Origin of the sequence: Ferrimonas pelagia, assembly GCF_039543565.1 — a bacterium.
GTDB lineage: Bacteria > Pseudomonadota > Gammaproteobacteria > Enterobacterales > Shewanellaceae > Ferrimonas > Ferrimonas pelagia.
Genome location: NZ_BAABJZ010000004.1, coordinates 1 through 55,845, shown reverse-complemented (window position 1 = coordinate 55,845; position 55,845 = coordinate 1). Strand labels below are relative to the sequence as shown.

General features: G+C 56.4%; 50 protein-coding genes, 21 tRNA genes and 1 riboswitch (1 of these 72 only partly in view). Of the genes, 41 read left to right on the top strand and 30 right to left on the bottom strand.

The window, feature by feature from the left end; translation table 11 throughout:
- Positions 1–51, bottom strand: a riboswitch (Lysine riboswitch); it reaches 121 nt to the left of the window's first position.
- A 372-nt stretch (positions 52–423) separates the two neighbouring features.
- Both ABEA08_RS01575 and ABEA08_RS01570 read left to right on the top strand, forming a co-directional pair.
- On the top strand, positions 424–1,242 hold the full coding sequence (locus ABEA08_RS01575) for a threonine/serine exporter family protein (protein ID WP_345332569.1): 819 nt from the start codon (positions 424–426) through the stop codon (positions 1,240–1,242).
- Positions 1,230–1,715, top strand: coding sequence for a threonine/serine exporter family protein (locus tag ABEA08_RS01570; RefSeq protein WP_345332566.1), 486 nt, complete (start codon positions 1,230–1,232; stop codon positions 1,713–1,715). Before ABEA08_RS01575 ends, ABEA08_RS01570 begins: the two co-directional genes overlap by 13 nt.
- An 83-nt stretch (positions 1,716–1,798) precedes the next feature.
- Here the strand turns inward: ABEA08_RS01570 and nth are convergent, their stop codons facing one another.
- The 14 genes from nth to ABEA08_RS01500 form a co-directional block, all read right to left on the bottom strand.
- Positions 1,799–2,440, bottom strand: a complete 642-nt coding sequence (nth, locus tag ABEA08_RS01565) for an endonuclease III (protein ID WP_345332564.1) — start codon at positions 2,438–2,440, stop codon at positions 1,799–1,801.
- 96 nt (positions 2,441–2,536) lie between these two features.
- The gene (locus tag ABEA08_RS01560) at positions 2,537–3,232 is read right to left on the bottom strand and encodes an electron transport complex subunit E (protein WP_345332562.1); all 696 of its coding nucleotides are present in this window, start codon (positions 3,230–3,232) and stop codon (positions 2,537–2,539) included.
- On the bottom strand, positions 3,229–3,861 hold the full coding sequence (gene rsxG, locus ABEA08_RS01555) for an electron transport complex subunit RsxG (RefSeq protein WP_425557310.1): 633 nt from the start codon (positions 3,859–3,861) through the stop codon (positions 3,229–3,231). The genes ABEA08_RS01560 and rsxG overlap by 4 nt, the downstream gene beginning before the upstream one ends.
- Before the next feature lie 13 nt (positions 3,862–3,874).
- On the bottom strand, positions 3,875–4,927 hold the full coding sequence (gene rsxD / locus ABEA08_RS01550; protein ID WP_345332557.1) for an electron transport complex subunit RsxD: 1,053 nt from the start codon (positions 4,925–4,927) through the stop codon (positions 3,875–3,877).
- Positions 4,927–7,947 carry an electron transport complex subunit RsxC gene (gene rsxC, locus ABEA08_RS01545; RefSeq protein WP_345332554.1) on the bottom strand — a complete coding sequence of 1,007 codons (3,021 nt, stop codon included), beginning with the start codon at positions 7,945–7,947 and terminating at the stop codon, positions 4,927–4,929. The genes rsxD and rsxC overlap by 1 nt, the downstream gene beginning before the upstream one ends.
- A 10-nt stretch (positions 7,948–7,957) precedes the next feature.
- Complete coding sequence (rsxB, locus tag ABEA08_RS01540) at positions 7,958–8,506, bottom strand: electron transport complex subunit RsxB (protein ID WP_345332551.1); 549 nt, start codon at positions 8,504–8,506, stop codon at positions 7,958–7,960.
- 3 nt (positions 8,507–8,509) lie between these two features.
- Entirely contained in the window at positions 8,510–9,088 is a 579-nt protein-coding gene (gene rsxA, locus ABEA08_RS01535; RefSeq protein WP_345332549.1) for an electron transport complex subunit RsxA, read from the bottom strand.
- Between the two features lie 133 nt (positions 9,089–9,221).
- Entirely contained in the window at positions 9,222–11,096 is a 1,875-nt protein-coding gene (locus ABEA08_RS01530) for an EAL domain-containing protein (RefSeq protein ID WP_345332547.1), read from the bottom strand.
- 752 nt (positions 11,097–11,848) lie between these two features.
- A tRNA-Asn gene (locus ABEA08_RS01525) sits at positions 11,849–11,924 on the bottom strand.
- Between the two features lie 167 nt (positions 11,925–12,091).
- Positions 12,092–12,181, bottom strand: a tRNA-OTHER gene (locus ABEA08_RS01520).
- A 167-nt stretch (positions 12,182–12,348) separates the two neighbouring features.
- Positions 12,349–12,438, bottom strand: a tRNA-OTHER gene (locus ABEA08_RS01515).
- Positions 12,439–12,605: 167 nt separating this feature from the next.
- Positions 12,606–12,681, bottom strand: a tRNA-Asn gene (locus ABEA08_RS01510).
- Positions 12,682–12,719: 38 nt separating this feature from the next.
- A tRNA-OTHER gene (locus ABEA08_RS01505) sits at positions 12,720–12,809 on the bottom strand.
- 167 nt (positions 12,810–12,976) lie between these two features.
- A tRNA-Asn gene (locus ABEA08_RS01500) sits at positions 12,977–13,052 on the bottom strand.
- Between the two features lie 701 nt (positions 13,053–13,753).
- Here ABEA08_RS01500 and ABEA08_RS01495 point away from each other — a divergent pair.
- The 3 genes from ABEA08_RS01495 to ABEA08_RS01485 are packed head-to-tail and all read left to right on the top strand — an operon-like array spanning position 13,754 to position 17,577.
- Positions 13,754–15,118 carry an MATE family efflux transporter gene (locus ABEA08_RS01495; RefSeq protein WP_345332654.1) on the top strand — a complete coding sequence of 455 codons (1,365 nt, stop codon included), beginning with the start codon at positions 13,754–13,756 and terminating at the stop codon, positions 15,116–15,118.
- 3 nt (positions 15,119–15,121) lie between these two features.
- Complete coding sequence (uvrB, locus tag ABEA08_RS01490) at positions 15,122–17,125, top strand: excinuclease ABC subunit UvrB (RefSeq protein WP_345332545.1); 2,004 nt, start codon at positions 15,122–15,124, stop codon at positions 17,123–17,125.
- A gap of 53 nt (positions 17,126–17,178) precedes the next feature.
- Positions 17,179–17,577, top strand: a complete 399-nt coding sequence (locus ABEA08_RS01485; RefSeq protein WP_345332543.1) for a hypothetical protein — start codon at positions 17,179–17,181, stop codon at positions 17,575–17,577.
- On the opposite strand, the gene rrtA is transcribed toward ABEA08_RS01485, so the two are convergent.
- From rrtA to ABEA08_RS01470, 3 genes are read right to left on the bottom strand one after another with little or no spacing between them, the layout of a single operon-like run.
- Positions 17,559–18,194: a rhombosortase gene (gene rrtA / locus ABEA08_RS01480; RefSeq protein WP_345332540.1), complete on the bottom strand. Its 636-nt coding sequence runs from the start codon at positions 18,192–18,194 to the stop codon at positions 17,559–17,561. The two genes, ABEA08_RS01485 and rrtA, sit on opposite strands and share 19 nt — an antisense overlap.
- A complete protein-coding gene (gene queC / locus ABEA08_RS01475) occupies positions 18,181–18,876 on the bottom strand; it encodes a 7-cyano-7-deazaguanine synthase QueC (RefSeq protein WP_345332537.1) in 696 nt (231 codons plus the stop codon). The genes rrtA and queC overlap by 14 nt, the downstream gene beginning before the upstream one ends.
- Complete coding sequence (locus tag ABEA08_RS01470; RefSeq protein ID WP_345332534.1) at positions 18,873–19,943, bottom strand: PLP-dependent cysteine synthase family protein; 1,071 nt, start codon at positions 19,941–19,943, stop codon at positions 18,873–18,875. The genes queC and ABEA08_RS01470 overlap by 4 nt, the downstream gene beginning before the upstream one ends.
- A 51-nt stretch (positions 19,944–19,994) precedes the next feature.
- On the opposite strand from ABEA08_RS01470, the gene ABEA08_RS01465 reads away from it, so the two are divergent.
- Entirely contained in the window at positions 19,995–20,216 is a 222-nt protein-coding gene (locus ABEA08_RS01465; RefSeq protein WP_345332531.1) for a DUF3820 family protein, read from the top strand.
- Here ABEA08_RS01465 and ABEA08_RS01460 read toward each other — a convergent pair.
- The 9 genes from ABEA08_RS01460 to ABEA08_RS01420 form a co-directional block, all read right to left on the bottom strand.
- Positions 20,204–20,905 (bottom strand): SDR family oxidoreductase, encoded by a 702-nt coding sequence (locus tag ABEA08_RS01460; protein WP_345332528.1) that lies wholly within the window; start codon positions 20,903–20,905, stop codon positions 20,204–20,206. The two genes, ABEA08_RS01465 and ABEA08_RS01460, sit on opposite strands and share 13 nt — an antisense overlap.
- Before the next feature lie 192 nt (positions 20,906–21,097).
- Positions 21,098–21,182: transfer RNA gene (locus ABEA08_RS01455), tRNA-Tyr, on the bottom strand.
- A 49-nt stretch (positions 21,183–21,231) separates the two neighbouring features.
- Positions 21,232–21,316, bottom strand: a tRNA-Tyr gene (locus tag ABEA08_RS01450).
- An 88-nt stretch (positions 21,317–21,404) separates the two neighbouring features.
- Positions 21,405–21,489: transfer RNA gene (locus ABEA08_RS01445), tRNA-Tyr, on the bottom strand.
- Between the two features lie 87 nt (positions 21,490–21,576).
- Positions 21,577–21,661, bottom strand: a tRNA-Tyr gene (locus tag ABEA08_RS01440).
- A gap of 87 nt (positions 21,662–21,748) precedes the next feature.
- A tRNA-Tyr gene (locus tag ABEA08_RS01435) sits at positions 21,749–21,833 on the bottom strand.
- Positions 21,834–21,921: 88 nt separating this feature from the next.
- Positions 21,922–22,006: transfer RNA gene (locus ABEA08_RS01430), tRNA-Tyr, on the bottom strand.
- Between the two features lie 87 nt (positions 22,007–22,093).
- Positions 22,094–22,178: transfer RNA gene (locus ABEA08_RS01425), tRNA-Tyr, on the bottom strand.
- A 48-nt stretch (positions 22,179–22,226) separates the two neighbouring features.
- Positions 22,227–22,311 (bottom strand) — tRNA-Tyr (locus tag ABEA08_RS01420).
- A gap of 125 nt (positions 22,312–22,436) precedes the next feature.
- Between ABEA08_RS01420 and ABEA08_RS01415 the strand changes: the two genes are divergently transcribed.
- From ABEA08_RS01415 to ABEA08_RS01405, 3 genes are all read left to right on the top strand, one after another.
- Positions 22,437–22,934, top strand: coding sequence for a VC2046/SO_2500 family protein (locus ABEA08_RS01415; protein ID WP_345332526.1), 498 nt, complete (start codon positions 22,437–22,439; stop codon positions 22,932–22,934).
- A gap of 129 nt (positions 22,935–23,063) precedes the next feature.
- Entirely contained in the window at positions 23,064–23,345 is a 282-nt protein-coding gene (locus ABEA08_RS01410; protein WP_345332523.1) for a DUF406 family protein, read from the top strand.
- A gap of 88 nt (positions 23,346–23,433) precedes the next feature.
- Positions 23,434–25,608 (top strand): putative bifunctional diguanylate cyclase/phosphodiesterase, encoded by a 2,175-nt coding sequence (locus ABEA08_RS01405; protein WP_345332520.1) that lies wholly within the window; start codon positions 23,434–23,436, stop codon positions 25,606–25,608.
- Here ABEA08_RS01405 and ABEA08_RS01400 read toward each other — a convergent pair.
- Positions 25,589–26,050, bottom strand: a complete 462-nt coding sequence (locus tag ABEA08_RS01400) for a YchJ family protein (RefSeq protein WP_345332517.1) — start codon at positions 26,048–26,050, stop codon at positions 25,589–25,591. The genes ABEA08_RS01405 and ABEA08_RS01400 overlap by 20 nt on opposite strands.
- Before the next feature lie 5 nt (positions 26,051–26,055).
- A complete protein-coding gene (locus tag ABEA08_RS01395; protein ID WP_345332515.1) occupies positions 26,056–26,613 on the bottom strand; it encodes a YybH family protein in 558 nt (185 codons plus the stop codon).
- Between the two features lie 199 nt (positions 26,614–26,812).
- Here ABEA08_RS01395 and smrA point away from each other — a divergent pair, with 199 nt between their 5' ends.
- Complete coding sequence (smrA, locus tag ABEA08_RS01390; RefSeq protein WP_345332513.1) at positions 26,813–27,391, top strand: DNA endonuclease SmrA; 579 nt, start codon at positions 26,813–26,815, stop codon at positions 27,389–27,391.
- A gap of 112 nt (positions 27,392–27,503) precedes the next feature.
- On the opposite strand, the gene ABEA08_RS01385 is transcribed toward smrA, so the two are convergent.
- Together ABEA08_RS01385 and rimO are read right to left on the bottom strand one after the other, a co-directional pair.
- On the bottom strand, positions 27,504–29,102 hold the full coding sequence (locus ABEA08_RS01385) for an AbgT family transporter (RefSeq protein WP_345332511.1): 1,599 nt from the start codon (positions 29,100–29,102) through the stop codon (positions 27,504–27,506).
- 221 nt (positions 29,103–29,323) lie between these two features.
- Positions 29,324–30,748 carry a 30S ribosomal protein S12 methylthiotransferase RimO gene (gene rimO / locus ABEA08_RS01380; protein WP_345332508.1) on the bottom strand — a complete coding sequence of 475 codons (1,425 nt, stop codon included), beginning with the start codon at positions 30,746–30,748 and terminating at the stop codon, positions 29,324–29,326.
- A gap of 477 nt (positions 30,749–31,225) precedes the next feature.
- Between rimO and psrA the strand changes: the two genes are divergently transcribed.
- The 31 genes from psrA (at position 31,226) to ABEA08_RS01225 (ending at position 55,802) form a co-directional block, all read left to right on the top strand.
- Positions 31,226–31,879, top strand: coding sequence for a TetR family transcriptional repressor PsrA (psrA, locus tag ABEA08_RS01375; protein WP_345332506.1), 654 nt, complete (start codon positions 31,226–31,228; stop codon positions 31,877–31,879).
- Between the two features lie 9 nt (positions 31,880–31,888).
- The gene (locus tag ABEA08_RS01370; protein WP_345332503.1) at positions 31,889–34,162 is read left to right on the top strand and encodes an acyl-CoA dehydrogenase; all 2,274 of its coding nucleotides are present in this window, start codon (positions 31,889–31,891) and stop codon (positions 34,160–34,162) included.
- 253 nt (positions 34,163–34,415) lie between these two features.
- On the top strand, positions 34,416–35,441 hold the full coding sequence (locus tag ABEA08_RS01365) for a flagellin N-terminal helical domain-containing protein (RefSeq protein WP_345332501.1): 1,026 nt from the start codon (positions 34,416–34,418) through the stop codon (positions 35,439–35,441).
- Positions 35,442–35,636: 195 nt separating this feature from the next.
- The gene (locus ABEA08_RS01360; protein ID WP_345332498.1) at positions 35,637–36,650 is read left to right on the top strand and encodes a flagellin N-terminal helical domain-containing protein; all 1,014 of its coding nucleotides are present in this window, start codon (positions 35,637–35,639) and stop codon (positions 36,648–36,650) included.
- A gap of 204 nt (positions 36,651–36,854) precedes the next feature.
- Positions 36,855–37,856 (top strand): flagellin N-terminal helical domain-containing protein, encoded by a 1,002-nt coding sequence (locus ABEA08_RS01355; protein WP_345332495.1) that lies wholly within the window; start codon positions 36,855–36,857, stop codon positions 37,854–37,856.
- Positions 37,857–38,062: 206 nt separating this feature from the next.
- Positions 38,063–39,124, top strand: coding sequence for a flagellin N-terminal helical domain-containing protein (locus ABEA08_RS01350; protein ID WP_345332492.1), 1,062 nt, complete (start codon positions 38,063–38,065; stop codon positions 39,122–39,124).
- Positions 39,125–39,407: 283 nt separating this feature from the next.
- Positions 39,408–40,733: a flagellar filament capping protein FliD gene (gene fliD / locus ABEA08_RS01345; protein ID WP_345332490.1), complete on the top strand. Its 1,326-nt coding sequence runs from the start codon at positions 39,408–39,410 to the stop codon at positions 40,731–40,733.
- Between the two features lie 35 nt (positions 40,734–40,768).
- Complete coding sequence (gene fliS, locus ABEA08_RS01340) at positions 40,769–41,149, top strand: flagellar export chaperone FliS (protein WP_345332488.1); 381 nt, start codon at positions 40,769–40,771, stop codon at positions 41,147–41,149.
- A complete protein-coding gene (locus ABEA08_RS01335) occupies positions 41,118–41,435 on the top strand; it encodes a hypothetical protein (protein WP_345332486.1) in 318 nt (105 codons plus the stop codon). The genes fliS and ABEA08_RS01335 overlap by 32 nt, the downstream gene beginning before the upstream one ends.
- Positions 41,436–41,437: 2 nt before the next feature.
- The gene (locus ABEA08_RS01330; protein WP_345332484.1) at positions 41,438–42,481 is read left to right on the top strand and encodes a flagellar hook-length control protein FliK; all 1,044 of its coding nucleotides are present in this window, start codon (positions 41,438–41,440) and stop codon (positions 42,479–42,481) included.
- Positions 42,482–42,513: 32 nt separating this feature from the next.
- The gene (locus ABEA08_RS01325; RefSeq protein ID WP_345332482.1) at positions 42,514–42,951 is read left to right on the top strand and encodes a flagellar basal body-associated FliL family protein; all 438 of its coding nucleotides are present in this window, start codon (positions 42,514–42,516) and stop codon (positions 42,949–42,951) included.
- A gap of 10 nt (positions 42,952–42,961) precedes the next feature.
- Positions 42,962–43,687, top strand: coding sequence for an RNA polymerase sigma factor FliA (locus ABEA08_RS01320; protein ID WP_345332480.1), 726 nt, complete (start codon positions 42,962–42,964; stop codon positions 43,685–43,687).
- A gap of 12 nt (positions 43,688–43,699) precedes the next feature.
- Positions 43,700–44,557, top strand: a complete 858-nt coding sequence (gene motA / locus ABEA08_RS01315) for a flagellar motor stator protein MotA (protein ID WP_345332477.1) — start codon at positions 43,700–43,702, stop codon at positions 44,555–44,557.
- Entirely contained in the window at positions 44,557–45,537 is a 981-nt protein-coding gene (locus ABEA08_RS01310; protein ID WP_345332474.1) for a flagellar motor protein MotB, read from the top strand. Before motA ends, ABEA08_RS01310 begins: the two co-directional genes overlap by 1 nt.
- On the top strand, positions 45,537–45,917 hold the full coding sequence (locus tag ABEA08_RS01305) for a PilZ domain-containing protein (RefSeq protein ID WP_345332472.1): 381 nt from the start codon (positions 45,537–45,539) through the stop codon (positions 45,915–45,917). Before ABEA08_RS01310 ends, ABEA08_RS01305 begins: the two co-directional genes overlap by 1 nt.
- Positions 45,914–46,198, top strand: a complete 285-nt coding sequence (locus tag ABEA08_RS01300; protein ID WP_345332469.1) for a hypothetical protein — start codon at positions 45,914–45,916, stop codon at positions 46,196–46,198. Before ABEA08_RS01305 ends, ABEA08_RS01300 begins: the two co-directional genes overlap by 4 nt.
- Positions 46,199–46,871: 673 nt before the next feature.
- Complete coding sequence (locus ABEA08_RS01295; protein ID WP_345332467.1) at positions 46,872–49,010, top strand: prolyl oligopeptidase family serine peptidase; 2,139 nt, start codon at positions 46,872–46,874, stop codon at positions 49,008–49,010.
- 183 nt (positions 49,011–49,193) lie between these two features.
- Positions 49,194–49,604, top strand: a complete 411-nt coding sequence (gene ybgC, locus ABEA08_RS01290) for a tol-pal system-associated acyl-CoA thioesterase (protein WP_345332465.1) — start codon at positions 49,194–49,196, stop codon at positions 49,602–49,604.
- Positions 49,594–50,307 carry a protein TolQ gene (gene tolQ, locus ABEA08_RS01285; RefSeq protein ID WP_345332462.1) on the top strand — a complete coding sequence of 238 codons (714 nt, stop codon included), beginning with the start codon at positions 49,594–49,596 and terminating at the stop codon, positions 50,305–50,307. The genes ybgC and tolQ overlap by 11 nt, the downstream gene beginning before the upstream one ends.
- The gene (tolR, locus tag ABEA08_RS01280) at positions 50,304–50,735 is read left to right on the top strand and encodes a protein TolR (protein ID WP_345332460.1); all 432 of its coding nucleotides are present in this window, start codon (positions 50,304–50,306) and stop codon (positions 50,733–50,735) included. Before tolQ ends, tolR begins: the two co-directional genes overlap by 4 nt.
- A gap of 4 nt (positions 50,736–50,739) precedes the next feature.
- On the top strand, positions 50,740–51,753 hold the full coding sequence (tolA, locus tag ABEA08_RS01275; RefSeq protein WP_345332458.1) for a cell envelope integrity protein TolA: 1,014 nt from the start codon (positions 50,740–50,742) through the stop codon (positions 51,751–51,753).
- A gap of 7 nt (positions 51,754–51,760) precedes the next feature.
- A complete protein-coding gene (gene tolB / locus ABEA08_RS01270; RefSeq protein ID WP_345332456.1) occupies positions 51,761–53,104 on the top strand; it encodes a Tol-Pal system beta propeller repeat protein TolB in 1,344 nt (447 codons plus the stop codon).
- A gap of 35 nt (positions 53,105–53,139) precedes the next feature.
- On the top strand, positions 53,140–53,673 hold the full coding sequence (locus ABEA08_RS01265) for an OmpA family protein (RefSeq protein ID WP_345332453.1): 534 nt from the start codon (positions 53,140–53,142) through the stop codon (positions 53,671–53,673).
- Between the two features lie 30 nt (positions 53,674–53,703).
- Positions 53,704–54,426: a tol-pal system protein YbgF gene (gene ybgF, locus ABEA08_RS01260; protein ID WP_345332451.1), complete on the top strand. Its 723-nt coding sequence runs from the start codon at positions 53,704–53,706 to the stop codon at positions 54,424–54,426.
- Between the two features lie 172 nt (positions 54,427–54,598).
- Positions 54,599–54,674, top strand: a tRNA-Lys gene (locus ABEA08_RS01255).
- A 42-nt stretch (positions 54,675–54,716) separates the two neighbouring features.
- Positions 54,717–54,792, top strand: a tRNA-Lys gene (locus ABEA08_RS01250).
- 42 nt (positions 54,793–54,834) lie between these two features.
- A tRNA-Lys gene (locus ABEA08_RS01245) sits at positions 54,835–54,910 on the top strand.
- A 41-nt stretch (positions 54,911–54,951) separates the two neighbouring features.
- Positions 54,952–55,027 (top strand) — tRNA-Lys (locus ABEA08_RS01240).
- 41 nt (positions 55,028–55,068) lie between these two features.
- A tRNA-Lys gene (locus tag ABEA08_RS01235) sits at positions 55,069–55,144 on the top strand.
- 42 nt (positions 55,145–55,186) lie between these two features.
- Positions 55,187–55,262, top strand: a tRNA-Lys gene (locus ABEA08_RS01230).
- Positions 55,263–55,726: 464 nt separating this feature from the next.
- Positions 55,727–55,802: transfer RNA gene (locus ABEA08_RS01225), tRNA-Lys, on the top strand.
- Positions 55,803–55,845 lie beyond the last annotated feature (43 nt).

Below are 55,845 nucleotides of genomic sequence, written 5' to 3'. Positions count from 1 at the left end.
TGTTTGGACACCTAAAGCAAACTGCCTGGTTAGCGCTCCTCTTCTGGCCCCGAGGTAGCATCCATCTGGACGGCTACGAATTAGGGACAGAGGCATTCAAACATCCACGCGAAGTGATGTCAATCACACTGCCGTGAGTGATTGTGAGTCGGTTGGGTTAATATAGGGTTTTGTGCTGCTTTAACAGGCAATTATCGCAAAAATGTAATGCTAAACCAGCCTAAGTGATTGCTCGATAATAGCGAATATGCTTTTTGTATCGCAGCAGAGGGTGTCATCAATAATCCGCTTGGTCGCGATTGAGACACAAGGCCAATCGCTGTCGCGGCGTGGTGCTGGAGTAAAATTACTCGTGTTTGTCCTGCAATTTGTTTGATCAGTAACCTAATTCCGGGATCCGCTAACGCCTTTGCGATAGCGCGCATGGTAGGATCCGCGCCCAACTGTGATCTGCCAAACCCTTGGGCAATGGACGACAATCAAAATCAACGGGACGTCTCCCGGATCTGCGTGCTGGCGGGGCAGATGTTGTTGCAACATGGCGCCGAAAGCACCTTGGTCGCCGACATCACCCGGCGCTTGGCTTACGCCTTGGGAATGGCTCAGGTTGAGCTGTCCTTGTCCGCCAATGCCATGGTGTTGACCACTATCGAGAACGACCACTGCATCACCACCGCACGCCAGTGTCCCGATAGAGGCATTAATATGCGTGTGGTGACCGACATCCAGCATATCTGCATCATGGCTGAGCGGGGGGTCCTGGACCGGCAAGGCGTCAAGACCAAACTCGACGCCCTGACACCGGAGCGGTATAACCGCTGGCTGGTGCTGGTGGTGATCGGCCTCTCTTGTGCCGCGTTCAGCCGGCTAGCGGGGGGGGATCTGGCGGTGTTTTTGCTGACCTTTCTCGCTTCCTGCTGCGGCATGTTTGTGCGCCAGGAGATCGCCCACCGCCACTTCAACCCCCTGCTCAATTTTGGTGCCACCGCCTTTGTGACCACGGCGGTCTCGGCTCAGGCCATCTTGTTTGACATCGGCAATGAGCCCTTCCTGGCGATGGCCTCATCGGTGTTGATGTTGGTACCGGGCTTTCCACTTATCAATGCCGTATCCGACATGGTGAAAGGGCACATCAACATGGGGTTGGCCCGATGGGTGATGGCGTCACTGCTGACCCTCTCAACCTGTCTGGGGATCATACTGGCGATGAACATATTTCAGGTGTGGCCATGGCTGATCTAGCGACAATCGTACGATTTTTGATGGCCTTGTTGGAGCAGGGCGCGTTGGCGATGATCCCAGCGGTGGGGTTTGCATTGGTGTTTAATGTGCCGGCAAAAGCGCTTAAGTACTGCGCGGTGGCCGGTGGCCTGGGCATGATGGTGCGCTTTAGCGCATTGCAGCAGGGCATATCCATTGAGCTGGCCAGCTTTATGGCGGCATCGACCGTCGGCTTTTTGGGGATCTACTGGTCCAAGCGACTGTTGGCACACCCGAAGGTGTTCACGGTAGCGGCGGTGATCCCTATGGTGCCCGGTGTGTTCGCCTTCAAATCGATGATCGCGCTGGTGGAGCTGAATCAGCGTGGTTTCAGCACCGAACTGTTTACCGTATTGGTGGATAACTTACTTAAAGCCTTCTTTATTACCGGCGGACTGGCACTGGGCTTAGCGCTGCCAGGATTATTGTTTTATCGTCGAAAAAGCGTGATCTGAACGCCGGTAGCGATAGCATCAGTTCGTAACAACAAGCGCCAGCTCGGATGAGCTGGCGCTTGTTTGTTTAACTCAAAACCCACTCATTCGTCCGGGTAGACTTTCTCTTTAAACTCACACAAATCTTCAATTAGACACGAGCCACAGCGCGGTTTGCGCGCCAGGCAGGTGTACCGGCCGTGTAGGATCAACCAGTGATGCACATCGACCTTGAACTCGGCGGGGACCACTTTGAGCAGTTTCTCCTCGACCTGATCGACGTTCTTGCCGATGGCAAACTTGGTGCGATTGGATACGCGGAAGATGTGGGTGTCGACGGCGATGGTGGGCCAGCCGAAGGCGGTGTTGAGCACGACGTTGGCGGTTTTACGGCCGACGCCGGGCAGTTTCTCCATCGCGGCGCGGTCTTCCGGCACTTCGCCACCGTGCAGCTCCACCAGCATTCGGGCGGCTTTGATGACGTTCTCGGCTTTGGTGTTATACAGGCCGATGGTCTTGATGTACTCCTTGATGCCATCAACGCCCAGCTCGAGCATCGCCTGCGGCGTACTGGCTACCGGAAACAGTTTGCGAGTGGCTTTGTTGACGGAGACATCGGTGGCTTGGGCCGATAGGGCAACGGCAACCAGCAATTCGTAGGGACTGGAGAACTCCAGCTCGGTTTCCGGCTGAGGATTGTTGTCCCGTAAGCGCTCAAGAATGAGGCGACGTTTGTCTTTGTTCATCTGACGTCCGTTATCAGTGGTGGTATCGCGGCACTTGGCTGGTGCGTCTTGTTGATCTGGCCGGGAGCGGTGTGCTCCCGGCCAGTTTGTTGCGTGTTACTGGGTGACGCGAACGCGCTCTACGGCGGCTTCTGCCGCCTTTTTTGGCGCAAAGCGTGCCTCGATCTTGCTGTCCAATGCGTTCTTCAAGGCGATGAGCAGGCCCATGCCGATAAAGGCCCCCGGTGGCAACAGCGCCAGCAGGAAGGGGCTTTGCAGCTCGAAGAATTGAATGCGCAGGACGCTGGCCCAGTCGCCTAACAGCAGATCAGCCCCATCAAACAGCGTGCCTTGGCCGATGAGCTCGCGGGCACCACCGAGGATCATTAAGACCAAGGTGAAGCCGATGCCCATCATCAGGCCATCCCAGGCGGCGAGGCCAACGGGATTTTTTGAGGCGAAGGCTTCGGCGCGACCGATGATCACGCAGTTGGTGACGATCAAGGGCAGGAAGATCCCCAGGCTCAGGTACAGGCCGTAGGCGTAGGCATTGACCAGCAGCTGCACGCAGGTCACCAATGAGGCGATGATCATGACGTACACGGGAATGCGGATCTCAGCTGGAATGCCCTTACGCAGCAAGGAGACCAAGATGTTGGAGCCGACCAACACCAGCAGGGTGGCAAAGCCGAGGCCCATGGCGTTGGTCAGGGTGTTGGTGACGGCCAACAGGGGGCACAGGCCCAGTAATTGGACGATCCCCGGGTTGTTCTTCCACAGGGACTGCCAGACGATGTCGCGGTACTGGCTCATTGTTGATCTCCTATCTCGCCCTGACACCGAGGGGCCAGCAGCAAGCTGTCTTTGTTCTGATTAAAGTAGATCAGGGTGTTTTTCACCGCGCCAACGTAGGCACGGGGGGTGATAGTGGCGCCGGTGAACTGATCAAAATCGCCGCCATCGCGTTTGACCCCGAAGCGTTTGTCTTTATCCGATTCTAAGCGGTAACCGGTAAAGGCGTGAACCCAGTCGGAGCGGCGGGTGTCGATCAGATCGCCCAACCCCGGGGTTTCGTTATGGCTTAGGGTTCGCACACCGAGCAGCTTGCCGGACCAGTTGATCCCAACGATGATGTGGATGTCGCCGTTGTAGCCGTCCGGCGCGGTGGTCTCGATAGCGATGGCGACCGGCTCGCCGCTGTGGCTGGCAAGGAAGGCCTGTTGGGGCGAGCTTGTGCCTAGGTATTGTTCGCTGGTAAGCAAGCGACAATCGTTGTGGGGCTCATTGTCGTAGAGATCGGCGGGCAGGATCTCCTGCAGATTGGCGATCAACTGACGCTTTTGCTGTTCGGCGATCTGATCCTTGGTGCCTTCATAGGTGAGCGAGACCAAGCCGGCGGAGGCAAAGCCAAACAGGGCCAACAACAGACCGTTCTTTTTCATTGAGGCGATCATGTTAGCTCCGGTGTCCATAGGTACGTGGACGGGTGTAGTAGTCGATCAAAGGTACGCTCAGGTTGGCTAGCATCACGGCGAAGGCGATGGCGTCTGGGTAACCGCCGAAGCTGCGGATCAGGTAGATCAGCACGCCGATCAAGGCGCCGAACACCAAGCGCCCCCAGTTGGAGGTGGCCGCGGTAACGGGATCGGTGGCAATAAAGAAGGCACCAAACATGGTGGCACCGGAGAGCAGGTGCAGGCTGACGCTGCCGGTGCCGTCCGGGTGGAGTAGGAAGCCCAGTAAGGCGCACAGGCCCAAGGCGGCAAGCATGGCGGCGGGGATCTGCCAGCGGATCACCTTCAACTTAAGCAGGGCCAAACCACCGAGCAAAAAGGCAAGGTTGACCCAAAGCCAGCCTTCCCCGCCCAGTGAGCCAAAGATCGGCTTTTGCAGGCTTTCCGTGGCGGTGTAGCCCAGGGTGAGATCCGTTTTTAGCGTGTCCAGCGGGGTGGCCATGGTGCTGCCATCGATGCCGAGGCGCAGCGCATCATAGCTGGTGCCCACGGCATCCAGACCGGCAAAGATAACGGCGACGGTGTCGCTGAGGCCAAGAATGTTGGCCGCCAGTGTTTGCGGCGGCAGCCATTGCGTCATCTGGGCTGGAAAGGAGATCAGCAGGGTGACGTAGGCGGCCATGGCCGGGTTAAACAGGTTCTGGCCGATCCCCCCATAGAGCTGCTTGACCAGAACGATGGCAAACAAGCTGCCCAGCACAGGGATGTACCAGGGGGCGAGCGGTGGCAGGCAGATCCCCAGCAACAGGCCGGTGACCAGTGCGGAGTTATCGGACAGGGCGGCCTTGACCGAGCGACCACGAGCGGCCACACAGGCGGCTTCGGCTGCCATGGCGGTGGCGACGGCGAGCAGGATCTGCACGCCATTGCCCCAGCCAAAGAAATACCACTGGGCGATGAGGCCGGGCAGGGTACAGAGTGCCACCAGTTGCATCACCCTGGAGGTTGGAGTCCGGGCCTGCATATGGGGCGAGGAAGCGATCTTAAACGCCATTATTGGTTCTCTTCATCTGATTGAGCGCTGTCTTTGGCAGCGCGGGCCGCGGCTTGTTTGGCCTTGGCTTTGGCGATGGCGGCAGCCACCGCGGCTTTGCGTTTGTCTTGCTCGGGCGCGATAGCTGGTTCGGGCTCAGCGTGCGAAGCCGGTTGGCGGTCACTCACCTTAGCCTGTGTCTCAGCTGCGTCGTTAGCGCCAGTCTCACTGCGTGCCGCGGCTTGTTTGGCCTTGGCTTTGGCGATGGCGGCCGAAACCGCAGCTTTGCGCTTGTCCTGCTCGGGCGTGGCAGCTGGTTCGGGCTCAGCGTGCGAAGGCGGTCGGCGATCACTCGCCGCGGCGGCTTGTTTGGCTTTGGCCTTAGCTATCGCGGCCGCCACCGCGGCTTTGCGTTTGTCTTGCTCGGGCGCGACAGCGGGTTCGGCCTCAGCCTGTGCTGCCGGTTGGTGGTCATTCGCCGCAGCGGCTTGTTTGGCTTTGGCCTTAGCGATCGCAGCCGCCACCGCGGCTTTGCGTTTGTCTTGCTCGGGCGCGGCAGCTGGTTCGGCCTCAGCGTGCGAAGCCGGTTGGTTGTCGCTCACCTTAGCCTGTGCCTCAGCAGCGCCGTTAGCGCCTGTCTCACTGCGCGCCGCGGCTTGTTTGGCCTTAGCTTTGGCGATGGCAGCCGCCACCGCGGCTTTGCGCTTGTCTTGCTCGGGCGCGACAGCTGGTTCGGGCTCAGCGTGCGTGATCGGTTGGTTGTCACTCACCTTGGCCTTCGTCTCAGCAGCGTCGGTAGCGGCAGTCTCACTGCGCGCCGCGGCTTGTTTGGCCTTAGCCTTGGCGATCGCAGCCGCCACCGCGGCTTTGCGCTTGTCTTGCTCGGGCGCAGCAGCGGCTGCTGGTTTAGGCTCAGCGTGCGTGATCGGTTGGTTGTCACTCACCTCGGCGGTTTGTTTGGCCTTGGCCTTGGCGATCGCAGCCGCGACGGCGGCTTTGCGCTTGTCTTGGATCGGCGGTGTGGATGCGGTTTGCGCCTCGCTTTGGCGCGCATTCACCTGCGCGTTTGGCTCGGTGCGATCCGCCGCTTGCTTGGCCTTGGCCCGCGCGACGGCGGCTGCGATGGCCGCTTTGCGTGGATCTGCGGGCGCTGGCTGTTTCGCGGCTGTACTTGCTGCATCGACACCTGTGCCTTGGCCTTGTTTGGCTTTGGCCCGCGCGACGGCGGCGGCAATGGCGGCCTTGCGCGGATCCGAGTCGGCTGACGATGGCGCAGCGCTGGCTTGCTCTATTGGCTCCGGCGTCTGGGCTTGTTTGGCCTTGGCGCGGGCGATCGCAGCGGCGACGGCGTCCTTGCGACCGCCGTCGGCAGGCTTGGCAGTGTCTGAGCTGGCGGGTGTCGCTAGGTTACCCTGCTCCGCAGCTTTGGCGGCACGGGCTTGTGCTTTGCGTTGTCTGCGCAGCTCGGCCATATCGACGTTGTCCGACGGCGCTGGCTTGAGGGCGGGAGCCCCCTCTTTTTGTGCTTTGAGCTTGGCGATGGCGGCGGCGACACCGGCACTTTGCGCGGCGGGTTTGAGGGCGGAGGCTCGCTTGTGACGGCTTTCCCGCTCCTGCTTCTCTTTTTCCAGTCGCGCCTGGCGTGCATCGAAGCGGATCTTGGCTTGTTCGGCCTTTGCCGCCGCAGCGGCTTGCTGCTTCAGCTCCGACTTGGCGATGCGATAGTGCTCGACCAAGGGGATATCGGATGGGCAAACGAAGGCGCAGGCGCCGCATTCGATGCAATCAAACAGGTTGAGCTCTTGTGCTTTGTCGTGCTCGCCGGCTTGGCTGTGCCAGTACAGTTGCTGCGGTAACAGTTGTTGTGGACACACCTGGGCGCATTCGCCACAACGGATGCAGTTACGCGGCGCAGGTTGCGCTGGCAACTCGGACAGAGAGGGGGCGAGCAGACAGTTGGTGGCTTTGACCACGGGCGCATCGATGTTGGGCAGGGCAAAGCCCATCATCGGACCGCCCATGATCAGCGGTTGGCCCTTGAGTGCCAGTGTGGCGGTTTGCTCGAGCAGCCAGCGGATCGGGGTGCCGAGGCGGATCCAGTAGTTGCCCGCGTTACCGGCTTGTTCGCCGGTAACGGTGATCACGCGCTCGATCAGCGGCTCATCGTCGAATACCGCACGCTTGATGGCGTAGCAGGTTCCGACGTTGTGCATCAACAGGCCCAGATCAGCTGGAAGCTTGCCGCGTGGCACTTCCTTTCCGGTCAGGATCTGGATCAATTGCTTCTCAGAGCCGGAGGGGTACTTGGTGGGGATCTCCCGTACCGCGATCCGTTTGGGATCCAGGTGGCTTTGGGCGAGGGCGCGCTCGAAGGCACTGATCGCTTCGGGTTTGTTGTTTTCGATGGCGATGAGCACGCGCTTCGGGGCCAACATGTGGATCAGGATATCGATCCCTTGCAGGATCTCGTCGGCATGTTCGCGCATCAGCCGGTCATCGGAGCTGATGTAGGGCTCGCATTCGGCGCCGTTGATCAACAGCACGTCGATGTTGGCCTGGGTGCTGAGTTTGACGGCAGACGGGAACGTCGCGCCGCCTAAGCCGGCGATCCCGGCGTTGCGGATCAGCTCATGCAACTCCTCTTTGCCCAGCGCTTGGATGCTGGTGCGGGCGTTGCGCGGTCGCCAATGATCTTCACCGTCGGTCAGGATCTCGATGCAGAGTTCGCTGAGGCCGGATGGGTGGGCGATCGGCTGGTGGCTGATCTCGCCGATGATCCCGGACGTCGGTGCATGCACTGGCACGGCCATGGCGCCGCTGGCTTGGGTGAGGGCTTGGCCTTTGAGTACGGTGTCGCCGCGCGCGACCAACAGGTTGCCGGCTGCGCCAATGTGCTGACGAACCGGCACTAACAGCCGAGGTGGCAGCGGCAGTCGCGCTATGGGACGTGTGTTGGACAGATCTTTGCGCTCGGGCGGGTGAATGCCGCCCGGGAAGGTCCAGATCTGGCCTTGATCGAGTTGTTCTAACAATGTTTGCACGGCCAGCCTCTTAGATCTGTTTTACTGGGATGCGGTTCAGATCCCAGTTCCAGTTTTGTGTGGTCATTTCGATGGGGCGCATCTCGATGCAGTCGACCGGGCAGGGCTCGACGCAGAGATCGCAGCCGGTGCACTGATCGGCAATAACGGTGTGCATCTGCTTGCCGGTGCCTACGATGGCATCGACCGGGCACGCTTGGATGCACTTGGTACAGCCGATGCAGTCCTGCTCGATGATAAAGGCCACGGTCGGCACGGCTTGGACGGCATCCAGAGGCTCCGGCTCGACGCCAAGTAAATCGGCCAGTTTGTTGACGGTTGCTTCGCCGCCCGGCGGGCAGCGGTTGATCGGGGCTTCCCCTGCGGCGATGGCTTCGGCATAGGGGCGACAGCCTGGGTAGCCGCATTGGCCGCATTGGGTTTGCGGCAGGGTTTGCTCAATTTGTTCCACGATGGGATCGCCTTCCACCTTAAAGCGGATGGCGGCGTAGCCCAGCAACACGCCAAACAATAGGGCGAGTGACGCGACGACGGAAACGGCGATGACGAGACTGCTCATTCGTTATTTCACCAATCCGATAAAGCCCATAAAGGCGAGTGACATTAATCCTGCGGTGATCATGGCGATCGAGGCGCCCTTAAAGGGGGCGGGCACATCGGCCGCGGCCAAGCGTTCGCGCATGGCAGAGAAAAGGATCAGGACCAGGCCAAATCCGACTGCGGCACCGAAGCCGTACAGCACGGAGCTGATGAAGTCGTGTTGCTCATTGATGTTGAGCAAGGCGACACCCAACACCGCGCAGTTTGAGGTGATCAGCGGCAGGTAGATCCCCAAGACTCGATGCAAGGATGCGGAGGTTTTGCGCACGACCATCTCGGTGAGTTGGACCACGACGGCGATCACCAAGATGAACGATAGGGTACGCAGATACGTCAGCTCCAGCGGCACCAACAGGTACTGATGTACCAGGTAGCTGCAGGTGGACGCCAGGGTTAAGACAAACGCGGTGGCCATGGACATACCAATGGCAGACTCTAACTTACTGGAAACCCCCATAAAGGGGCACAATCCAAGGAACTTCACTAGGACGAAGTTGTTCACCAGGACGGTGCTGACCAGTAAGAGCAAATATTCGGTCATGAAAACAGGATCACATCTAAGACGAAGGGGATATTATCGGTAAATGGACGGCGTTAAACAACCGAGGGCAAATAGGGTCTTTGCTTGTTCGGACAATAGATAGTCACCCCGGCCGGCTGCCGGGGGAGCTAGATCACACTTCTTTCACCATGATAGGGCTCGGCGCTTGCAGTAGGTGGCCTTGCAGCCCATCGAGCCGAAGGGCTTCTAAGGTCATACGCTCCTCATACTGCTCGACGTGGGTGGCGATCACCCGGATCTCTAATCGAACGGCCACATCCAACAACATTTTGATGAAAAATCGGTTGTCGGCATCGCGATCGATGGATTTAGTAAAGTGCGGCGCCAGTTTAACAAAGTCCGGCCGAAGCGCGCTTAGGGTTCGGAATGAGGTGAGGCTGTGGCCAAAGCGGTCGATGGCGATGCGGACGCCAAGTTGGTGCATGCGGCGGAACCAGATCCGCAGCGGTTCAGGATTGAGCTCGATGCTGTGTTCACTGATCTCAAATACAAGACGGCCCTTAAGTGCAGGGGTTTTCTGGATCCGGTCTTCCAGCCAATAGAGGAACTTGGGATCGGTGATGGAGCGGGTGGCCAGATTGAGTCCATAGCTGATGTTGGGATCGCTATTGTGATTGATCTCATTGGCCACTCGGCTGAAGATCATCTGGTCCAGCTCGATGGTCCTGCCATGGGTTGCCGCCTTGGCAAACAGGGTTTCTGTGGGGAGCGGTTGGCCGGTGTGATTGGTAAAGCGGACAAAGAGTTCACGGTATAGCGTTTTGTCGTCCTGCGGACTGCGGATGGCTTGTTGGATCAACTCTAGCCGCTGGTGTTCGATCACGTCATCGAGTACTTCTTGCCAGTGATCTGTATCCAGATCCAATGACATCGCCACTTCATCCATACAAAAGAAGCTATTTGGACCGTTTGCTTGGGCAATGCTGATAGCGGTGTCGGCGTGGATCAACAGTTGACTGATACGCTCTTCTGGCCCGTAGGGTGCCGCCCCGACATATCCAGCAGCACTGATGTTTTCCCGTTGAGCGATGTCGGACAGTTGCTTGGTGATGGGCTCGACCAGCTTAATTAAGGCTGAGTGTTCCATGTTGGGGCAGCGGATCAAAAAGTCGGCGCCACTGTAGCGGTAGACGGCCAGTTTCGACTGGTTGCTGACTATTCGCTGCAATAAACCGGCAATGGTGGCGAGGTAGGCGTCACCCGCTTGGGAGCCCATACGATTGTTGAGCTCGTTGAGCGCGCTGGCTCGAAGCAATACCAGGTGACCTTGGCCCTTGTTGTCACTCTTATCGTCTTCCATATCGAGGTTAAAGGAAGCCCGGTTCGCCAGCTGAGTGATGGGATCTCGTAATGCATCTTCGGCCTGCTCGGTGTTGATCCGATGGAGTGACTGCAGTTGGCTGCGAAGCTGGTCCCGCGTTTGAATGACGACATGGCTTAATGGCGTGAGTTTACCTTGTAGGCCGTTGATCATGTTGGGCAGTTCAAGGCTTGGTAGGCGCTCGATGGCAACGCTAAGGGTATTGAGGTCTTGCTGGAACCGTTTCGCTCGGAGTTGAACGAGCAGAAGAAGCAGAGCGGTTAGCGCGGTGAGCGCCAAGCTGCTGAGCAGCAACCCGGTGTTATGTCGCTGAAAATAAAGGTCAATATCCAATCCGACTTCAGCATCGTACTCAGGCGTCACAGTGGATGCTTGCGCTAAGGTCACGGGGAGCAACTGCCCTAACGGATGCTGCGGCTGTTTAAATTGACCGAAGATCTCGGCAACCGTGCCAGAGTCCAACTGTACGCGGGCATACTGGATAGGGAATTGCTGACGCAGCGTTTTGACCGAGGGGCGGTTATCCGCCTGCAGCGCTGCGGAGATCGTCTCGACATCGGCTTGTATCTGATTTTTGGTTTGAGCAACGCTCAGGCCAATCGTGATGGCCAGCGACGCCAAACCAAATATAAGAGTCATGGCGCTGACAAAGCGAACACCTAACATAGCAGCAGAAAATCCTTTTCGTACATATGCGTATAGGATACACCTGCGCACAGGAGATCGGTCAAGCTTTCTGGTGATGGGAAGTGAAACGGGGTGATGTCCACTTAAGTTGCGGTGTGTATTAGCGTACTTATCTGTCCATCGGACTATCGGTACCACTTTTTGCTGGGTTGGTACCGCATCGTGTGGTGCTCGTTTGAAAGTGGCTCCCCTTGCTGGACTCGGCGCAGCGACATACGCCGATGTTAAGAGAGTACAGTCCGCCATTCTACCGACTGCGGCGACAGTCTGAGTTAGACGGCTACGAAAAAGCCCTGTTCCGAGGAACAGGGCTAATCCTAAAAGTGGCTCCCCTTGCTGGACTTGGCGCAGCGACATACGCCGACATTAAGAGGGTACAGTCCGCCGTTCTACCGACTGCGGCGACAGTCTGAGTTCGACGGATACGAAAAAAGCCTCGCAATGCGAGGCTTTTCGAAAGTGGCTCCCCTTGCTGGACGTGGGGCAGCGACATATGCCGATGTTAAGAGAGTACAGTCCGCCGTTCTACCGACTGCGGCAACAGTCTGAGTTAGGCGGATACGAAAAAGCCTCGCAATGCGAGGCTTTTCGAAAGTGGCTCCCCTTGCTGGACTTGGCGCAGCGACATACGCCGACATTAAGAGAGTACAGTCCGCCGTTCTACCGACTGCGGCGACAGTCTGAGTTTGACGGATACGAAAAAAGCCTCGCAATGCGAGGCTTTTCGAAAGTGGCTCCCCTTGCTGGACTTGAACCAGCGACATACGGATTAACAGTCCGCCGTTCTACCGACTGAACTAAAGGGGAACAGATTGTGATGTGTTTAGCCTGACACCTCAGGTGCTCCCTTAAGCTGAGCTGGATTTGAACCAGCGACATACGCTTATGTTTACAAGAGTACAGTCCGCTGTTTTGTAACGACTGAACTAAAGGGGAACAGATTGTCACGTGTTTAGCCTGACGTCTCAGAAAAGTGGCTCCCCTTGCTGGACTTGAACCAGCGACATACGCTTATGTTTACAAGAGTACAGTCCGCTGTTTTGTACCGACTGAACTAAGGGGGAACAGATTGTGATGTGTTTAGCCTGACACCTCAGGTGCTCCCTTTAGCTGAGCTGGATTTGAACCAGCGACATACGCTTATGTTTACAAGAGTACAGTCCGCTGTTTTGTAACGACTGAACTAAAGGGGAACAGATTGTCACGTGTTTAGCCTGACGTCTCAGAAAAGTGGCTCCCCTTGCTGGACTTGAACCAGCGACATACGCTTATGTTTACAAGAGTACAGTCCGCTGTTTTGTACCGACTGAACTAAGGGGGAACAGATTGTGATGTGTTTAGCCTGACACCTCAGGTGCTCCCTTTAGCTGAGCTGGATTTGAACCAGCGACATACGCTTATGTTTACAAGAGTACAGTCCGCTGTTTTGTAACGACTGAACTAAAGGGGAACAGATTGTCACGTGTTTAGCCTGACGTCTCAGAAAAGTGGCTCCCCTTGCTGGACTTGAACCAGCGACATACGGATTAACAGTCCGCCGTTCTACCGACTGAACTAAAGGGGAACAGATTGTCACGTGTTTAGCCTGACGTCTCAGAAAAGTGGCTCCCCTTGCTGGACTTGAACCAGCGACATACGCTTATGTTTACAAGAGTACAGTCCGCTGTTTTGTACCGACTGAACTAAGGGGGAACAGATTGTGATGTGTTTAGCCTGACACCTCAGGTGCTCCCTTTAGCTGAGCTGGATTTGAACCAGCGACATACGCTTATGTTTACAAGAGTACAGTCCGCTGTTTTGTAACGACTGAACTAAAGGGGAACAGATTGTCACGTGTTTAGCCTGACGTCTCAGAAAAGTGGCTCCCCTTGCTGGACTTGAACCAGCGACATACGGATTAACAGTCCGCCGTTCTACCGACTGAACTAAAGGGGAACAGATTGTGATGTGTTTAGCCTGACATCTCAGGTGTCCCTTAAGCTGAGCTGGACTTGAACCAGCGACATACGCTTATGTTTACAAGAGCACAGTCCGCTGTTTTGTACCGACCGAACTAAGGGCAACAGAACGTTTCAGGCATCACCTGAAGACGGAGCGCATATTAAATCGAGGCCTAGGGCGAGTCAACTCGAGAACTCGAAAAAAATGCCGGTTTGCTGGCGACTGCTAGCGTAGTAACCAATGTGGCGGAAAACTGAGGAAAACTTGTTCAAACCTAGGAAGGCGATCTTGGTTTTACTCTGGCTAAAAAGCAAATAACTCGCTGTAACTTAGCGAATAAAGTTAAATGTAAAAAAATCCAAAGTGGTGTCATTAGGGGTATTGACTTTGGGCAAGTCCGCACTGCTGCGCCTTTGGCGGCGTTATCCACTGTTTTTGTGGATAACCGTGTTGATTACACCACTTCAGCGGGCAGAAAGCCGCGTGGTTACAGGGTTTGCGTTAGGTTGAATGAAATCTGTGCATAACTTTACTTATCTTATTTATCAATGAATTACACAAAGTTCAGTTTGATAATCTCGGCTGCGCATGAAACGTTGCAGATGTTGCAAATGTTAGTGATCGGTTGTGAATTGTTCATTAAAGGCGTTCAATGACGCTATTGTCAAAACACAGTGGGTAAGCCAGTGACGAAGATGCACGAGCACCAGTTAACGCAGGGCGACCCGATCGCGCATCTGAAACGGATGACTTGGCCTTTGTTATTGGCCATGACCCTGTTGATGTCATTCAACTTTGTCGATGCCTATTTTGTTAGTTTGCTGGGAACCGAGGAACTAGCCGCTTTTTCGTTTACGTTTCCGGTCACTTTTACCATCTTTTCCATGGTCATCGGCCTCGGGATAGGGACCTCAACGGTGGTTGCCACGGCACGGGGTCAGGGGGATCAGCAAAGCGCCTGTGCAACCGGGGGAACTGCTCTGGTTTTATCGACGGGATTGGTGGTGGTGTTGTGTGTCCCGGTGTGGATCTGGCATGACATGATCTTTCAACTGTTGGGGGCGGATGAGTCGATGCGGGCGCTCACCGACTCTTACATGGAGGTGTGGCTGCTCGGCGGTTTGTTTGTGGCGTTTCCGATGATCGGCAATGCTGTGATGCGCGCCAATGGCAACACGCGTGGGCCGAGCATCGTGATGGCGGCCAGTGCGTTCATTAATGCCGTGTTAGATCCGCTGTTGATCTTCGGGATCGGTCCCTTTCCCGAGTTAGGGTTGGCGGGGGCGGCCTTGGCCACTATCAGTGCCTATGCGATCTCGAGCGTCATCATTCTTTATATGTTGCTCAAACAGATGAACGCGGTGGGCTGGTATCGAAGCTGGGCGAATCAGCGGGAGGCTAGCCGACAGATCTTACAGATCGCCGGGCCGGCAGCGGGGGCCAATATGCTGACTCCCATTGCGATGGCAGCGATGACCGCCATCGTTGCGCAGTATGGTGATGCGGCGGTGGCGGCGTTAGGGGTTGGCAGTCGGCTGGAGTCGCTCGCCATTCTCGTGGTCTTGACGCTGTCGATGAGTCTGCCGCCGCTGCTCAGTCAAAACGCGGCTGCGGGTCATATGAGCCGAGTCCGCTTGCTGTACCATAAAGTCACCGTGTTTGTGTTGGTCTGGCAGGGCGCCATCGCCTTGCTGCTCTTGCTGCTGTCTGGCCAGATCGGCGACTGGTTTGGTCAGGAGCCTGAGGTGTCGGCGTCGATCCAGCTGATCGTGATGATCCTGCCCCTGGCGTGGGGCGCGCAGGGGGTGATCATTCTGACCAACTCCAGCTTTAACGCCTTGCGACGACCGATGAGTGCGCTGAACCTATCGGTAGTGCGATTGTTCTTAACCTATCTGCCTTTAGCTTGGATCGGTGGTAAAATTGCCGGTCTGACCGGCGTTTTTGCGGGTGCGGCGATCGCCAACGTGATCACCGCCATCATCGCATGGCGCTGGATGTGGTTTTTCCTCTGCTGCAACCGGCAACAGGGGGTTAAGGATAAGATCGAGGTGCAGTAGGGCATGAGCCGACCGTTTAAACTTCAGTCCCAGTTTCAACCCGCCGGGGATCAGCCCCAAGCGATCCACCAACTCGTCGAGGGATTAGAGGCGGGGTTGGCCCACCAGACGTTGTTAGGGGTGACCGGCTCAGGCAAGACCTTCACCGTAGCCAATGTGGTTGCTCAGCTTCAGCGACCCACCATCTTACTGGCGCACAATAAGACCCTCGCGGCTCAGTTGTACGGCGAAATGAAGGAGTTCTTCCCGGATAATGCCGTCGAGTATTTTGTTTCTTACTACGACTACTATCAGCCGGAAGCCTACGTACCTTCGACTGATACCTTTATTGAGAAGGATGCCTCGATCAACGCCCACATCGAGCAGATGCGGCTGTCGGCGACTAAGTCTTTGATGGAGCGGCGGGACGTGATCTTGGTGGCGTCGGTGTCGTCCATCTATGGCTTGGGCGATCCCAAATCCTATATGTCGATGCTGTTGCATCTGCGCACCGGCGACATTATGAACCAGCGGGACATTCTCAAACGCTTGTCTGAGCTGCAGTACAGTCGCAATGATACGGCCTTCGAGCGCGGTACCTTTCGGGTGCGCGGTGAGGTGATCGACATCTTTCCGGCGGATTCTGAGCGAGACGCGGTTCGTATCGAGTTGTTTGATGAGGAGATCGAGCGGATCAGCGTGTTCGATCCGTTGACCGGCGCGGTTGAGCGGCATGTCACTCGCTATACCGTCTACCCCAAGACCCACTATGTCACGCCGCGCGAGACCATTTTAGGGGCGATCGATAAGATCAAGGCTGAGTTAGCCACTCGGCACGCGTCACTGTTGGAAAACAATAAGTTGATTGAGGCGCAGCGGGTCAAAGAGCGGACTCAGTTTGATATTGAGATGATGCTGGAGTTGGGATATTGCTCGGGCATTGAGAACTACTCGCGCTATCTGTCGGGCCGAGCACCGGGTGAGCCGCCACCGACCCTGCTGGATTACTTGCCGGACGATGGTTTGCTGGTGATCGATGAGTCCCACGTCATGGTGCCGCAGATCGGCGCCATGTATAAGGGCGATCGCAGCCGCAAGACCAATCTGGTGGAGTATGGGTTTCGTCTGCCTTCGGCCATGGACAACCGGCCGCTGAAGTTTGAAGAGTTTGAATCGATCGCCCCGCAAACCGTGTTTGTGTCGGCGACCCCCGCCAAGTACGAGCTGGAGAAGTCTGGCGGCGAGGTGGTGGAGCAGGTCGTGCGCCCGACCGGATTGCTGGATCCCCTGATAGAGGTTCGGCCTGTCACCACTCAGGTGGATGATCTGTTGTCGGAGATCCGGGCTCGGGTGAAGCTGCAGGAGCGGGTGTTGGTGACCACGCTGACCAAACGGATGGCCGAAGATCTCACTGAATACCTGGAAGAGCACGGCCAGAAGGTGCGTTATCTACATTCCGACATTGAGACGGTCGAGCGGGTGGAGATCATCCGGGATCTGCGTCTCGGTGCCTTTGATGTGCTGGTCGGGATCAACCTGTTACGGGAGGGGCTGGATATGCCAGAGGTCTCGTTGGTGGCGATATTGGATGCCGATAAAGAGGGCTTTTTGCGCTCGGATCGCTCCTTGATCCAGACCATTGGCCGGGCGGCGCGTAACGTCAATGGTAAGGCCATCCTCTACGGCGATAAGATCACCGGCTCAATGCAACGGGCGATCGAGGAGACCGAGCGACGTCGTGCCAAGCAGGAGGCCCACAACCAGGCGTACGGCATCGTGCCCAAGGGGCTGAATAAGAAGATCACCGATGTAATGGATCTTGGCGGCGGCAAAGGCGGCAGTGCACCGCGTAAGGCGGCGGAGCCTAAGGCGAGTTATCGTGCCCTGTCACCGCAGCAGTTGGGCAAACAGATCGCCCAGTTGGAGAAGCAGATGTACCAGCATGCGAAGGACTTGGAGTTCGAGCAGGCGGCGGCAATACGCGACCAAGTGACTCAGTTACATGAGCAATTGGTGGCGCTGAGCTGAATGTGGCTGATTGAGCCATACTTACCTTAAGACGGATAGGCGTTGGAGGTTGTATGGTTTGGTCTGTTCGCCGTTGGGCATTATTCGGGATCTTAGGCGGGGCGGCGATCGCTGCGGTGATCTGGACGCCCCCTTCGATCGATCGATATTCCGCATTACAGCAAGCAAAGATCCGCTCGGTCCTGAGCCAAAGCGGGGTACCTCAGGTGGATGGTTTGGCCTATTTCGGTACCGACAACACGCCCGCTCCCGTAGAGGGGGTGGTTGAGCCGATGGACATCAATGATCTGTTGCGGGATTTCCCCACCGCTGCTGGCGCGATCAAGCAGAAGGTTTCGGCAGACGCTCAGTATCACGCCGCGATGGCTGGGGATCATGACCGCGCCATGCGGCTCATGGCAGAGAGCTTTCTTACTGGTGAAGGCAGCGGCAGCTACCGAGCCCAGTGGTAAAGACGCAACAACAGGAAGATGAACAGAGCACTGACGACGCCGAGCAGATGGGATTCCACCGCGATGCGGGCGTCGATCAGCGCGCTGGTGGACTCGCTGCCCCCCGAGAACTGCTCCCAGCCGACCTTGGCGATCACGCCAAGCAGCAACAGCCAGCCGCTGCGCCAGCCTCGGCGAATATCCTGCAGCGCGCCCCAGGTAAACAAGCCATGGAGTAAGGCACTAAGTCCGACATAGCGCTCGATCCCCGGTACGCCCCACCAGATCCCTAGGCTGATCAGCCCCATCAACAAGACACTGAGAGTGAGCATGGGCAGGGTGCGATAGTGCGGCTGATGCAGCGCGAAGATCGCGGCCAGCCCGGCCAGATTCAGCAGCAGGTGGTGGGTGTTGGAGTGCAGCAAGTGACCGGTCCACATGCGCCACCATTGATCTTGTGCCAACGCTTGGCGAGACCAGATCAGGTTTTCGTGGCTTCCGGGCCACAGCCAGCAGAGCAGGGCCAGCAGCGTCAGGAGCAGTGGTAACCCGAGCTGATCCCAGCTCGGCAGGCCAAAGCCCTTGGCAGCCGGGCGGGCGGCTTCCTTTTGTGGAGAGGGTGAGTTAGTCGAGTTCACACTTATGCTTAACCTGTTCCAGATAGGTTGCCTTATCGGCTTGATATTGCGCCAATCCATTGGCACGTAACTGGCAAGCCGGGCATTCGCCACAGCCCGAGCCGATCTGGCCGTTGTAGCAGGTCAGGGTTTCATCCCGCACCAGCGCCAGCGCACCGTAATGATCCGCCAGTCCCCAGGTTTCGGCCTTGTCCAGCCACATCAGCGGTGTGCGAAGCTCGAGTGGTCGATCCATTCCCAGTACCAGCGCCTTTTCCAGTGCCTGAACAAAGTCGTTACGGCAATCGGGATAGCCGGAGTAGTCGGTTTCGCAGACGCCGGTGATCACGGTTTGAGCGCCGATCTGGTAGGCGTAGATCCCTGCCAATGTCAGAAACAGGATATTGCGGCCCGGCACAAAGGTATTGGGTAAGTCCTTTAACCCGGTGTCGACGGGGATGCTGTCTCGGGTCAATGCCGACGGAGACAGCTCATTGAGGAGGGCGACGTCCATGATCTTATGGGCCGTGGCACCCAGTTGCTTGGCAAGGATCTTGGCGACCTCGATCTCCTGCGAATGACGCTGGCCATAGTCGAAGGTGAGGGCGTGGACTTCATCAAATTGCTGCAGGGCCTGCACCAGGCAGGTGGTCGAGTCCTGCCCGCCTGAGAAGACGACCACGGCAATGCGTTTGCTGTTCATTGTGCAGGCTCCTTCAGTTCGCCGGTTTGCTGGAAGTGTTGTAACGCAGATTGATAGGGCTGCAGATCGCCGATCCGATCCGAAACCCACTGATCACAATAGTAGCTGTCGAGATAGCGCTCTCCCGAATCACACAATAGGGTGATCAAGGAGCCTGACTCGCCACGGGCTTGCATCTCGCTGGCCAGTTGCAGCACGCCATAGAGGTTGGTGCCGGTACTGGCGCCCACTTTGCGGCCCAGTATGCCACTGAGCCATTGCATGGTGGCGATGGAGGCAGTGTCTGGGATCTGGCGCATCTCATCGACCACATCGGGGATAAAGGAAGGCTCAACCCGTGGTCGGCCGATCCCTTCGATGTTGGACGCGCACGCGCTGGTAAGTGCGGGATCGCGCTGGTGGTAGAAGTCAAAGAAGACGGAGTTATCCGGATCGACCACACATAACTGGGTGTTGTGTTGTTGGTAGCGCAGGTAGCGGCCGATGGTGGCCGATGTGCCACCGGTACCTGGGCTCATCACGATGTAGCTGGGCTCGGGGAAGCGCTCGCGCTGCATCTGATTAAAGATGGAATCGGCAATGTTGTTGTTGCCGCGCCAGTCGGTGGCGCGCTCGGCGTAGGTGAACTGATCCATATAGTGACCGTTCATCTCTTTGGCTAAGCGGGCACTTTCTGTGTAGATCTCGCTGGGGGCAACCAGGTGGCACCGGCCACCGTAAAATTCGATCTGATCGATCTTCTTTTGCGCGGTGGACTTGGGGATCACCGCAATGAAGGGTAAGCCTAACAGGCGAGCGAAGTAAGCTTCCGAGATGGCGGTGGAGCCGGAGGAGGCTTCGATCACTGGCGTCCCTTGTTGGATCCAACCATTGCTCAGGGCGTACAAGAACAGCGAGCGCGCCAGGCGATGCTTCAAGCTGCCGGTTGGATGGGTGCTTTCATCTTTAAGGTAGATGTCGATCTGGGGGAGGGCGGGCAGATCCAGTTTGATCAGGTGCGTGTCCGCGCTACGCTGAAAATCGGCTTCGATCTGAGCGATGGCCCAGTTAACCCAACTGCGAGGCATAGTTTTTTCCGTATAATGCGAGTCATATTCCAAGCGCAGAATGGTAACCCAATGGAGCCTAAGCTGTTAAGCGAACTGGCGAACGAAACCATGCCCTTTGGCAAGTATGCGGGCCAACCTCTCATTCGACTGCCGATCGCCTATCTGGTGTGGATGCAGAACAAGGGGTGGCCGGCACCGCCCCTCGGGCCCAAACTGGCGTTGATCCTTGAGATCAAACACAACGGCCTAAGCTATTTGCTCAAACCGCTCAAGCAGGATCACTCTTCGTAGCGCATCCTTTGACCGATCCCCCCATCGACCGTCCAGTTCTGGGCGGTCACAAAGCCACTTTGTTGGCTCAGCAGAAAGGCAGCTAAATGAGCAACATCTTCTGGACGGCCAACGCGGCCACAGGGGTGTTGATCGTGATCGGCGTCCGACAGTGAAGGATCGTCGCTGATCCAGCCAGGGCTGATGCAATTGACTCGGAGCTTGGGACCCAGGCTGATCGCCAAGGCATGGGTCAAGGCAACGAGCCCACCTTTAGAGGCTGCGTACGCTTCGCAATTGGGCTCGGACTGATGTGCCCGGGTTGAAGCGATATTGACGATGCCACTTCCCTCGGCTAGAGCGGGGATCAGGTGCTTGCTCATCAACATAGGGCCGGTGAGATTGACGTCCAATACCTTTTGCCAGTGCTCAAGCGGCAGCTCGGACAGTGACGGTTGATACGGATAGGCAATGGCGGCGTTGTTGATCAGCCCGCAGAGCGCGCCGGGTTTGATGCCCTGAGCCCACGACTGGATCTCAGATTCGCGGCTGACGTCCAGCTGGACCTGCTCAACGGCAAGATCGGGAAATAGATCTGATCTTGGGGGATGAAGATCGATGGCGATGATGGGGGCGGTGGGCGCGAGGGTACGTACCAAGGCTTGGCCGATTAATCCCTGGCAGCCGGTAATGACGATGGATGGCGTCATGGAGGATCCTGTTGTTGAACGGTTTCTTTCAGTGTAGTGATTTTTCCTGACGCGAGATGGGGAAGTGCGTTGGGTGTTCGAACCGGCGGTTGGCAGCGCTCGTAGCTGCAATAAGGATCTGTGGAGAGGAGCGCAACGCGCAAGCGTTGTTGAAACGCAAAACGCCACCCTGAAGGGTGGCGTTAGCAAAGATGGTGGAGGGAGAAGGATTCGAACCTTCGAAGGCAGAGCCGACAGATTTACAGTCTGTTCCCTTTGGCCACTCGGGAACCCCTCCAGGAGTCTTTAGATTATAGCCGCCGGAAAACCAGCGTCATTGTCAAAAATGGTGGAGGGAGAAGGATTCGAACCTTCGAAGGCGGAGCCGTCAGATTTACAGTCTGATCCCTTTGGCCACTCGGGAACCCCTCCACGGGGTGTTGCTATATCGGTGCACCAAAAGCCAAAGGACGGTGTACCAAATTGTGTTTCGATGACGCGTGAGCATCAGCGAGAAAAATGGTGGAGGGAGAAGGATTCGAACCTTCGAAGGCGGAGCCGTCAGATTTACAGTCTGATCCCTTTGGCCACTCGGGAACCCCTCCACGGGGTGTTGCTATATTGGTGCACCAAAGCCAAAGGACGGTGCGCCAAATTGTGTTTCGATGACGCGTGAGCATCAGCGAGAAAGATGGTGGAGGGAGAAGGATTCGAACCTTCGAAGGCAGAGCCGACAGATTTACAGTCTGTTCCCTTTGGCCACTCGGGAACCCCTCCACGGGGTGTTGCTATATTGGTGCACCAAAGCCAAAGGACGGTGCGCCAAATTGTGTTTCGATGACGCGTGAGCATCAGCGAGAAAGATGGTGGAGGGAGAAGGATTCGAACCTTCGAAGGCAGAGCCGACAGATTTACAGTCTGTTCCCTTTGGCCACTCGGGAACCCCTCCACGGGGTGTTGCTATATCGGTGCACCAAAAGCCAAAGGACGGTGTACCAAATTGTGTTTCGATGACGCGTGAGCATCAGCGAGAAAAATGGTGGAGGGAGAAGGATTCGAACCTTCGAAGGCGGAGCCGTCAGATTTACAGTCTGATCCCTTTGGCCACTCGGGAACCCCTCCACGGGGTGTTGCTATATTGGTGCACCAAAGCCAAAGGACGGTGCGCCAAATTGTGTTTCGATGACGCATGAGCATCAGCGAGAAAGATGGTGGAGGGAGAAGGATTCGAACCTTCGAAGGCAGAGCCGACAGATTTACAGTCTGTTCCCTTTGGCCACTCGGGAACCCCTCCACGGGGTGTTGCTAAATTGTGTGCACAGGGCTCAGGTGAATGAGCAGATGGTGGAGGGAGAAGGATTCGAACCTTCGAAGGCAGAGCCGACAGATTTACAGTCTGTTCCCTTTGGCCACTCGGGAACCCCTCCTCAAGTGCGGGGCGTATATTATCAGCCGAAACGGATCTGTAAAGCCTTCAAGGACAAATTATTTCTAAAGTTTTGAGGGCTTAAGGCGATAAACCTTATGAACCGATGATTTTTGGATATTTTCTATGCGTCCTGACGCCATTTTAATCAACGAATTGCAACTGGGCAGTTCCCTAAGCCAAGCGGTCCATGAGAACCGCCGCGGGGATTTTGGCCTGTTGCTGTCGATGATGGTTCAGGATGTACGTTTTCAGAGCCAATTTCAGCTGGATCGCACCGAGCAAAGCGAGCCCCGTTCGATGCGTCAGCGATTTGAATTGGCTGAGCCGTTACCTGCGCAGCAAGAGTATAAGGATGCGAGCCACTCCATCGAGGTGGCTGACGCCTTTCAACAAGGGGGGTTGACCCAGTCGCGCTTGCAAGACTGCTTGCGACCCGCGGCATTGGATGTTCGGGGTGAATATCCCTACGGTCTGCAGCAAGCACTCAATAACGCCGAGCCCTGGGCCGGCAAGCAGGAAGCCATTAAAGAGCAGATGAAAACGCTGCCGCCACAGATGGACTTGGCTGATCTCATTGCCCAGCAACGTTTGCAAAGCCAATACTTGCATTCCACCGCATAATAGAGCGACTCGATTGCCGCAAGCGAATGTCTCGCGGACGGTGACCTTGTGGCTGTGACCCTGCTCCCAGTTATTGCTGGGGCAGTGCCTATAATCACACGACAAACCTAAGTGTGAATTGAGGTCAACGTGGAAAATAAAACACTGGATACGGTTCAGGATTGCTGTGGCTCGTTTATGGAGATCGGTACGGTGATCGCCGAAGAGGACAATGTACTTGTCTTGCCGATCGCGTCGACGGACCAAGTCAGTGCCCAAGCGCAGTTCGATGCCATCGCCGCAAACGCGAAGCAGCGGTTCAGTGATGTGCAGATCGCCTCGGAATGGGAGCAGGATGCTCAGCGCCTGACAGGCCGCTTGAGCTTCTCATGTGCGGCTGAACGATTGATCTTCGAGATGGCGCTAGGCTAACCGTATCATCAAACTACAAGCTGTTGAATAAGCAAGGTTTACGCGCTAGTGTAAACCTTGTTTTTTACTTGAGCTGGATGAAGCCGGGATGGAGCAGGGACGCACCAACGCTTTAATCAAACTGGAACGTAGCCTTAATAGCGGCCACACCTCCTTTGCGGCGATGGCCCAAATTGCGGCGGAGTTGATGTGTGGGGAGCTGGCCGTAGGAACCAGTTCGGTCTGGCTGTTTGATGACACATTGCAGACATTAATGCCGGTGTGTCGTTACCAGCGTCAAGGCGCGCCGATCGAGGATCGTCCACTGCGCTCCTCTGAGTTTCCTTCCTATTTCGACTTTCTTCACACGCATGCCATTCTCAAGGCCGACTCGGCTCGTCTCCATCCGGCGACGGCGGCGCTCAATCCTGGCTACCTCATCCCCCATGGGATCCACAGTATGCTGGATGTGGGGTTATACCTGAATGGCAAAATGGTGGGGATCCTCTGCGTCGAGTCGTTATCCCCTCGGCGTTGGCAGGACGCCGAAGTTCAGTGGCTGTCCCAGGTGGGCCATCAGTTAACCTTGGCGCTGGGACGTGAGCGCGGCTCGGAACAACGCAACTGGCTCGATCTGTTTAAGTTTGCCATTGACCAATCGACGCGGCGGATCATTATCGCTGAGATCAACAGTCTCAAGGTGGTTTACGCCAATGAGGCCTACCTGGCTTTTGTGGGCCAAGCTCGAGAGCAGGTGGTCGATCAGCCGGTGCGTGAGTTGGGGGTGTTTCAGCAGCATCCGCAGCGGGCTGAGCAACTGCTGCAAGCTGCGATCGCCCAAGGCGAGCAATCGGGTGAGATCAGCATGCAGCGCCATGACGGTACTGAGCACTGGTTTCGCTTCCAGCTCAGCACCATAGTGACGGATCAGCAGGAACGCTTTGTGCTGCTGGCGTCCGAGGAGCTCACCGGTAGCCATAAGCACCGGCATGAGCTTGAGCGGTTAGCGTGGCGCTGCCAGTTGACCGGGCTGTATAACCGTTACTGCCTCCAGCGTGACCTAAAAGAGCGAGCGGCCGAGGCCATGCTGCTGTTCGATCTCAACGGGTTTAAGTCGGTCAACGATGGCTATGGCGATCCGATCGGCGACAAGGTGCTGATCGAGTTCGCGCGGCGCTTGAGTTATGGCAGTACCCGGCTGGGTGAGCATCGACTCTATCGGATCGGCGCGGATGAGTTTGTGGTCGCGTTCAGCCAGGCGCCAACCCTACCGCTCGAGGCATTGGCGGAGACAATGAGGAAACGACTGGAGGGGCCATTCAGTATTGAGCAACGGCGGGTCAATATTGGCGTGTCCGTGGCAGGTTGGCAGGCGTCGCAGCCACTGGATGAGATCAGCCCTTTGGTGGCGCTGGATCTGGCGATGGCAGAGGCCAAAAAGCGGCGCTGCTGTTGGGTGTTTGATCTGCCGTTGCTGACCGAGTATCGCGGCCGGACTCAGATAGAGTCCGATCTTGATGAGGCCCTGTCGCGGCGTCAGTTTCAGTTGATGTATCAGCCTGTGATGGATATGAAAACGGATCGGATCATGGGTACCGAAGCCTTGTTACGCTGGCAGCACCCCCAGCTTGGCCTGATGTACCCGGGGCGCTTTATCGAGTTGGCGGAGCAAACGGGCCATATCCAGGGGATCGGCCGTTGGGTGCTGGAGTCGGCCCTGTATCAGCTTCACCTGTGGCAACGGCGCTGGCCGCGGTTTCAGATGCACGTCAATGTGTCAGTGAAACAGCTGCTGTCGGAGGATCTGTTTGAGATCTGCTGGTCACAGTTGAACCGTTATCGGATCCGGCCGGGCACCTTGGTGCTCGAGATCACCGAAACCAGCTTGATGGAAGATCTCGAGCGGGTGAATCAGTTGTGTGATCAACTTGGGGAGTTGGGACTGGTATTGGCCATCGATGACTTTGGTACCGGCTACAGCTCAATGAGTTATCTGAAGCAGTTGCCGGTCGACAAGCTGAAGATCGATCGCACCTTTGTGGCCGATCTCGAAGGGTCCAGCGAAAGCCGGCAGATCGTGCCGGCGATAATCGCCATGGGGAAAGCGCTGGGGTTGTCGATCACGGCCGAGGGGGTCGAAAACGAGTTTCAGGCGACGTTCTTGCGACGCCACCTCTGCGATCAGGCCCAAGGTTTCCTCTATAGCAAAGCGGTATTGCCTCAGATCATCGAAGGCTTGCTGGCGCAGCAATCGCCGGAGCCCGTTAGCCGCAGCATCGCTTAAATTTTTTTCCCGAGCCACAAGGGCAGGGATCATTGCGGCCGGCTTTGAGCGCTGCGGGCCCAAATTCGCCATCACAGTAAAACCATTGTTGGTTCTCCCGCAGGAAGCGTGAACGCTCATGCAGCACGCCTAAGCCTTCGGGTTGCTGATACCAGGCCTTAAACTCCACCGTTCCTTCATTGCCCTGCACCGGCGGCGCCATCACGATCTCGAGATGATCCCAGCTTGTTGTTTCACAGGCTTCGGCCAAGGCATCGAGGGTTAATCCGTCACGGTAGTCCGGGTGGTGGGTGTCGAGCAGATAGTGGGTTTGGTGCTGCACGTAGGCGCAATAACGCGAGCGCATCAACTGCTCTGGGCTGGTTGCGCTCTGCTTTCCTTGGTGAAGGGGTTGGCAACACTGTGGGTAGGTTTGGCTACTACCGCAAGGGCATAAGATCATGGTTGTTAAGGTTGATTGGGTGTTGCCGCCATTATCGTGAACGGCGCTGCGAAGTACAGCCCTTCTTGCGCAACGGCCTGATGGAACAGCTCCGCTTTGACCCGACTGGCTGAATCAATGCTGATCTGCCAGCTTGCGTCTTGGTCATGCTGAAAATTCATGATGAACTTTCCCGCAAACTCGGTCGCGGCTTGATGGTGCTCGTTGTCCGGGCTGTAGCGGATCAGATAGAACCCGGCGTCGGTCACCCGTTGTTGCTGCGTCTGCCGACTGATCACCCGAAATCGGATGTCGATGGCGCCTTCTCGCGCCTTGATCCGATCGAACCAGCGTTGATAGGCTATCTCGATCTCATCTTTACCGGTAAAAAAACCATCCTTTTCGGACACCCCCATCATGCAGGCGTCATCGCGGTATTGGGTCATCAATGGGCTGGCATCCAGCGTTTGGTAGGCGGTGACGAAGCGGTCGTAGATCTGATTGATCTGCTGATCCAACTCGGCGGCGAGGGCGTGTTGGCCCATAAGCAGGGCGACGATAAGTAAGCCGCTTCGCAGTAGCAAGATCTCAGCCTCAATGATGGCAAGTTGTTAACAATCATGACGTACCTCACTCAGTTGTAAAGCGGCAAAGCTTTACAAAGTGTGATTGCGCCCGCGGCTGGCAACAGGGGGGCGCGCCAATGTGATGCGGTGCTGGATCGGGGGGCTGGCAGTGAGGGTATAATTGCCTTAGAACAACGATAGGCTTAAGGGGATCTCAATGGATCAGCATGAACACTCACAGTTTCTTGAAGCCATGTCGGATGTGGTACCCATGAGCACAGGCGACAAGGTGGTGGATAGGGCAGCGACCAGTGTGACCGAAGCCCAGTTGGCGCGCCGGCGCGCGGCGATGGCGGAGTCGGCCGAAGCCAGCGATGAGCTGTCGCTAGAAGCGGTTGAGCCGATCGATCCGGAAGACGTGATCGGCTGGACCCGCGGCGGCATGCAGCACGGGGTGTATAAAAATCTCCGACTCGGTAAGTATGAGATCGATGCTCGGCTCGATCTGCATGGCCACACGGTTGAACAGGCGCGGCGTGCCTTGCTGCAGTTTGTCGCCGATTGTCAACGCAATGACATCCGCTGTGCTTTGGTACTGCATGGCAAAGGACTTAACTCAAAGCCGTTTCGCGGCGTACTTAAGAGCTACTTGGCCAAATGGCTGCCCAATGTCCCTGAGGTGTTGGCCTACCACAGTGCCCTGCGGCAGCACGGAGGGACCGGCGCGGTGTATGTCTTGATGCGCAAGAGCGCGAGGCAGAAGCAGGAGAATCGGGAGCGGCACCAAAAGGGCTGAGTGTCGCCAGTCGCTCTGCCGCTCCCTTTGGCAAGCCTTCTGTGCCGCACGGGACACCAGACAGCAAAAAGCCCGCGACCAGTCGCGGGCTTTTTGATAAACGCCGTGGCGATTACAAGGTGTAATAGGTCGGTGAGCCTGGGCCAACCGGCAAGCCCAAGACGAAGACGTAGATCACGAACAGCAACGTCCAGCCGACGAACAGCACCAAGGAGTATGGCAGCATGGTCGCGACCAGTGTGCCGATCCCCAAGTTCTTCTTGTAGCGGGTGGCCACGGCCAGGATCAGGCCAAAGTAGCTCATCATCGGGGTGATGATATTGGTGACCGAGTCACCGATCCGGTACGCCGCCTGAATGGTCTCTGGCGCGTAGCCGACCAGCATCAGCATCGGCACGAAGATCGGCGCCGTGACCGCCCATTGAGCCGACGCGGAGCCCACCATCAGGTTGATAAAGGCGCACACCATGATAAAGCAGATGAACAGCAGTGGGCCGTCCAGACCGATGCTGTTGAGGAAGCTGGCGCCGCCCACAGCGGTGATCGCCCCCAGATTGGTCCAGCTAAAGTAAGCCACGAACTGAGACGCAAAGAACACCAGTACGATGTACATGCCCATGGTCGACATGGAATGGCTCATCGCGTCGATCACATCACGATCGTTCTTGATGGTGCCCACGATGCGGCCGTAGATCATGCCGGGAATGGCGAAGAAGAAGAAGATGAACACCACGATCCCGCGCAGGAACGGCGAGCCAGCCACAAGACCGGTTTCTGGGTGACGCAGCGGGCCCCACTCCGGCACCACGGACAGCGCCAGCAGAACGGACAGACCCAGAATGGTCAGACCGGCGGCTTTCAGGCCACGCTTCTCTGACTCGCTCAGTGCCGCCATCTCGTCATGCTCGACGTCTTCGGCGGCTTCGGACACATCGTATTTGCCCAAGCGCGGCTCGACGATCTTTTCGGTGACGAACATCGCCAGACCGGAGACCACAAAGGTGGAGACGATCATGAAGAACCAGTTGGCTTCAGGGCCAACGGTATAGGTTGGATCGATGATGTGGGCCGCGGTTTCGGTGATCCCAGACAGTAGCGGGTCGACGGTACCCAGCAGCAGGTTGGCTGAATAGCCGCCGGACACACCGGCAAAGGCGGCCGCCAGGCCAGCCAAAGGGTGGCGTCCCAGCGAGTGGAACATCATCGCGGCCAGCGGCACCAGCACCACATAGCCGAGCTCGGATGCGGTGTTGGAGATGATCCCGGCGAAGACGACAATAAAGGTTACCAGGCGTGGTGAAGCGCCCATCACTAGGCCGCGCAGCGCCGCAGAGATCAAGCCTGCACGTTCGGCAACGCCAACACCCAGCAGGGCCACCAGCACGGTACCCAGCGGAGCAAAGCCGGTGAAGTTGGTGACCATATTCGAGACGATCATGCGCAGGCCCTCGGCACTGAGCAAGCTAAATACGGTGATCTGCTCTGTCGGTAGCTGCGTTACGGGGTCCAGCGAACGCGGATCGCCCACGGACAGACCAAAGAAACTCGCGATCCCGGAGAGCAGGATCACGCCAGCGCAGAAGATGGCAAACAGGGTGATGGGGTGAGGCAGCAGGTTACCGAGCCGCTCTACCACATCCAGGAAACGTCGAAACGCGCCACTTTGTTCTACACCGGCTTCAGCACCGGTATCAATCGACTTTGAACTCATGCGTAACTTCCATAATGAAAAATTGTGCTGATCTGGTTTTATTTATTGGTGTCAGCTTTGCGACCGAGGATTGTAGAAGTACGTCGGCATCAAAAACAAGTGAAAACTGGCGGATGTAGCCCGCACGTTGCACGCTACTGGTGGGTAATGTTGGCGAATGGCAGCGAACGGGTTTCAATGGCGCTAAAAAAGGCCGCAAACGCGGCCTTTTTCGTGGGGGATCACGCGTCGTCTTCGACCAAAGTGCCAAATAGATCGTGATCGTCAGAGAATTCGATGCTGACCCAGACCATGTCGCCAGGGTTGAGATCGTACTCGCCGCCGATCACCACCTTGCCGTCGATCTCCGGCGCATCGGCATAGCTGCGGCCAATGGCGCCGTCTTCACCGATCTCATCGACCATCACCAACATCTCCTGACCGACGCGATCCGCCAACTTATCTCGGCTGATCCGCGCCTGTACGGCCATAAAGCGTTGGTAACGCTCTTCCTTTACCTCTTCGGAGATCTGATCTTCAATCTCGTTGGCCTTAGCGCCTTCCACCGGGCTGTACTTAAAGCAGCCGACGCGATCGAGCTGGGCCTCTTCTAGCCAGTCCAGCAGCAGTTGGAAGTCTTCTTCAGTTTCACCGGGGAAACCGACGATGAAGGTGGAGCGGATCACCAGATCCGGACACTGCGCTCGCCAAGCTTTGATCTGTTCCAGCGTGCGCTCGGCATTGCCGGGGCGCTTCATCAGCTTCAATACGCTTGGGCTGGCGTGCTGGAATGGGATATCCAAGTAGGGCAGGATCTTGCCTTCGGCCATCAAGGGCATCAGATCGGCCACATGCGGGTAAGGGTAGACGTAGTGCAGTCGCACCCAAATGCCAAACTCGGCCAGTTTCTGACACAGCTCCAGCATGGCGGTTTTGACCGGCATGCCGTTCCAAAAGCCGGTACGGTGCTTGGTATCGACACCATAGGCGCCTGTGTCCTGGCTGATCACCAGCAGCTCTTTGACGCCGGCGTCTTTGAGGCGCTTGGCTTCATCCAGCACGTTGCCGATCGGACGGCTGTCCAGATCGCCGCGCATGGATGGGATGATGCAGAAGGTGCACTTGTGGTTACAGCCTTCACTGATCTTCAAATAGGCGTAGTGACGCGGGGTCAGCTTGACACCGTGATCCGGAATGAGGGAGGTCATGGGATCGTGCTCAGGCTTAGGTAAGTGCGCATGCACTTGCTCCAGTACCATCTCATAGGCGTGCGGGCCAGTGACGCCCAGCACTTTAGGGTGGATCTGGGTGATCTCATCCTCTTTCGCCCCTAAACAGCCGGTTACCAGTACCTTACCGTTCTCCTTGAGGGCCTCGCCAATGGTGTCCAGCGATTCCTGTACGGCGGAGTCGATGAAGCCACAGGTGTTGACGATCACCAGATCGGCGCCTTCATAGGTATTGACGATGTCGTAGCCTTCGATCCGAAGCTGGGTCAGGATCCGCTCGGAATCCACCAGGTTTTTGGGACAGCCTAAGCTCACAAAGCCAATGCGGGAGCCGCTGCCTTGGCCCAGGGCCGGAGCGACTTTGGTGGCGTGCGTGGTGTTGGGCTGGACGGCAACCTGCGGGGTGTCGTCTTGGGGATCAAAGGTATGAACGGTCATAGGCGTCGTCGTGTTCCCGTGTCTCGGAATAAAAAAGTTGGCGGATTATACCGGAAGGACGCGTGAGTTACATCTGCTGACGGTTAATTGTTGAGCGGTTCGTGCCCAGATCGAGTTAAGTGACTGAAAGCTGATCTTGCCCTGTGAGGGGAGGGAAGCGTTTGCCCCATGGCGGCCCCGTCTCAGTCGCAAGTTTTTGCGAGCAACGGGGCCGAGGACAACGAAGAAAAAAAGACCCGACGGCAAATGACAGATTGGATCCCACCGGGTCCAGGGAGAGGGTGTTACAACAAGTATGACCAAAAATTAACCAGCCGGTTCCTTAATTCAGTAAAAAAGACAATGCTTTTTGTGTTGCAGGTGTGAGATAGGCTGTGGAAGGGCGTTGATTCTCACAGGGGCAGATCTTTGACAAAGCCATGACCCCCGCTTATTTTAAACGAACGTTTTAAATAATAAGCTTGGGATAGCGCTGTTATGGCTCATAGACTTAGCACCAAAGAACGGATCTTAAACGCAGCGGAGCGGCTGTTTGCCGAGCGTGGATTCTCCGAGACTTCGCTGCGGCTCATTACCAGTAAGGCCGAGGTGAATTTGGCCTCAGTCAATTATCACTTCGGCTCTAAGAAGGAGTTGATCCAGGCGGTGTTGGCGCGCTATCTGGATATTGCCATGCCGGCGATGGCGCGGGCGTTGGAAGCGCAAGAGGCGGAGCACGCGCTGACGTTAGAGGAGGTCTTTGAGGCGATCGTAGAACCGATGATGTCGGTCAATGAAGTGCGTCCCAATGGCACCGCTATCTTCCTGCAATTGCTCGGACGGGGCTATATTGAAAATCAGGGCCACTTGCGCTGGTTTGTGACCACGAATCACGGCGCGGTGCTGGATAAGATCGTGCAAGTGGTGCATCAAGCGGCACCGCATGTCCCCGCCGTGGAAGTGTTCTGGCGGATGCACTTCAGTCTTGGGACGCTGGTGTTTACCATGAGCTCCTACGACGCTCTGGTTGATATCGCCCGTGCTGACTTCATTGAAAGCAATGACGTAGAATCGGTATTACGACGTATCATTCCCTACGTGGCAGCGGGCGTTTCGGCCCCGTTGCCACAATTTATTCATGGATCGAAATAAGGAACGCTCATGACCTTGATGTTTCTGTTGATCATCGCTGTGGTGGTGATCTTTGCGGTAAAGGACATACGACGCCAGTTGATCACCCGGCCGGCGTTTGAGTTTATGAAACGGGTATTGCCGCCCCTGTCGCAGACCGAGCGCGAAGCGATGGAGGCAGGCAACGTTTGGTGGGACGGCGAGCTGTTTCGCGGCTCTCCGGATTGGAATCAATTGCACAGCTACCCGGCCAATCGTCTGACCGACGAGGAGAAGGCGTTCTTGGATGGGCCGGTGGAAACCCTGCTGGCGATGATCGACGATCACGCCATCGTCGACAGCAAGGATCTGCCCGAGGCGATCTGGCAGCACCTGCGCAGCGAGAAATACTTTGCGCTGATCATCCCCAAGCAGTACGGCGGCCTGGAATTCTCCGCCTACGCCAACTCCACCATCGTCTCGCGGATCGCCACCCGCTCCATCAGCGTCGCGGTCACCGTGATGGTGCCGAACTCGCTCGGCCCCGGTGAGTTGCTGTCCCATTACGGCACCCAAGCGCAAAAAGAGCGTTGGTTACCGGCGCTGGCGGATGGGACTGAGATCCCCTGTTTCGCCTTAACCGGTCCGACCGCCGGCTCGGATGCGGGCGCTATCCCCGACGAGGGCATTGTCTGTCGTCAGGAGTTTGAGGGCGAACAGGTGCTGGGCGTGCGCCTAACCTGGGATAAGCGTTACATCACCCTGGCGCCGGTCGCCACCGTGTTAGGCTTGGCGTTTAAAATGCGCGATCCTGATAGCCTGCTGGGTAACGAAGCCGAGATCGGGATCACCTGCGCCTTGATCCCCACCTCCCATCCAGGGGTCGAAGCCGGCAATCGCCATAACCCACTGGGCATGGCCTTTATGAATGGCACCACCCGGGGCCAGGACGTGTTTATTCCGCTGGATTGGATCATCGGTGGCGTCGACTATGCGGGCAAGGGTTGGCCCATGCTGGTGGAATGCCTGTCGGCCGGCCGTGGGATCTCACTGCCCGCGCTGGCCACCGCCACCGGGCACCTGGCCACCCGCAGCACCAGCGCTTATTGCGCGGTGCGCAGCCAGTTTGGGGTCAACATCGGCGAATTCGAAGGGGTACAGGAAGCGCTGGGTCGCATTGCCGGCAATACCTATATATTGGAAGCCGCGCGTAAGCTGACCCTAACCGCCATCGACAGCAATCAAAAGCCGTCGGTGGTGACTGCCATCGCCAAGTACCACATGACCGAGTTGGGCCGTTCGGTGATCAACGACGCCATGGATATCCAGGCGGGCAAGGGCATTCAATTGGGGCCCAATAACTACCTGGCCCACGCCTATATCGCCAGCCCGGTCTCCATTACCGTGGAAGGGGCCAATATCCTCACCCGTAATCTGATGATCTTCGGTCAGGGCGCGACCCGATGTCACCCCTACGTGCTGGCGGAGATGGAAGCGGTGGCCGATCCCGATGCCGAGGCTGGGCTCAATCGCTTCGACAGCTTGCTGATGTCGCATCTGGTGTTCTCCGGCCGCAACGCCTTGGTGTCACTGGGGCACGGTTTAACCGGCGCGCGCTTTGCTGACAAGCCGGTGGCCGGGCCAACCGCCCAGTATTATCAGCAGTTGAGTCGCCTGTCTGCCAACCTCGCCATTGTCACCGATCTGGCCATGCTGACGCTGGGGGGCGATCTCAAGCGACGTGAGATGATCTCCGCGCGCTTAGGCGACGTGCTCAGCCAGCTCTATCTGGGCTCGGCGGTACTGCGTAACTATGAGATGGACGGGCGGCAGCAGTCGGATTTGCCCTTGGTGGAGTACGCCATGGCGCAATGTCTGTATGAAGCGGCCCAAGCGCTGTCTGAGACGCTGCGCAACTTCCCCAACCGACCGGTGGCCTGGTTAAGTCGAATACTGACCCAACCCTTGGGCAACCATTTCCACCGTCCGAGCGACGCACAGGCTAAGGCCGTGGTGAAGGCGGTGAGCCAGCCTGGCTGCACGCGCGAGCGGGTCAGCCACCTGTGTCATCTGCAAGAGAGTGACGCCGGCGCCGTGGCCTTGGTGGAGCGCGCCTTCCTGGCTCAGCATGCAGCCCGTGCAGTGCAAAAGACGCTCAAGCAGGCCCAGCGCAGCGGCAAACTGCCGCGCGGGTTGGCTCACGACGCCTTGCTGGCCGCAGCACTGGAGCAGGACCTCATTACCGAGGCACAAGTCGAATTGATGAACACCGCGGCCACCCTGTGCCGTCAGGCCATCGACGTGGATGAGTTTGCTGACTTGTAGCGAAGCGGCAAAAGACACACCCAAAGCGCAAGCCGCGGCCCCCGTGCCGCGGCTTTTTTGTGCTGCCCGTCGGCTCTAACCTGAGTGTTGGGTCAGGCTGCGGCGGCAGAGTCGATAATTAATGTTATGAGTTCGATAGAAAATCGCCACAATTGAAAAAGTAAAAAATAGGTTCGGGTTTAAAGGATCTCAGCGTGGCGTCGTTTTAGGTAAGTGAAAGCAATTACATGAACCCTAAACTTGGAGTCTGCTCATGCTGTCGATTCAAACGAACTACAACTCTCTGGTAGCGCAGAACGCGCTGACCAAATCCAACTCTGCCATGGGCACCGCGATGGAGCGTCTGTCCACCGGTCTGCGCATTAACTCCGCCTCTGACGACGCAGCTGGCCTGCAGATCGCCAACCGTCTGGAAGCGCAAACCCGCGGCATGAACGTAGCGATGCGTAACTCGCAGGACGCCATCGGCATGATGCAGACCGCCGAAGGCGCGATGGACGAGCTGACTAACATCGCCTACCGCATGAAAGACCTGTCTACTCAAGCGGCTAACGGCACCAATGGCGCGTCCGACCGTGAAGCGATGGATGCCGAGTACCAAGAGCTGCAAAAAGAAGCCACACGTATCCTGACTGAAACCTCCTACGGTTCCGGTGATGCGCTGTTGGTGGACGGTAAGTTTGATGGCAGCGTTACTTTCCAGATTGGTGCTTCATCTTCTGAGACCTTGACCGTCAACATCGGTGATGAACTAACCGCGATTGCTGGCGGGTTCACCGGACTAGGCGACCTTCAAGAAAAGGATGCAACAGAATTAGGCCTCGCAGGTATTACAGTCACTGGTACACCTGATACTGAAGACTGGACAGCGGTATATGACGATGGGGGTGTAAACAGAACCTACACGTCAGAAGGCTGGTTAACCGATGCAGAAATGACAGCGTCTGGTGCGACTGCAGCTCAAATGAGCGAAACCGATGCGTTGTCCATCGCGAATACGAAGGCAATATCAAATGAGATGGATAAAATGGATGGCATCCTTGCAGATGTTGGCTCAGGTCGCTCTTCCCTGGGTGCCAACATCAACCGTTTGGAGCACACCATCTCCAACCTGAGCAACATTTCGGAGAACACCGAAGCGGCTAAGGGTCGTATCATGGATACCGATTTCGCCATCGAAACCGCCAACATGACCAAGAACCAGCTGCTGGTTCAAGCTGGTACCAACATCCTGGCCCAGTCCAACCAGATGGGCGGCATGGTAATGGGTCTGCTGTAAGTCAGACTGACGTTTAAGTGACAGATCATTCTAAGGGGCCTTGCGGCTCCTTTTTTGTCTTCCCTGCTTTAATAGCTCAACACTTCGCCAATCAACTGACGCTTATAGAAAATTGGCGGTTAAGAATTAATTTTCGTTGGATACGGTCGTCCTGTCTCTGGGTATTAATAACTAATCCATTGGAGACACGCCGTTATGATGTCAATTCAAACCAACTACAACTCTCTGGTGGCGCAGAACGCGCTGACCAAATCCAACTCTGCCATGGGCACTGCGATGGAGCGTTTGTCCACCGGCCTGCGCATCAACTCCGCCTCTGACGACGCGGCTGGCCTGCAGATCGCCAACCGTCTGGAAGCGCAAACCCGCGGCATGAACGTGGCGATGCGTAACTCGCAGGACGCCATCGGCATGATGCAAACCGCCGAAGGCGCGATGGATGAGCTGACCAACATTGCCTACCGCATGAAAGATCTGTCCACCCAAGCGGCTAACGGCACCAATGGTGATTCTGATCGCGAAGCGATGGACGCAGAATTTCAGCAGTTGAAAGAAGAAGCCAATCGTATTTTGACCGATACCTCATACGGTAGCGGTGATGCACTGTTGGTGGACGGAAAGTTTGCCGGCGATATCACCTTTCAGATCGGTGCCTCTTCCTCTGAGACCTTAACGGTCAACATCGGTGATGAGTTGACGGCGATCGCAAGTGGGTTTACTGGTCTGGGTGGACTTGAAGAACAGAGTGAAGCGGAACTTGAAGCCGGTGCCTTTACCTTTGGCGGGACTGCTGGTGAGGATGATCGCGAATTGACTTATACCGATGCGCAAGGCGTTGATTGGACATACACCACCGACGGCTGGAGTGATGAAGAGGGGGCTGATGCGGCAGTTTTGACCGACAAGGATGCTTTGTCCATTGCAAACACGAAAGCATTGGGCGCAGAAATGGATAAAATGGATTCCATTCTGGGCGACATCGGCTCTGGCCGCTCTTCACTGGGTGCCAACATCAACCGTTTGGAGCACACCATCTCCAACCTGAGCAACATCAGTGAGAACACCGAAGCGGCCAAGGGTCGTATTATGGACACGGATTTCGCTATCGAAACCGCCAACATGACCAAGAACCAGTTGCTGGTTCAAGCCGGTACCAACATCCTGGCCCAGTCCAACCAGATGGGCGGCATGGTAATGGGTCTGCTGTAAGCACCCGCGGATCGACAATGACACTCCGTGATATTTGATATAGGCGCCGCAAGGCGCCTTTTTTGTACTCGCAGATTAGAAAGATCAGCTCTTCGCTATTTGAGTGACGGCCAATAAAAATTGCCGGTTTGAGATTAAATTTGTTGAGCGGGCGGTCGTTTTACTTCATTGAATCAATACCTAATTCGATGGAGACACGCTGTTATGATGTCAATTCAGACTAACTACAATTCACTGGTGGCGCAGAATGCGCTGACCAAATCCAACTCTGCCATGGGCACCGCGATGGAGCGTCTGTCCACCGGTCTGCGCATCAACTCGGCCTCTGACGACGCGGCGGGCCTGCAGATCGCCAATCGTCTGGAAGCGCAAACCCGCGGCATGAACGTGGCGATGCGTAACTCCCAGGACGCCATCGGCATGATGCAGACCGCCGAAGGCGCGATGGACGAGCTGACTAACATCGCGTACCGCATGAAAGACCTGTCCACTCAAGCGGCCAACGGCACCAATGGCGATAGCGATCGCGCGGCGATGGACGCCGAGTTCCAGGAGCTAAAAAGCGAAGCGGAGCGCATTTTGACCCAAACCTCTTACGGCTCCGGTGATGCGCTGTTGGTGGGGGGGAAATTTGACGGTGAAGTGACCTTCCAGATCGGTGCCTCTTCTTCTGAAACCCTGACTGTGGATGTCAGCAGTGCACTGAATGCCATCAATGACGGCTTTAATGGTCTTGGGGCTATTGGTGCGACTATGGTCGATGACGGTGACGATACCGGCACCTTTATGATCCAAAACGGCGCTGGCGAGTTTTGGTCTACCGATATAGACGGCGATGGCACTGAAGGCTGGACTTCTGATACCAATAACGCTGCCATTGTAAAAGGCCAATCGGAAGCTGATGCTCAAGCTATTATTGACGCTCAAACCGATGCATCTGTGTCAATGGACGCAATGGACGGCATTTTGGGCGATATTGGCTCTGGCCGTTCTTCGCTGGGTGCCAACATCAACCGTTTGGAGCACACCATCTCCAACCTGAGCAACATCAGTGAGAACACCGAAGCGGCCAAGGGCCGTATCATGGACACGGATTTCGCCATCGAAACCGCCAACATGACCAAGAACCAACTGCTGGTTCAAGCGGGTACCAACATCCTGGCCCAGTCCAACCAGATGGGCGGCATGGTAATGGGTCTGCTGTAAGCACCCCGGAACGGCACACTGCAATGTGCTGTATTTGAGAGAAGGAGCCGAGAGGCTCCTTTTTGCGTTTCTATTGAGCGAATTGTCTAGCGGGCTGGCTGTTCAATGGCGAGTAATAAAATAGTGGCTTCCTTTTAATTTTTTGCCGACGATTGGTCGTTATGGAGTAGGGAACCTAACGAAACCTTTAATGGAGTCATGCCGTTATGATGTCAATCCAAACCAACTACAACTCTCTGGTGGCGCAGAACGCGCTGACCAAATCCAACTCTGCCATGGGCACCGCGATGGAGCGTCTGTCTACCGGTCTGCGCATTAACTCCGCCTCTGACGACGCCGCTGGCCTGCAGATCGCCAACCGTCTGGAAGCGCAAACCCGCGGCATGAACGTGGCGATGCGTAACTCACAGGACGCCATCGGCATGATGCAGACCGCCGAAGGCGCGATGGACGAGCTGACCAACATCGCCTACCGCATGAAAGACCTGTCCACTCAAGCGGCTAACGGTACCAATGGCGCGGACGATCGCGCGGCGATGGACGCCGAGTTCCAGGAGCTGGGTAAAGAAGCTGCGCGCATTCTGAACGACACTTCTTATGGCTCTGGTGATGCACTGTTGGTCAACGGTAAATTCGACGGCGATGTAACCTTCCAGATCGGTGCGTCTTCCTCTGAAACGCTGACCGTCAACATTGGTGATGAACTCAATAATATTGCTGATGGTTTTAGCGAATTGGGTGGTATCGGCTACAAGTCAGAAGATGGCTTTAGCCTTACTTATAAGGATGCCAATGACAATTTTGCGACTATTGCGATTGCTGAGAGTACGCCTGGAGAATTTGTTGTTACACGCGATACTGTTGATGCAGCGGGAGGCACTGTAGGGGCTCAAGAGTTTCTGCAACTTGGTGGTGGTTGGGGAGCGACCGCTCCGGTTACACCATTGACACAAGCGGAAATGGAAGACGGTATGGATGCGGAAATGAGTGCGATAACCCGTTTACAGATGGACTCCATGGACTCCATCCTCGGTGATATCGGTTCAGGCCGCTCTTCACTGGGTGCCAACATCAACCGTTTGGAGCACACCATCTCCAACCTGAGCAACATCAGTGAGAACACCGAAGCAGCCAAGGGCCGCATCATGGACACGGATTTCGCTGTCGAAACCGCCAACATGACCAAGAACCAGTTGCTGGTTCAAGCCGGTACCAACATCCTGGCCCAGTCCAACCAGATGGGCGGTATGGTGATGGGCCTGCTGTAAGGTAACGATTTAATCGTTTTTAAAAGGGAAGCCAATCGGCTTCCCTTTTTTGTTTCTTACCTAGCATAACTTGCTGATTATAAGCTCAAGTTTGTGCTTAACTGCGCCGCTTTGATGAAGCATAGAAGCCAATTCGTTAGGCGGAATGTGGGGTTCCTTCCGATGGGTAACCCGGAAATGACGCGGCCTCTCTAACGCCCGCATTACCTTTAAGTTATTGAAAAATAATGCACATTGCGATTGGCATAAAGTTTGCATTGAATAGGTGTGCCAAGGAGATTTTATGATTAGTTCCGGTTTTGATCCCGCCCAGATGGCGTTGATGCTGATGCAGGTCGAACGCGCGCCGAAAGACCAGCTCTATGCTTTGCAGACCCAGCAGTACGAAGCGCAGAAAGCGGCTTACAGTGCGCTTGAAACAAAGCTGAAGAGCTTTAGTGACAGCATGAGCAGCATCACAGACGATGCCTTCAGTAAAAAAGGCATTGAGATCTCGGATGAGGATATGGCCAATGTGACGGCAGGGACCGACGCAGCGAATGGCGACTACGCCTTCTTCGTGAAGCAATTGGCCAGTGCACATCAGATCGCCTGGGAATTTGACGAAGACGGTGCTTTGCCTGAAGGCAGCTACGACATTCAGCTTGGGGATGGTGAGGTTTTCACCATCGATATCGGTCCAGAGACCACGCTGGAAGAGGTGCGAGATCAGATCAACAGCTCGGAAGAGCTGGGGATCCAGGCCACCTTGGTTCGCAGTGACGGCAAGGTCAACTTGGTGTTGACCTCAGAGGAAACCGGTGAAGACAATCTGATTTCCGTGAAACGGGATGGGGAGCTGATCTCCGATCCTGATGTGGCTGGTAGCACGGTCAAGGTGATGTCGGAGGCTCAAAACGCGATCTTGTTGATGGGTGAGAGTAATCCCATCGAGATCCAATCGGCTTCCAATACGATTGATAACGCCATTGATGGTTTAACGATTGAGCTGAAGAAAACCCACGAATTTAACGGTGATCAACCCGTTGGGGGACCACTTCGGATCAGCGTCGGACAAGATAAAGAGGCGGTGACGGAATCGGTTCAAAGCTTCATCGATGATTACAACAGTTTGATCGATGAGATCGCCAAGCAGACGTTCGGTAAGTCAATTGACGGCGATGAAGATGACGCCGTTGGTGTGTTGTCTGGTGATGCGGCACTGCGTGGATTGTCCCAACGTCTACGTACAGAGCTGTACAACGGCTCTTCTGATGGTTTGCACCTATCTGATCTGGGCATTGAAATTGACCGTGAAGGCAAACTCAAGCTCAACAGCTCTGACTTCCACGAAGCGTTGGATACGCACGGCAATAAGGTTCAGGAGTTTTTCTCAGAAGAGGGCGGACTGTTTGACCGTATCGATAATGCGATCGGTAACCTGACGGAGAATGACGGTTACCTCAAGAGTCGCCAAAACTCGATGGATCAGAACATTCGTCGGGTAGAGGATCGGGTCGAGCAGCATGATATGCGGATGGAGCAAACCTACCAGCGCTATCTCAGCCAATTTGTACGCGTCGAACAGCTGACCCTGCAGATGCAGCAGTCCAGCATGTTCTTCTACTAAATAATTTTTTACTTTTAACCAGTTACGAGAGATCTATGCTCACCGACAACAATCCTTTTGATTCCTATAAGCACACCAATGTCAATGCCCGCGCGGCGGCGGCCAATCAGCATGAGCTGGTGCGCATGCTGCTGGATGGCTTGCTTGAGGAGCTGGCGCGTGCTGAAGGCCACATGATGCACAAGCGGGTTGAGGAAAAAGGCAAAAGTATCGGCAAGTGCATCGACATTGTGCACGGGCTGGACAGTGCACTGGATATTGAGAATGGCGGCGAGATCGCCACTCAATTGCATCGTTTGTACGACTACTGTAGCCAGCAATTGTTTCAGGCCAGCCTGAAAAACGATGCGGCGTTGCTTGAACCGGTTGTAAAGGTGATCACTGATGTCCGAGAAGGCTGGCAAAACCTCAACTGATCGGCTTTGGCTGAAATACGCCAAGGCCATCGAGCAGGCTGTGGAAAAGCAAGATTGGGCTCGCCTAGCCAAGGTCGATCTGGCCATGCGCCAGGCGCTGGAGCAGGCGGGGCCCGCGACAACGGCTGCTGAGCAGGAGGCGCGGACGGTGCTGCAACAGCAACACCGTCGGGCGCTGGCTCAAGTGGAGCAGGCCAAAACGGAATTGAATGACAAACTGGCGAAGATACGGGAGCAGCGGGAGGGCCTTGGCGCTTACCAGCTCACCCTCGCCAGCGGAGAGTAATCATGTTGATCGCCAATTTTATCGCCCCGGCGCCCCCGCCGGGCGTGCAGGGCTCGCCTGAGCATCACCGTGATGAGGATGGCCAAGGCTTTGCCCAATTGCTGTCTGCTGCGGATGTAGATGCGGATGAGACGGGCGAAGGGCTGCTTGAGCGTGCCGCGCACGCGCTGCAGCCGACGCTGCCCGCTCAAACCATGCTGTCATTGACGCGCCGCTTAGCCCATGCGGCTGAGTCGCAAAGCGGAGGCAGCCTGGTTGATAGGGCCACTCCCTTGGCCGAGCAGGCTGAGCGTGCCGTTGAACGCGTGGCGCCGCCGGTGTCCGGCGAGTTGCGCGCCGCTGCAGGGCGGTTGTCGCTGCAAGGCGAAGCCGCCGGTGCGGCGGCGATGGCACGGGAGCCGTCGATGCTCGGGGCCGATCTGGTCCGAGCGGGCGGACAGGGCCGTGAGCTTCAGTTGGCGTCGGCGTTACCGCCGTTGCCAGCGGCTAACTCGAAACCGGGTGCCTTGCTGACGACCATTCTGCCGACGGGCGCCGACGTGAGTGAAGCGCAGATCGCGGCATTGGCCAATACGTCAAGCCAGTCTGCCGCGGGCGCGCGTCCGGTGAATCAATGGGGACCGGTGACGTTGGCTGCGGATAACCAGCAGTGGGCGCGTGAGCTGCTAAATCCATTGCAGGATCAGCTCCGTTTCCAGTCGTTTCAACAGGTTAAGACCGCTGAATTGCGCTTGGACCCGCCGGATCTTGGCAAGATCGAGCTCAATGTGCGACTGGACGGCGACCGTCTGGTGGTCCAGATGAACGCGGCGAACCCGAGCGTACGTGAGGCACTGCAGCAAAACGCTGAGCGTCTGCGCGATGATCTGGCACAGGCGCACGGCGGCAAGATCGATGTCGATGTGGGCGATACCGGCTCGCAGCAACACGCATCGTCACAATCTCAATCACAACCTCAATCACAAATCGGTGTTGCGGCGGCCATCGGGGCTGAAGCGACACAAGAGTTAGACACCACATCTTCGGGTGTGGACGCCAGGGCGTAAGTTAGGAGAACAGCATGCAAGGCAGTGGCAAAATGCGCGGAAACCTCGTCCGTAACGGCATCATTATTTCTGTGGCCTGTTTGGTCAGCTTTTGGGGCGGGATCAAATTATCGCCCGTCTTGCCTGAGGGCAGCGAGCGTGCAGCGAGCAACGCTCAATCGCGTTTCCACACGATGGATCGCTTTGTGATCAGCGTGCCGGGGGAGCAGTTCCAACACTACGTGCAGTTGGAGTTGGCCATCAAGAGCTCCACCGATGGCTTTGAGGAGTTGCTGGTCGAGGCGGAGCCCTTGGTTCAGAACTCTTTGATGCGGCTGTTCACGGGCAAGACTTACCAACAGCTGAGTCAGCTGAGTGATCTGGATAGCCTGCAAAATGAAGTCAAACTGGCGTTGACGGCGACCTTTGTCGAAAACGACTACGCGATGGATTTTGAAGATGTGCTGTTTACCCGCTTAGTGGTGCAGTAGGAGCGGGTGAATGTTGCAGTCTGAACAAGCGTATCACGCACAGGAGGGGGCAAAACCTGCCCGCCTCCATGATGAGGCCTTTTATCTCAAGCAGTATCTGCCTTTGGTAAAGCGCGCCACCAATCAGCTCCGCAGTCACTGCGGGGCGGTGATGGCCGCCGAGGATATGGAGCAGATCGGCCTGATGGCGCTGCTCGATTCGTTACGCCGTTATCCGGGAGAGCCGGATAACGGCTTTATTGCGTTCGCCAGTCTGCGGGTGCGTGGCTCTATCCTCGATGAGCTGCGCCGTCAGGATTGGCGTCCACGGCAATTGCGTCAGCAGACCCATGAGCTCAATGACATGGTGCGCAAGCTGACCCGCGAGCTGGGCCGGGTGCCGACCGATCAGGAGACCGCGCAGGCGCTGTCGCTGAGCATGGATCAATATCGCGAGCGGCTCTATGCCTCACAGGCGGAGAGCCTGCAGAGCCTGGATGATCTGCTCGGCGCGGGTCACAACATTGAGCACGATGGCAGTGAAGTCGCACGTTTTAACCAACAAAAGACGCTGGAGTCGGCTTTAGCGCGTTTGAACAAAAGAGAACGGCTCGTTCTGTCGCTTTACTATCAACACGAACTGAATCTTAAAGAGATCGCTTTGACTCTTGGTTTAACCGAATCGCGGATCTGCCAGCTGCACAAACAGGCGGTGAAGCAGCTGAGGACGGTTTATCAAGATTGGGGCATCGAGTAAAAAGGACGATCCATGATCAAGATAATTGGCCTGTTGGTGGCCGTGCTGTCTGTGTTTGGCGGCTATGCGCTAGCAGACGGTAATTTGGCCACCTTGTGGCAGCCGGCAGAGGTAGTGATCGTTATGGGGGCGGCCCTAGGGGCCCATGTGCTGGGCAATCCGGCGCCGGTTCTCAAGGATACCCTCGGTCAGATCCGCGAGCTGCTCACTAGTGAGAAAGAGGATCCCGAACTCTATCCACAACTGTTTGGCCTGATGAACAGCTTGATGCTGCAGATCCAGGTCAGTGGCATTAAAATTCTCGATGACCATATTGAGAAACCGTTTGAAAGCTCGCTGTTTTTGACCTACCCCGCGGTGCTGCGTCAGCCCTTGTTGCTGAGCTTCCTGGTGGACAACCTGCGTTTGCAGTCGATGGGTAAACTCAGTCCCCATGAGTTTCAACATCTGATGGATGAGGAGATCCACCGGCTCGAGGAGGATCGGATGCGTCCGTCGCACTCGTTGCATCGCACCGGCGAGGCCCTGCCTGGGTTCGGTATTTTGGCGGCGGTGCTTGGGATCATCATCACCATGGGCGCCATCGACGGCCCGCTGACGATGATCGGCTACTACGTTGCCGCCGCTCTGGTGGGCACCTTTATGGGCGTATTCGCCTGTTACTGCCTGTTTGAGCCGGTGGCTTCGGCGCTGCATCATCAGGTTGAGCAGAAGATGGCGCAGTTGCAGTGTGCCAAGGCGATCATGGTGGCGCAGTTAGCCGGCAAGCAGCCGCTGCTGGCACTGGACGGCGGACGACGGATGATCCAGGAAGAAAACCGACCTAGTTTCATCGAGTTGGAGCGTTTCCTTAACGAGGAGCAACGCTGATGGCCGGTGAAACCGTGGTGATCTACGCGGGCCGCAAAGCCAAAGCGGCGCCCAAGGCGGGCGGGGCTTGGAAGGTGGCCTTCGCGGATTTTGCGTTAGCGATGATGGCACTGTTTTTGGTGCTGTGGCTGATCCAGGTGGCGGATCAGCAAGAGCGTGCCGCGATCGTCCAGGCGATCAGCGGTGAGAAGGTCGATGACAGCAGAGCCGGCGCTAATGTCGACAGCAATAAGCCCCACTTTGTTGATCTGGAAGGCTCTGTCGTGCTCAATGAGCTGATCCAACCCGCCCAGGGAACGGGCGCAGGGCGGGCTGGACCGGCGACCGTTAACCACATTCCACGGGGAGAGCGGGGCGCGGCGTCGGGCGAAGGCGATTATCTGGACACCTTGTTGCCGGGCAGCTTCCAGACCCAGGCGCAGCTCGAAGCGTTAGCGCATGAGGTGGAGCAGGCGATCTTGGGAACCGATCTGGCCAAAAACGTCAGTGTCGAGGTGGTGCCACAGGGGCTGAAGATCCTGATCCGCGATAATCTGCAGCAGTTTATGTTTGCCCGTGGCAGCGCTCGGATGACGCCTTACTTTGAGGATCTGCTGCTGGCGCTGGCGCCGTTGTTGTCCCGGGTGGAGAACCCCCTGCTGGTCTCGGGCCATACCGATTCGACCACCTTCCGTGGCACGGATCGCACCAACTGGGAGCTGTCGAGTCAGCGCGCCTTGGAGGCCCGTCGTGCTCTGCAGTACGGTGGTGTCGGTGTCGGCCAGTTTATCCAGGTTGTGGGCATGGCCGATCAAGTGCCGTTGGATCATCAAGATCACCGTTCCTCCGCCAATCGACGCATTGAGTTGATGGTGTTAACCGATAAGGCTCAACAGGATCTGCGCGGGCTGTTCGGCAGTCACGGTGGCGAGTCACCGGTCGAGGCCCAGCGTGCGGCCCAAGGCAATCAACCCCGTGGGCGTTATACCGGAAGCGAGTGATGTACGAACAGAATGAAGATAACCGGCGTGAGCATGCGCGCTTTACGCTCAGGGACGATCCCGAGCAGAGCCTGCGCACCGCCTGCGACGGCGTGTCTATCCGATTGGAGCAAAAACAATGGTGGCGCTATCGCGAGCTCGGCTTGGCGGCGCTTAAAGACATCAGCAAAGGTGGGGCCGGGTTCATCTCGGGCGTGTCATTGGAGCCTCAGCAATCGTTGGTTATCGAGCTGAATGGTCTGCGCCTGGGCTGTACCGTGATGCGCCGTCAACAGGTGCAAGGGGCCTTGCGCTTCTATGGCGTGCGCTGGCACGAAAGCAGTATCGAGCAGTTGATGACGCTGTTTGATGAGATCGGCCGATTAAGGGGAGTGGCATGACCCGATTTCAACGTAATGGGCCGGATGGGCTGCAAAAATATTTCTTGTATCTGATCATCGCGGATTGGCTGCTGCTGATCTTGGGAGGCTTCTTGCTTTCCAGGGTGAGCTTCGTTTACGCGGCGGTGATCTGTATCATGCTGCTGCTGTACAACGTGTTGCTGGTCAAGTTGTGCTTTATCCGCGCCCGGCGCGCGTCAGACGGCTACCTGTTGTATCCGGTCGTCACGGCGTGCCTAGTGGCTGGTGGGTTACTGGCCTGGCAATTTTTGTTTCGCTAGCTTGGTGAAATCCACCATCAAGACTCATGTCGTAACGCGCTCTTCGGAGCGCGTTTTTTGTGTCAGCAGGAGCGGTCTTGAGTGTCGGGGCTGAGACCGGGTAGCCGACTGCTGCCGGGCTCAGTGCTGATGGCGGACGCTGTTGGCTTTGGTTGTCCCAGTCTGAGGCGCCATCTGTTGGGGAAAGGCCTGTACTCTGCTGAAAAAAGACAAAAAAAACCCGCTGATAACTCAGCGGGCAAGATTGGAATTTATGCAATCTAAGAAGGAAGTTAAGCAAGAACCAGGTAACGCGATGGAGATGCTCATGTTCCACCGCGTCGGAATGTGTGCTGATACGGATATCAGTTCGCTCCGAAAACAGGAGCAATTCTAGGGGCTGGCGGGGCGGCTCGCAACCGAGAAAAATTTCCCGTTACGATTAGTAAAACTAATCCATTGAGGGTTCGCCGTGAGCTTGGTAGTGAATTGGGATCTAGCCCAAGCCCTTGTTGGTTCAGCTTTGGTCAAGCTTTGTGGCGAGTGTCTTGTGCTTTGCCTGTAGAGCAAACGAGATATTTGGCCCAGCTTTTCTATTAGGTAACGTTGCGAGATTGAATGGGCATATTGATCCTGTCTGCTAACGAACGTTAAAGTGCGGTCACAATTAAAATCGATCCATAGGGAGTTGTGGATGAAAAGAACACGTTTATGGCTGGCGGCGGTTTCCGCGTTGGCGGTGGCGGGGTGTCAGCAATGGTCGGCCGAGCTGAGTCAGCCCTTGGCCTATCCGCACAGTGAGCGCGGTGAACTGGTGGAGCAGCTACATGGCCAGGCGGTGGCGGATCCCTATCGGTATCTAGAGCAGCTCGATAGCCCGAAGACGCTCGACTGGGTTGAACGCCAGCGGATCTTTGGCGAGGGCTTTTTGGCGCAGATCCCCAATCGGGATACGGTGCAAGCGCGGATCACCGAGCTGTGGGATTATGAGAAGATCGGCGCGCCCTTCGTGCGCGGCGAGCGCAAGTTCCATTTTGCGAATGATGGGCTGCAGAGCCAATCGGTACTCTATGTGCAGGATGCGGGTAGCTCCAGCCCGCGAGTTTTACTCGATCCCAATCAGTTTGCCAGCGACGGGACGGTAGCATTGAGTGGTTACTCGGTCAGTCCTGACGGCAAGGTGTTGGCGTATGGCACCTCGGAGTCCGGCTCCGATTGGCAGCAGTGGCAGTTTTTGCAGATCGATACCGGTGAGCCGTTGGCCGATAAGCTGGAGTGGGTCAAATTCTCCGGCGCCGAGTGGGCGGCAGACAGCAGTGGGATCTGGTATTCGCGCTACGATGAGCCCACAGGCGGCAATAAGATGGAAGAGGTGAACTACTTCCAGAAGCTGTACTTCCATACCTTGAATTCGCCGCAGAGCCAGGATCGTCTGGTGTATGATCGTCCCGATCAAAAAGAGTGGAGCTTTGGCGCGGATCTGTCCGATGACGGTCAGTTGCTGATCATCACCTCGGGCCAGGGCACCGATCGACGCAACCGGGTGTTTTTCCAGCGCTTGGGTGAAGATGCAGTGCTGCCGTTGATCCCCGAGTTGCAGGCGTCCTATCAGTTCTTAGGCAACGATGGCGATTGGTTGTTGTTTGAGACCGATGACCATGCGCCGCGCGGCCGGATCATCGCCATCGACATCAATCGACCAGAGCGCAGCGCGTGGAAAGAGTTGGTGGCGCAAGGGGCGGATCCGATCAACCGTGTCCGCATCGTCAACGATCATCTAGTGGTGGTGACCCTGAAAGACGTACTGGCCGATATCAACACCTACTCTTTGGCCGGTGAGCATCAGCAGCGCTTAACCTTGCCGGGCTCCGGCCGGGTGGTGGGCCTGCAAGGGCGCCGTCAGGACGCCAGCTTATACTTCCAGTTTAACTCCTACATCCATCCGACCGGGGTCTATCGCTATGACTTTGAGGGTCGAGAGGTGACGGCCTATCAGACGCCGAACGTGGCCTTTGATCCCAATGACTATGTCTCGGAGCAGGTGTTCTTCCAGAGTAAAGATGGCACCCGCGTGCCAATGATGCTCTCCTATAAAGCAGGCTTGAAGCGGGACGGAACCAATCCGACCCTGCTATACGCTTACGGCGGCTTCAATATCTCGATGACCCCCCGATTCTCGCCCGCCAACATAGCCTGGATGGATCTGGGCGGGATCTACGCGGTACCGAGCTTGCGTGGTGGCGGCGAGTACGGCCAGGATTGGCACCATGACGGTCGGTTGGAGCACAAACAGAATGTGTTCGATGACTATTTTGCCGCTGCGGAGTATCTGATCGATCACGATTACACTCAGCGTGCCTATCTGGGCGCCTATGGCCGCTCCAACGGCGGACTGTTGATGGGGGCGGCATTGACGCAACGGCCGGACCTGTTTGCGGCAGTCCTGCCGGCGGTGGGGGTACTGGATATGTTGCGCTACCAGAAGTTTACCATCGGCTGGGCCTGGGTGAATGAATATGGCAGTGCCGACGATGCTGAGCAATTTCCCTATCTGCTCGCCTATTCGCCGTACCACAACCTGAGCCCACGCCAATATCCGGCCACCATGGTAATGACGGCGGATCATGACGATCGGGTGGTGCCCTCTCACAGCTTTAAGTTTGCGGCGGCGATGCAGCATGCCCAAATGGGCTCGGCGCCGGTGATCGCCCGTATCGAGCAGAAGGCGGGGCATGGCGCCGGAAAACCGACGTCGATGCGGATCGCCGAATATCGGGACATCTTTTCCTTCTTAATGTTGGCGTTTAATCAACCACTTCCAGAAAGCTTGTAAAGTGACAAAATGAAGCGGCCTCATGGCCGCTTTTTTATCAACGGGTAAAAGACGCAGCAAATTTGTGATCCAGATGTTCCTGATTGCTGATCTTATGAACAAAATAGGCCATATTAGCCCCTCCCCAGCGCGATCGGGCTCAGGTATAGTAACTCGACAACACAATTACGATTATTAAAGCTTGTGGGGAATCCAACCTTTCGTTGGCCGGTACGTGTGTATTACTCCGACACGGATGCGGGTGGCGTGGTGTATCACGCCAATTATTTGAACTTCTTCGAACACGCACGTACAGAGATGTTACGCCAGGCGGGTTTTGAACAGGATCAGTTGATGGCGCAAAACCTGGTGTTTGCGCTGAGACAAGTGGTCATGGACTTTATTCGCCCGGCTCGCTTCAACCAGATGCTCGAGGTGATCACTGAGATCACACAACTCGGCGGGGCGTCGCTTCAGTTTGAACAACGACTGGTCGATGCTCAGGGAGAGGTGTTCTGCCAAGCGCAGATCAAGATCGGCTGCTTAAGCGCCGATCAGTTTCGTCCTATCCGGATCCCCCAAGCCATCAAACAGGAGTTAGCGCGTGTCGGCTGAGATCTCGTTCATCGGTTTATTTTTGGAAGCCAGCTTGTTGGTCAAGTTGGTGATGATCTTTTTGATGGTGCTGTCCGTCGCGGCATGGACTGTGATCTTCCAGCGCCAGAGTGCGCTGAAACAGGCCCACCTTAAGGCGCAACGATTTGAGGATCGGTTCTGGTCCGGGGTGGATCTGAACCGCCTGTATCAAGAGTTATCGGCTCGGGGCGATCGTAATACCGGCTTGGAGCTGATGTTTACCAACGGTTTCCGCGAGTACATCCGCCTGGCCAAAAGCTCCCGCAGCCCTGAAGCGGTCATGGACGGCAGCTACCGTGCCATGCGCGTGGCGATGTCCCGTGAGGTGGATAAGTTGGAGCAGCATCTGCCGATGTTGGCTTCCATCGGTTCAACCAGCCCGTACATCGGCCTGTTTGGCACCGTATGGGGGATCATGAACTCCTTTATCGCCTTGGGTAGCGTACAGCATGCCACTTTGAATATGGTGGCGCCGGGGATCGCAGAAGCTTTGATCGCGACGGCGATGGGCTTGTTTGCGGCTATTCCTGCAGTGATCTTCTTTAACCGTTTTTCTACACGAGTCGAGAAGCTGGAAAACAGCTACGCCAACTTTATGGATGAGTTTTCCACCATCTTGCACCGTCAGGCACACAGCACCAACGGCCAGGCACAGAACGGTCAGCCGGAGCGGGGTGCGTGATGCAGGGGTACCAGCGTAAGCGACGACGTAAGGTCGCTGAGATCAACGTTGTGCCGTACATTGACGTGATGCTGGTGTTGTTGATCATCTTTATGGCGACAGCGCCGTTGGTGACGCAAGGGGTGAAGGTGGATCTGCCGCAGGCGGCTTCCGAGCCAATCCCATCGGATTCCAAACCGCCACTGGTCGCCTCGGTTAATCAGCAGGGCGAGTATTTTCTCGACAACGGTACCGTGGATGAGAATACACCACTGCAACTCGATGAGATCCAGGCATTGGTGGCCGCGGAGTTGACGGTGAATCCTGACCGACCTGTGGTGGTCAATGGCGACCGATTGGTGCCGTATGACACCATCATCCAATTAATGGTTAGCCTGCAGCGAGCCGGTGCCCCTTCCGTGGGTTTGATGACGGATCCGGGGGAATAACGCAATGAAACAACCTTTGGCAGCCCCTTTGACTATTGCGCTGATCCTGCATGCCGGTTTGCTGGCCTTGCTGGCGTTCAGTGTTGATTTCAGCGCGCAGAAACCAACTCAGCCCCAGGCCAGTGCGCCGGTGGTGCAGGCCTCGATGGTCGATCAGACTCAGGTGAAGCAGCAGGTGGAGCGTATTCGCGCGGCTGAAGCCGCACAACAAGAAGCGGAGCGTCAACGTCAGGCGGAATTGGAGCGTCAAGCCCAGGAAGCCGAGCGCAAACGTAAGGCGGAGCAGGAGCAGATAAAACAGCTGGAGCAGCAGCGTCAGCAACGCCAGGCGGAAGCCCAGCGTGCCGAAGAAGCGGCCAAAGCGGCCAAGCTGAAACAGCAACAGGAAGAGAAACAAGCGAAGGCCGCCGCGGAGCAGCGACGTCAGGAAGAGGTGGCCCGCAAAGCCGCCGAAGAGCGGCGGATCGCTGAGGAAGCGGCGGCGGCCAATGCGGAAGCTGAGCGCAAACGCAAAGCCGAAGAGGCTAGGAAACAGCGCGAGGCGGAAGAAGCCGAGCGCAAACGCAAAGCCGAAGAGGCTCGGAAACAGCGCGAAGCGGAAGAAGCGGAACGTAAACGCAAAGCGGCGGAAGAGGCGGAGCGCAAGCGCAAGGCCGAAGAACGTGCGGCACGCGAAGCGGCTTTGGCTGAGCAGATGGCGGCGGAGCAAGCCGATCTCGCCCGAGCTAGGAACCAGCAGGTGCTGTCGGAGGTGGAGCGCTATCAGGTGCTTATCCGTCAGGTGATCCAGCGTAACCTGCGTACCGACAACAACATGCGTGGTAAGCAGTGTCGCGTGCGATTGAATCTGGCGCCGGATGGGTTCGTTTTTAATACTCAGGTGTTGGGCGGCGATGCGGCTGTGTGCCGCGCGGCGCAGGCGGCCATTAAGGCGGCGGGCAGTTTACCGGTCTCCAGTGAGCCGGATATCTACAACCAGATGAAAGAGATCGATCTTCGGATCGAGCCGGAGATGTAAGGAAACTATGAACGTGAAATCCTGCTTGGCGGCGTTGGCCGCCATCTTGATGATGAGCAGCGCCCCGACTCGGGCCGCGCTGGAGATCGTCATCACCGAGGGCGTCAATGCGGCGCGCCCTGTCGCCGTGGCGCCATTCCGTTGGCTTGGCGATGGGCCTATCCCGAACCAGATCGCCGATGTGGTCAGCTCGGATCTCAGCCGTTCTGGCAGCTTCAGTCCACTGGCGTTGTCGGCATTGCCTCAGCGCAATGTGGGCGGTGAGGCGGACTTGGATCTACCAGCCTGGATCGCAACCGGCGCCGAAGCCGTCGTGGTGGGGAGCATTCGCCCCGCGGCAGATCAGCGCTTCGAGGTGAGCTTTGAGTTGGTGGATCTGCTGCGGGCGCAAGCCTCGGTTGAGGACACCAGCGGCCCGGTGATCAAGAAAGATCATATTATCGAAGGGCGCACCACGGTGATCCCACAGGCGCAGTTCCGTCGCTTTGGCCATCGGATCTCTGATCTGGTGTATGAGGCATTGACCGGCAACAAAGGCGCTTTTCTCACCAAGATCGCCTACGTAACGGTGGATGAACAGGCAGCGCCATTTAAGTTTCAACTGCGGGTAGCCGATTATGATGGCTACAACGAGACGGTGCTGCTGCGCTCACGTGAGCCGCTGATGTCACCGTCTTGGTCTCCTGATGGCAAAAAGCTCGCGTACGTTTCGTTCGAGAATCGCCGCTCAGAGATCTACATTCAGGATCTCTATACGCAACAGCGGGAGCGGATCACCGATTTTGCCGGGATCAACGGCTCTCCGGTATGGTCTCCGGATGGCAAAAAGCTGGCGATGACCCTGTCGAAGGATGGCAGCACCGAGATCTACATTATGGAGCTAGCGACCCGCCAATTAGAGCGGATCACCAACCACTACGCGATTGATACTGAGCCCAGCTGGGCGCCTGACGGTCAGTCGCTGGTGTTCACCTCGGAGCGAGGTGGGCGTCCGCAGATCTATCAGATCATGCTGGACAGCAAACGTATCAAGCGTTTGACCTTTCAGGGAGAGTGGAACCTGGGCGGCTCTATCACGCCGGATGGCAAACATCTGGTGATGGTGAATCGCACCAATGGGCAATACAACATTGCTCGAATGGAGCTGAGCAGCGGTCATATCGACGTCTTAACCGAAACCTATTTGGATGAGTCGCCGAGTGTAGCCCCAAATGGCAGCATGATTATATATAGTACCAGTCACAATGGTCGACAGGTCTTGGCCGCAGTGTCTATGGACGGAAGGTTCAAAGCCCGCTTGCCGATGCAGGTGGGAAGTGTCAAGGCACCGGCTTGGTCGCCGTTCCTTTGATAATGAATTTAACCAATAAAAAAAGGGTTTAACTGATGAAATTGAATAAAGTTGCTAAGGGACTACTGTTTGCTATCCCAGCATTGGCTCTGACTGCGTGTAGCTCGACTGCAGGCGTCGACGCCGACTCCGAGATCTTGGACAATCAAACCAGCCTGGAGCAGGCGGGTGGCCCGGAAGTGGGCGGCCTGGATCAGGTGCAAACTGCGGAAGAGCGCCAGCGTGAGAAGTACGCCGAGCTGCGCCGCGAGCACATCCTCTACTTTGACTTCGACCGTGCCGATATCCGCCCTGAATTTGGCGAGCTGCTGGAAGCGCACGCGGCATTTTTGGTTGAAAACCCACGTACTCGCGTGATCATCGAAGGTCATGCCGATGAGCGCGGTACGCCAGAGTACAACATCGCGCTAAGTGAGCGTCGTGGCAAAGCGGTGCAACGCTACCTGCAGAGCTTGGGTGTGTTATCCAGCCAAATGGAAGTCGTGCCTTATGGCGAAGAAAAGCTGCTCGACAGTGCTGCTACTGAAGCTGCGCACACCAAAAACCGCCGGGCTGTATTGGTTTACTAATCGGAAGATCACCGTATGAAAAGAGCCGTTATGATAGCGGCACTTCTCGGCTTGGGGGCGCAGTCATTGGCTGCGCCCGCTCCCGTTGTAGAGGTGTCAAGTGTTACCCGCTCTGCCGCATCTGATATCAATAGTCGGGTTGAGCGTTTGGAATCATTGTTGCGGGCCAACAGCCAGTCTCAGCTTCGCCTGGAGCAGGTGGTTGATCAGATGCAGCGAGAGATCGGTGAGTTGCGCGGTTACAGTGAGGCCCAGGGCTTTCAGATCGAACAGATGTTGGAGCGCCAGCGTCAGCTGTATCAAGAGCTAGCAAAGCTGCAGTCGGCGCCGGCGAAGAGCTCCTCGACCGAACAGCAACGATCGGATCGAAGAAGCGTGGAGTCTCTATCCGAAGCGGACAGTTACACGGTTGCACTGAACCTGGCGACAAAAGAGCGTCGGTTTGATGATGCGATCCCTGCGTTTAGAGATTTTATCGCGCAGTACCCGTCAAGCAGCTACACATCGAACGCGTACTATTGGTTAGGTCAGTTGCTGTACAACAAAGGTGAACTGCCTGAAGCGGCACAGATGTTTGCTAAGGTGGCGGGAGATTATCCTGAATCGGGTAAGCGGGCCGATTCGATCCTCAAGCAAGGCTTGATCGCGGATCGGCAGGGTGACAAAGCCAAGGCTAAGCAGTTTTTTAAATCAGTGATCGCTCAGTACTCTGGCAGCAGCGCGGCACAGATGGCCGCGAAACACCTGAATTAAGGTTCGCTAAGCCTTTATCCGTAAAGGCCAATTTGTTTTTTGACCGCTTTGTTTGTTTTGTGCGCAAGCGGTCTAAATAATCGAAATTCGGGTTGCAAGGCGAATCGAACTTGGTATTATAGCCGCCCGTCGACAGGGGAGGCCGCAAGGTCAACACTGACGACAGATGCGTGGGTCGTTAGCTCAGTTGGTAGAGCAGTTGGCTTTTAACCAATTGGTCGAAGGTTCGAATCCTTCACGACCCACCACTTTTTTCGCGGTTAGCGAAGAAAGGCGCAACATCACAATATGGGTCGTTAGCTCAGTTGGTAGAGCAGTTGGCTTTTAACCAATTGGTCGAAGGTTCGAATCCTTCACGACCCACCACTTCTTTCGCGGTTAGCGAAGGAAGGCGCAACACCACAATATGGGTCGTTAGCTCAGTTGGTAGAGCAGTTGGCTTTTAACCAATTGGTCGAAGGTTCGAATCCTTCACGACCCACCACTTCTTTCGCGGTTAGTGAAGGAAGCGCAACACCACAATATGGGTCGTTAGCTCAGTTGGTAGAGCAGTTGGCTTTTAACCAATTGGTCGAAGGTTCGAATCCTTCACGACCCACCACTTCTTTCGCAGTTAGTGAAGAAGGCGCAACACCACAATATGGGTCGTTAGCTCAGTTGGTAGAGCAGTTGGCTTTTAACCAATTGGTCGAAGGTTCGAATCCTTCACGACCCACCACTTCTTTCGCAGCTAGTGAAGGAAGGCGCAACACCACAATATGGGTCGTTAGCTCAGTTGGTAGAGCAGTTGGCTTTTAACCAATTGGTCGAAGGTTCGAATCCTTCACGACCCACCACTCCTGCTTCATCCCCCTGATATCCTAGACAGCGCCCCTGGCGTTGGATTTTTCGTATCTACCCGCCGTAGAACATCGTCGACACTTCCCATTGTTCCACTTTTCAAGATCTTGCGTGTCGTTGTGCTCAGGCTGACGTCAGGCTGGCTGGACGGGAGCGGGGCAAGGCTGCGTGAAGATCTTACCCGGCGCAGATACCGAAGCCTTTGAATGTATTGTTTTTATTCATACTGTTGCGAGTTTAATCGGGTTGGGTGGAATCTGGCCACTTGGTTCACGGAACTGCAAATTGCAGTTGACGGAGAACGGCTTGGCCTCCATAATTCGCCCCGCTTTCAACGAGACGGGCCCAATCAGACGTAAGGTCGACAGGGACTCGGCAGCGGTGAAAGCGGACAGAATATTGAATGATAAAGAGTTATTCTGTGCCGTTGATCTTGGACTGTTAGTCCAAGGCACAATATGGGTCGTTAGCTCAGTTGGTAGAGCAGTTGGCTTTTAACCAATTGGTCGAAGGTTCGAATCCTTCACGACCCACCACTTCTTTCGCGGTTAGTGAAGGAAGGCGCAACACCACAATATG

What these genes read in the sequence shown, in the direction of transcription:
- ABEA08_RS01265 (WP_345332453.1), top strand. Translation starts at nt 53,140, where the DNA reads ATGAAATTGAATAAAGTTGCTAAGGGACTACTGTTTGCTATCCCAGCA.
- ybgF (WP_345332451.1), top strand. Translation starts at nt 53,704, where the DNA reads ATGATAGCGGCACTTCTCGGCTTGGGGGCGCAGTCATTGGCTGCGCCC.
- rsxD (WP_345332557.1), bottom strand. Translation starts at nt 4,927, where the DNA reads ATGGCGTTTAAGATCGCTTCCTCGCCCCATATGCAGGCCCGGACTCCA.
- ABEA08_RS01560 (WP_345332562.1), bottom strand. Translation starts at nt 3,232, where the DNA reads ATGAGCCAGTACCGCGACATCGTCTGGCAGTCCCTGTGGAAGAACAAC.
- ABEA08_RS01485 (WP_345332543.1), top strand. Translation starts at nt 17,179, where the DNA reads ATGGTTTGGTCTGTTCGCCGTTGGGCATTATTCGGGATCTTAGGCGGG.
- ABEA08_RS01570 (WP_345332566.1), top strand. Translation starts at nt 1,230, where the DNA reads ATGGCTGATCTAGCGACAATCGTACGATTTTTGATGGCCTTGTTGGAG.
- rsxG (WP_425557310.1), bottom strand. Translation starts at nt 3,861, where the DNA reads ATGAAAAAGAACGGTCTGTTGTTGGCCCTGTTTGGCTTTGCCTCCGCC.
- tolB (WP_345332456.1), top strand. Translation starts at nt 51,761, where the DNA reads ATGAACGTGAAATCCTGCTTGGCGGCGTTGGCCGCCATCTTGATGATG.
- smrA (WP_345332513.1), top strand. Translation starts at nt 26,813, where the DNA reads ATGGATCAGCATGAACACTCACAGTTTCTTGAAGCCATGTCGGATGTG.
- ABEA08_RS01305 (WP_345332472.1), top strand. Translation starts at nt 45,537, where the DNA reads ATGTACGAACAGAATGAAGATAACCGGCGTGAGCATGCGCGCTTTACG.
- rsxB (WP_345332551.1), bottom strand. Translation starts at nt 8,506, where the DNA reads ATGAGCAGTCTCGTCATCGCCGTTTCCGTCGTCGCGTCACTCGCCCTA.
- uvrB (WP_345332545.1), top strand. Translation starts at nt 15,122, where the DNA reads ATGAGCCGACCGTTTAAACTTCAGTCCCAGTTTCAACCCGCCGGGGAT.
- ABEA08_RS01385 (WP_345332511.1), bottom strand. Translation starts at nt 29,102, where the DNA reads ATGAGTTCAAAGTCGATTGATACCGGTGCTGAAGCCGGTGTAGAACAA.
- ABEA08_RS01360 (WP_345332498.1), top strand. Translation starts at nt 35,637, where the DNA reads ATGATGTCAATTCAAACCAACTACAACTCTCTGGTGGCGCAGAACGCG.
- ABEA08_RS01365 (WP_345332501.1), top strand. Translation starts at nt 34,416, where the DNA reads ATGCTGTCGATTCAAACGAACTACAACTCTCTGGTAGCGCAGAACGCG.
- ABEA08_RS01330 (WP_345332484.1), top strand. Translation starts at nt 41,438, where the DNA reads ATGTTGATCGCCAATTTTATCGCCCCGGCGCCCCCGCCGGGCGTGCAG.
- ABEA08_RS01350 (WP_345332492.1), top strand. Translation starts at nt 38,063, where the DNA reads ATGATGTCAATCCAAACCAACTACAACTCTCTGGTGGCGCAGAACGCG.
- ABEA08_RS01405 (WP_345332520.1), top strand. Translation starts at nt 23,434, where the DNA reads ATGGAGCAGGGACGCACCAACGCTTTAATCAAACTGGAACGTAGCCTT.
- ABEA08_RS01300 (WP_345332469.1), top strand. Translation starts at nt 45,914, where the DNA reads ATGACCCGATTTCAACGTAATGGGCCGGATGGGCTGCAAAAATATTTC.
- ABEA08_RS01335 (WP_345332486.1), top strand. Translation starts at nt 41,118, where the DNA reads ATGTCCGAGAAGGCTGGCAAAACCTCAACTGATCGGCTTTGGCTGAAA.
- ABEA08_RS01415 (WP_345332526.1), top strand. Translation starts at nt 22,437, where the DNA reads ATGCGTCCTGACGCCATTTTAATCAACGAATTGCAACTGGGCAGTTCC.
- ABEA08_RS01400 (WP_345332517.1), bottom strand. Translation starts at nt 26,050, where the DNA reads ATGATCTTATGCCCTTGCGGTAGTAGCCAAACCTACCCACAGTGTTGC.
- ABEA08_RS01470 (WP_345332534.1), bottom strand. Translation starts at nt 19,943, where the DNA reads ATGCCTCGCAGTTGGGTTAACTGGGCCATCGCTCAGATCGAAGCCGAT.
- fliS (WP_345332488.1), top strand. Translation starts at nt 40,769, where the DNA reads ATGCTCACCGACAACAATCCTTTTGATTCCTATAAGCACACCAATGTC.
- psrA (WP_345332506.1), top strand. Translation starts at nt 31,226, where the DNA reads ATGGCTCATAGACTTAGCACCAAAGAACGGATCTTAAACGCAGCGGAG.
- ABEA08_RS01355 (WP_345332495.1), top strand. Translation starts at nt 36,855, where the DNA reads ATGATGTCAATTCAGACTAACTACAATTCACTGGTGGCGCAGAATGCG.
- ABEA08_RS01530 (WP_345332547.1), bottom strand. Translation starts at nt 11,096, where the DNA reads ATGTTAGGTGTTCGCTTTGTCAGCGCCATGACTCTTATATTTGGTTTG.
- ABEA08_RS01320 (WP_345332480.1), top strand. Translation starts at nt 42,962, where the DNA reads ATGTTGCAGTCTGAACAAGCGTATCACGCACAGGAGGGGGCAAAACCT.
- ABEA08_RS01310 (WP_345332474.1), top strand. Translation starts at nt 44,557, where the DNA reads ATGGCCGGTGAAACCGTGGTGATCTACGCGGGCCGCAAAGCCAAAGCG.
- motA (WP_345332477.1), top strand. Translation starts at nt 43,700, where the DNA reads ATGATCAAGATAATTGGCCTGTTGGTGGCCGTGCTGTCTGTGTTTGGC.
- ABEA08_RS01460 (WP_345332528.1), bottom strand. Translation starts at nt 20,905, where the DNA reads ATGACGCCATCCATCGTCATTACCGGCTGCCAGGGATTAATCGGCCAA.
- ABEA08_RS01370 (WP_345332503.1), top strand. Translation starts at nt 31,889, where the DNA reads ATGACCTTGATGTTTCTGTTGATCATCGCTGTGGTGGTGATCTTTGCG.
- ABEA08_RS01465 (WP_345332531.1), top strand. Translation starts at nt 19,995, where the DNA reads ATGGAGCCTAAGCTGTTAAGCGAACTGGCGAACGAAACCATGCCCTTT.
- ABEA08_RS01295 (WP_345332467.1), top strand. Translation starts at nt 46,872, where the DNA reads ATGAAAAGAACACGTTTATGGCTGGCGGCGGTTTCCGCGTTGGCGGTG.
- ABEA08_RS01495 (WP_345332654.1), top strand. Translation starts at nt 13,754, where the DNA reads ATGCACGAGCACCAGTTAACGCAGGGCGACCCGATCGCGCATCTGAAA.
- tolA (WP_345332458.1), top strand. Translation starts at nt 50,740, where the DNA reads ATGAAACAACCTTTGGCAGCCCCTTTGACTATTGCGCTGATCCTGCAT.
- fliD (WP_345332490.1), top strand. Translation starts at nt 39,408, where the DNA reads ATGATTAGTTCCGGTTTTGATCCCGCCCAGATGGCGTTGATGCTGATG.
- nth (WP_345332564.1), bottom strand. Translation starts at nt 2,440, where the DNA reads ATGAACAAAGACAAACGTCGCCTCATTCTTGAGCGCTTACGGGACAAC.
- rimO (WP_345332508.1), bottom strand. Translation starts at nt 30,748, where the DNA reads ATGACCGTTCATACCTTTGATCCCCAAGACGACACCCCGCAGGTTGCC.
- ABEA08_RS01575 (WP_345332569.1), top strand. Translation starts at nt 424, where the DNA reads ATGGTAGGATCCGCGCCCAACTGTGATCTGCCAAACCCTTGGGCAATG.
- queC (WP_345332537.1), bottom strand. Translation starts at nt 18,876, where the DNA reads ATGAACAGCAAACGCATTGCCGTGGTCGTCTTCTCAGGCGGGCAGGAC.
- rsxA (WP_345332549.1), bottom strand. Translation starts at nt 9,088, where the DNA reads ATGACCGAATATTTGCTCTTACTGGTCAGCACCGTCCTGGTGAACAAC.
- ABEA08_RS01325 (WP_345332482.1), top strand. Translation starts at nt 42,514, where the DNA reads ATGCGCGGAAACCTCGTCCGTAACGGCATCATTATTTCTGTGGCCTGT.